Origin of the sequence: Thermoactinomyces sp. CICC 10735, assembly GCF_016055175.1 — a bacterium.
Lineage (GTDB): Bacteria > Bacillota > Bacilli > Thermoactinomycetales > Thermoactinomycetaceae > Thermoactinomyces > Thermoactinomyces vulgaris.
Window position 1 is genome coordinate 287057 of record NZ_JAECVT010000001.1, and the last position, 57671, is coordinate 344727.

The following is a 57671-nucleotide window of genomic DNA, read 5'->3' on the forward strand; positions in this document are numbered from 1 at the left end:
CTGATCCGGTCGTTGTTGCAGCACATGAACAAAAAAAACCAGCTGGAGGAGCAAATTGCTTCCCTCGACAAATATGAATTCCGTTTTCTGCAATTGATCATGTTGGATCCGAGCCTTCAATACTCCATGGAAGAACTTCTGGCCAAAGGGAGGGCAGCCTTGGACGGAGAGAAAGGCGAGCCGCGCCGATTCATTGTGGAGTCGTTGAAAAGAGGGTGGATTTTTCCCGGCTATTCCCATCGTACGCAATCGCTGTATCATGTTCCTTCCGATTTGCGGAAAAAAGTGAGTGAGATTTTGCTCAAACCTTTCCGGTTGAAAGGAAGTTACCGGGAGGATCCACCGGCGGTTTATCGTGATGAACAAAACCAATTGCTTCACGACTTGGATCATTTCCTCCTGTTCTTAAAAAAGGAAATTGTCCGGTTGACCTTGGACGGGGCGATCTATAAAAATCAACAAAAGCAAATGTTTCAAACGTTTTATGTCCCGGAAGAGCCGGTTTCCAAAAAAGGCCCCCGGTTTGGATTCGGCCGTTGTTATCATCTGTATCCGGACCGTTTCTCACTATTGTATGATTATGCCTATTACAAAGGATATTTTATAGAGGATAAAGATGGATATTTGTGTTTAACGGAGAAAGGTTCGGGGAAATTAAATAATCAAGAGAAGCAACAGATTGACCACGGAAAAGAAATGGTCCGGTTTTGGATACGTCTTTACCGGCGGGTGGTTCCACAGTTGCCGATGGTCATTCGTTTGATCGCATTGTTGGCTTATCCGGGATGGATCCGGACGGTTACGGTTTATCAGGCAACGGAATCTTGGCTCAACCCTTTTTATTACGAAACAAAAGAAAGCGTTTTCCAAAAAGTGTTGAAAATGATGGTGCATCTCGGCGTGTTGAAGATCGGCAGGGAAGGAGAGGAGCAATATATTTCCCTTACACCATCCGGAGTCAAGTGGTTATACGGGATTTCGGCCTTCAGGGAGCGTGCGATCGAGGAAGGGTTCCTCCAAAGGACATGAGGCAGGAATCAATGTCCATGGCGCCGAAAACATGTTGTATCCGGAAACGGTTTGTTTCCGGATTGCAGCCGGAATAGAATGAATTTTCCAAACGACGCAAGAGTGGGGGAAATATGAAAAGCAACGTGTCTGTGGCAGAGAAAAAATCGTTCATTCATTGGTTCCTGGAAAATTACGATTTGCAGAAAAAAGAAGCGGCATGGTTACTCGGTTATTTGCATTCCAATGACCGGTTGCTTGAAAAAGTCCGTTTTGTGGATCATGTCCGCAACCTGCCCAAATCCATGATTATCTCATCCTGTTGCAGTAAAATGGTCCCGTTTCGTTTTACGAAAAACAAACGGGTGTATACGGATGTGGAGACGGCTTTTGACGATATCCGGGCGTATCCCCATGAAGAGCTATATATCGGTTTGTATTTTAAAAAGCGTTTCTCGTGTTCCAAATTTACCGCGGTATTGGAGGTTTATTCCATGGAGAAACATGACTTGGTGCAAGACCATTTGCTGAGTCTGTTTGCGGAGATGCTTCTGGATCAGGCGGTAAAGGATTTTGAAAAAAAACGTTTGTACGAACAAATTGATGATGCTTTGGCCAAGCGAGATGTTGAAACATTTTTACAACTTAGCAAACAATGGAAGGAAATACTGGAGTCCAAATGATATATTCGTTATAATGCTCAGCAGAAGCTGGGCATTTTTTTTGGAAAGAAGGTTACAAAATGCGACTGGATCAAATCAATCAGGACGGTTGGAAAGAGGTGGCGGCCTTTGTGGACACCTTGTGCCTGCCGGTTGCCTCTGTCCGGATCAAGGAAAAAGAATTGGATATTAAAAACGGGAAAATGGTCCAATATTTTGCCGAAGAACTGGAAAAAACTTTAACAGGGCGGTTGTTGCTCTTGCCGTCCGTTTCATATACGGGACAAAACCCGGAGGTTTTTAAATCGTATTTTCATGAAATAATAAAAGATATCAGGCAATCTGGTTTTAACTATTTTGTCATCGTTTACGACGGGAGATTGAAAGCGTTGGTGGAGGAGAGTTACGGGGAAAATGAGCAAAACTTGTTGTTCCATGCCATGGAACTTTCACCGGAAGCCACCCAATCAGAAATGGAGGAAGAAACCCGGAAACTTTATGAAAAAGTGTTGGAACTCTGGCAACATCAATCTTAATGTTCAAGATTTTTGGGAACATTGTCCTTGAAAGTCTGAACCCTTCCTTGACTTTTATGGAAAGCTTTCGCTATCATGTATATGTCCTAGTAAAAGATGAAAGTGTCCTAGCATAGATTCCGGTCCGAGTGGACGGTAAGCCGGATAGAAGGAGGTCGGACAAAACGTGAGTAAGAAAGTTTCCCGCCGGCAATTTTTAACGTACACATTAGGTGGGACCGGTGCTTTCCTTGCTTCGGGAGTCCTTTTCCCGATGGTTCGGTTTGTTGCTGATCCGTTACTCAGAAAAGGAGAAGGCGGCGAATTCCACGACGTTGGTTTGAGCGTGGATGAAATTACCGATACACCAAAGGAAGTACGTTTTACGGTTCACCGTAAAGACGGCTGGTACAACCCGCCTAAAGGGGAACAGATGACTGCTTGGGTGCTGAAGTTAAACGGTGAATTTGTGGCTTTGTCCCCTGTTTGCAAGCATTTGGGATGTACCGTAAACTGGAACAGCAACCCGCAGTTTAAAAACCAGTTCTTCTGTCCCTGCCACTTTGGCCGGTACACGAAGGATGGGACCAACGTCCCGGGTACCCCCCCATCAGCACCTCTTGATCGCTATGAAACGAAAGTGCAAGATGGAAAGTTATTGATTGGACCGCTAATCAAGAAGTAAATGGTTGCTGAAACGGAGGTGTAGCAAGTGCTGCGCGCCATTTATGATTGGGTGGATGAGCGGTTGGACATTACGCCGTTGTGGCGCGATGTTGCGGACCATGAGGTGCCGGAACACGTGAACCCGGCTCACCACTTTTCTGCTTTTATTTATTGCTTTGGTGGATTGACTTTTTTTGTCGTCGTTATTCAAATCCTATCCGGCATGTTTTTGGCAATGAGTTATGTTCCGGATATTGAAAACGCTCACCGGAGCGTGGATTATCTGCAAAATGAGGTTGCAATGGGTGTCATTGTGCGGGGCATGCATCACTGGGGTGCCAGCGTGGCGATCGTCATGCTTTTTTTACATACCCTGCGCGTGTTTTTCACAGGATCTTACAAACATCCGCGTGAATTTAACTGGATTATCGGAATGTTGATCTTTTTTGTCATGTTGGGCCTTGGATTTACAGGTTATTTGTTGCCGTGGGACAACAAAGCGTATTTTGCCACCAAAGTAGGGGTTGAAATCGCGGCTTCTGTGCCGGTGATCGGGCCTTACATCGCAACATTCCTGCAAGGGGGAGACATCGTAGGTGCTCAGACTCTTGCACGTTTTTATGCTCTGCATGTGTTCTTCCTCCCGGCTGCATTGCTTGCGCTGTTGGGTGCACACTTTATCCTGATTCGTCGTCAGGGCATATCCGGACCTCTATAAGGTCTGCGCGTGAGGAGGGATCCACTTTGGCACATAATCAAGAAGGAAACGACAAACAAGTCCACTATGTGGGAGACTCACGCGTTCGTGCTGACCGTCCGAAGTTATATCCGAAGGACTACGCTGAGTTTCCAGGAAAAACGGAAGCTTTTTTTCCGGACTTCCTTTTAAAAGAGTGGATGGTTGCAGTTGTCTTTTTGGTGGGTTTCATGACCTTGGTCATGTCGGAAGAACCCCCGCTCGGTGAGCTTGCCGACCCGACCAACACCAGCTTTTTGCCTGTTCCTGACTGGTACTTCTTGTTTTTGTACCAATTGCTGAAGTACAAATGGGCAGCTGGGAAATTTGTGGTTGTGGGTACCGTGATCTTGCCGGGGATCGCTTTTACGGCATTGATGCTTGCCCCGTGGCTGGATCGCAGCAAGGATCGCCGCCCTTTGAAACGTCCGGTGGCCACAGGGATTATGGTGACGACCTTGATTGCGATTTCGGCATTAACATGGGCAGCGGAATACGAGCATGAACAGCAATTGGAGTCTGCACCCGGCGAAGCACCGGAAAATACGGAAGTCGTGGCAAAAGACTCTCAAGGGTATCAAATTTATTCTGAAAATGCTTGTATCAAATGCCATGGCGAGAACCTGGAAGGGAAAAACGGACCGAGCTTGCTGGGCGTTGGAAACAAATTATCAGCTGATCAAATCACCAAAATTGTTGAAGAAGGCCGGGGGGCAATGCCTGCCGGAATGTTCCAAGGAAGCCCTGCAGAGGAAAAAGTACTGGTTGAATGGTTGACAAAACAGACGCAAAAATAAGATGAAAAAACCTGGTTGCCAAAGCAACCAGGTTTTTGTTTCAAAGGAGGAATATCAATGAGCATTGCTGTCCTCAAACAGAAGTGGTTGTGGATCATGGAACAACGGTTTTTTTTGCAGGTTTTGTTTGTGATCAATTTGCTGGGATCCATTTACGGATTTTATTGGTACAAAAATCAACTCCTTTGGACAGAGCCGAAATACCTGAATATTTTTGTTCCCGACAGTCCCACTGCCAGTACTTTTTTCTGCCTGGTCCTGCTCTCTTATCTTTGCCATCGCAGAAGCCCGCTTTTGGAGGCATTCGCTTCCATCACTTTGGTGAAATACGGCATATGGGCCGTGGTGATGATCATTTTGGGAGGAATGTTGGATTCGCGTCCTTTTATGGAGGCGTTGACCTGGCAACATTGGATGTTGATCGGCTCTCATCTGGGAATGGCTTTGCAGGCTGTTTTGTATGCTCCTTTTTATACATATGGGGTCCGGGAAATTTTGATTGTCGGTGGGTGGACTTTGCTCAATGATGCTCTGGACTACGGACTCGATATCCATCCGTGGCTGGCGCCCCCGTTGGAGCCTTATGACCATTTGGTCGGTTATTTTACGATGCTGTTAAGCTTGACGACATTGCTTTTCTTTGCAACCTTGTCCATGTTGAACAGTTCTCACCGAAAATGGAATTATGATCTTTGGTTTTCAGCCGGGAAATGATACCGGCTTTTTTTGTTTGGTGGACATAACCGGATGAGATGGCAAATAAACTTGTACTATCGGTGGTGAACGGGAGGGAGTGGTTTTGAGATGGATCATCTGGACTTTGTTGATGGTGTTATGGATCGTCCCGATTGAAAGAGTACAAGCCAATGAAGGCTTTTTTGATGAAAGCCAATCCTGGTCCGGGTTGGCCAATGAAGTGATGAAAAGCATTGAGGAGAAAGATTATTTATCAGCAAGGGAAAAACTGACCGCCTTGTCTCAAAAGTTCTCCAAATCCAATTGGGTGGACAAACAATTAACGGTGCCCGCGATTCATATGTTATCGGGGGTGATCATGGATGTGGAGCGGAATCTGAACCAAATCCGGCCCAATCATGCCGAAATTCACCGTTCCGCGCTTCGCATGCAAATGGCTTTTGATGCTGTGTCTCATCCCCATCAGCCGATGTGGCATCAGTATTACGGCGAGTTCAAGCGGGATATCGGGCAGATCAAGAATGAAATCAAAGCGAAAAATGAAAAAGGTTACAAGCAACAAATTGATCAGTTTTATGAGCATTACCAATTGATCCGTCCGGCGGTCATGATCAGTAAAAGCGAAACAACAGTACAAAAACTGGACTCATTGATGACATGGATCCGGAAGACCAATGATTGGGCCGAACGCCAGCGGGGAATCCGGCAATGGGAAAGGCTTTTGGACCCGTTATTTTTCGGTTCCGAAAAAGATGTCTTGTCCATGGTGTCCCCTTGGGATGAAAAAGAAGTGTTATTAAAAATCGGAGGATGGATCTCCGGGTTGATTGCCGGTGTCCTGGCTTATGTCAGTTGGCGGAGATATCCGCGCACTCAAAAGGTGACGGACTAAAACGTGTTTAAAATCAATGTGCTTTCAATTACAGATATTTTATCAATGAGATCAAAGAAGAAGCTTAAGATTGTCTTAAGCTTCTTGGCTTTTTGATACATAAAAAGTTTCCGGTCGATATTTCTGTCTTGGATTGCCATACTGACAGTTATGACTTTCGGTTTGATGGGAAAACAGGGTATGGAAAAGTGTTTTTTTAGGAGATGGCAAAAAGTTATGATACCGAGGAGAGAATAGAGTTAGCGAAAGTGATCGTCAAGTAGGTAAGGAGAGAAAAACGCCAGCGAGAAAAAATCGGGAGCAGGTCAGTACTTTACCCCTCGCCCGCTGGTCAATGTAATGGTCAAACTGATCGATCCCCAGCCGATGGAGCGTTGCAATGACCCTGCAGCAGGAACTTTTGGCTTTATGATCGCTGCTGCCCAACATGTGGAGAAAATTAAAGACACGTTTGAAATGACTCAGCAGGAAGCGGAATTTTTCATCAACGAGCAGTTCAGCGGTTGTGAACTGGTGTTGGATACCCACCGGCTGGCTTTGATGAACGCCATGTTGCACGGCCTGAAAAGCAATATTTTACTGGGGGACTCCCTTTCCAACTTGGGAAAAGAAATGATGAACATGGATGTGATCCTGTCCAATCCGCCGTTCGGAACCAAAAAAGGGGGGGAACGCCCCACCCGGGATGACATGACCTACCCTACGAAAAACAAACAGCTCAACTTTTTGCAACATATTTACCGGGCCTTAAAACCCAATGGCAAAGCCCGTGCAGCTGTCGTCTTACCCGATAATGTTCTCTTCCAGGACGGTGATGGCCGCAAAGTGCGGGCCGATTTGATGGACAAATGCAACCTGCACACCATTTTGCGTCTGCCTACGGGGATTTTCTATGCTCAGGGTGTTAAAACCAACGTTCTCTTTTTTACCCGGGGTGTGACTGATCACGGGAACACGAAAGAAGTCTGGTTCTACGACTTGCGCACCAACATGCCCAGCTTCGGCAAACGCAACCCGCTCACCGAAGAGCATTTTGCAGATTTTATTGAAGCATACACCGCCGAAGACCGCCATCAAGTGGACGACCCACGCTGGTCCTGCTATACCCGTGAAGAAATCGCCGCCAAAGGAGATACGCTGGACTTAGGCTTAATCGCAGACAAATCTCTTTCCGACTATGAGAATCTGCCCGATCCCATTGAATCTGCCGAAGAAGCCATCGCCAAGCTGGAACAGGCCATCGCGCTTTTAAATGAAGTCGTTCACGAATTGAAAGTGACCGAGGGGGGATGCAAGTGAGTAAGAAGCAGGGGAAAAAGGGAAAGACGTTAGAGGAGTTGCTGGAGGAAGCGTTGGTGCCAGAGGAGGAGCAGCCTTACCCGGTGCCGGATAATTGGGTGTGGGTGAGATTGAAATCCTTAAACGACAATAAACTAAGTCAAAAAAGTATTGAACCAAGTAAATACGCTGATGAGATTTTTAAATCAAAGGATGTTATCGAATATCCTATTCCCCTCCCACCCCTTCCGGAACAAAAAAGAATTGTCCAACGTGTTGAATCCCTGTTGGACAAAATCAATGAAGCCAAGCAGTTAATTGAAGAAGCGAAAGAAACCTTTGCCAATCGGCGGGCTGCTATCCTTGCAAAAGCCTTTCGCGGAGAATTGACCAAGAAATGGCGTGAAGAAAATCCGGATGTCGAACCAGCAGATATACTGTTAGAACGGATTCGCGAAGAAAGAGAAAAATTGGGAACAAATAAAAAAGGCAAGAAGAGAGATAAGGAACTCCCGCTAATTGATCCACCGTATGAATTGCCAGAGAATTGGGTGTGGGTGAGGTTGGATAAAGTTGTTAGTTTTATTGGGGGAGGTACACCATCAAAGAATGAACAAAGGTTTTGGAATGGAAATATTCCTTGGGCAACTGTTAAAGATATAAAAAATATTTATCTAAGTAAAACATTTGATTCTATAACAAAAGATGGATTAGATAATAGCACATCTTCAGTTGCTAATCCAGGTGAAGTATTACTCGTCACGAGAATGTCCCCAGGAAAGAGTACCATTACGCAGATACAAACAGCTATAAATCAAGATTTGAAGATAGTAAGGCCAAAAATAGAGATTTTGCCTTTCTTCTTATGGATGTATTTTACTTTAAACATGTCATTAATTGAGTCTTTGTCAACAGGTTCAACTGTAAAAGGGATACAAGTTGCTAAATTAAATAAATTACCATTTCCTTTACCACCTCTCCCAGAACAAAAAGAAATTGTCCGACGAGTCGAATCCCTGTTGGACAAAAAACATGAAGCCAAGCAGTTGATTGGTTTAGAAGAGAAATTAAATCAGTTAAAACAATCAATTCTTCTTAAAGCCTTTCGTGGCGAACTTGGCACAAATAACCCTGGAGAGGAAAGTGCTATTGAGCTCCTGAAAGAAACGCTGCTGAAACAAATTAAACCAACTACCAAAAATCAAGAAAAAAATGTCCAACAAGAACTTGAATTTAACTGATCATATAATTCTTTCCGTAAAGCTGGGAACTTCCCAGCTTTTTTATCAATAAAGGCAAGTGACGAAGTAGAGGTAGAAGCGGATTGCTCCCACCTGCTAACCTCGAGAGGGGTATGGATTGGAAAAGGAAAGATGGGGTATTATTAATATTCAAGGTCAATTAAAAGATTAACAATAATAAAATAAAATCCAGTTTCCAAAGAGTTATTTTGGACTACTGGGGTTGTAAGAGAATTAAATTATTAATAATTTTAGAAATTTCAAAGGTAATCGAAATCGATTGAGTAAATCAAAGAGCTGCCTTCCAACCGGGCAGCTCTTTTGATTTAGGGAATGGAATCATGGTTTTGGGCGCTTCTTATTTTTATTCGTAGAAAGCAATCAGTTTTTGTCAAAAACAAATGTCAAGATCATGGGATTTAGTGACGCGGGCAAAGAAAATGATCAAACCCGTTAATTATAATGTAAACAAGTTTGCAACACAAACAAACCATTCCAAACACCGACAAACAGGAGTGCATGGGAAAGGAAAAACAAAAAAGAACCGGAAAACCCCTGTTTCAAGGGCTTTCCGGTTCAGGGCCGATGGTGATTGCTGTAAGCGATGGTTTTTTCATAACTGAATCCTTCGCCCAGGACATCTCTGGCATCGCCGACAACGACAAAAGCTTGCGGATCGATTTGATGGACGATTTGTTTCAGTTTGGGCAGCTCGTTGCGGCCAACCACCACATACAAAACCTCGCGCGTTTTCCCGGTGTATCCGCCGCGTCCGGTCAAAATGGTGACGCCGCGATCCATCTTTTTGACAATGGTGCCGGCCAATTCCTGAGGGCGGTTGGACACGATGGTGACGGCTTTGGATGCGTTTAAACCTTCAATGACAAAGTCGATGACCCGTGCGCTGATAAAAACGGAAACCAACGTGTACATGGCCATGTCCAGCCCGATAATAAAGACAGATGAGAGAATGACGCCGAAATCAAACATCAACATGGTGCGGCCGATGCTCCAGCCGTAAAATTTGTTTACAAGCCGGGCGATAATATCCACGCCGCCGGTCGTGCCGCCGGTCCGGAAAATGAGCCCCAGGCCGATTCCCACCAACACTCCGGTATACAAAGTGCACAATAAGGTGTCTTCCGGCGGGGGACCGAACCATGTGACAATGTTTTTGGTGATTTCCAAGAAAAAGGAGGAAGAGGCGATCCCAAGGATCGTATAAATAAAGGATTGTTTTCCAAATACTTTGTATCCGACAAAGAGAAGAGGTATATTTAAAAGCAGGATCACCAGACCGGGCGAAAAGCCGAACAAATAAAACAGAAGCAGGCTGATCCCGGTAAATCCTCCTTCAGCCAAATTGCTGGGGATGGCAAAATAGTTGACCCCCATGGCAAAAATCAGTGAACCGGTCAAAAGGATCACGATCTTGGAAATATGTAAAAGAATTTTGTTTTTTTTCATTTGGATTCTCCTTGTCAAAGGATCATTTCCGATATATTATACATGCCCTGATTTCCAGGTTCAATGCTTGAAAAAGATCGGTATAATGAAGGAGATTGAGTTTGTACAGTATTTTACGTTAACATGAGTATGGAGCAGGAGGGTGAAGCAATGGCAGGCAAAACGATCAATGACCTCCAAAAAGAGGTTGATCAATATATCGGTCAGTTTAAGGAAGGATATTTTCATCCGTTATCCATGCTGGCCCGCCTCACGGAAGAAGTGGGGGAGCTGGCGCGGGAAGTGAATCACCGCTACGGCGAAAAACCCAAAAAGCCGGAGGAGGAAGAAAATTCGATTGAAAATGAGTTGGGGGATCTTTTGTTTATCATTACTTGTTTTGCCAACTCGTTGGACATCGATTTGGAAGAGGCTTACCAAAAAGTGATGGACAAATACCAAACGCGGGATGCCGACCGTTGGACGCGGATTGAAGACAAATAAAAACATCAAGGGAGAAGAGGAGACGAAACACCATGAAGATTCGAGTCATCGTAGCCGGAGCAAGCGGAAGAATGGGACGGGAAGTTGTGAAGATGTTAACAAAAACCGAAGACTTGGAACTGGTCGGTGCCACATCCCGAACCCACGCGGGAAAGGATGTCGGAGAAGTGATTGGAATCGGGCCGTTGGGGGTCTCCTTTGTTTCCTCCACACTCGAAGCCATCAGTAAAACCCGGGCGGATGTATTGGTGGACTTTACGACACCGGAAGTGGTGAAAGAAAATATGGAACTCGCCATGGAGGCGGGCGTTCGTCCGGTGGTGGGAACCAGCGGGTTGTCTGAATCGGATATAAAATCCCTCCGGGAAATGAGTGAACAAACCGGGGTGGGTGCGATCATTGCTCCCAATTTTGCCATTGGTGCTGTATTGATGATGGTTTTTGCGCAAAAAGCGGCGAAATATTTACCCCATGTGGAAATTGTGGAATCCCATCATGACCGGAAACTGGACGCCCCCTCGGGAACGGCGGTCAAAACAGCCGAGATGATTCAGAGAAGCCGGGTTGAATTAAAACAAGGACATCCGGAAGAAAAAGAGTTGCTCGAAGGGGCCCGGGGCGCTTATGTCGGCGGTTTCCGGATTCACAGTGTCCGGTTGCCCGGATTGGTCGCTCACCAGGAAGTGATGTTTGGCGGCGATGGGCAATTGCTGACGGTAAGGCATGACTCTTTCGACCGGGAATCGTTCATGCCGGGCGTGAAATTGGCGATTGAAAAAGTGATGACGTTGGACAAGCTGGTCTACGGTTTGGAAAATATCTTGGAGTTGTGATCAAAGGAGAATGGAACCGTGCCTCATCCGATGAATCATTTTGTAATCCTGGATGGTTTTACTCCGCTTGAACCGTTGCCTCGTCTCGCAGAGCACTTGGGGTTGAAAAGTTTATGGATCAAACGGGATGATTTGACGGGACTGATGTTTGGGGGAAATAAACTCAGGAAATTGGAATATTTGATCGGGGATGCTTTGGCCAAGGGGTGTGATCTGGTGATCACCGGAGGCAGCCCCCAATCCAATCATGCCCGGCTGACGGCTGCGGTTGCCAATAAGGCCGGCATGGAGACATGGTTATGTTTTGCCGGTCGCCATATGGGGATGCGGCAAGGAAACTTGCTGCTGAATCATATTATGGGAGCGACCATGTTCACAACAGGGGTTTATGGATCAAAAAATTTGTATCAGGCGATGAAAGAGAAAGCGGCCGAAGCGGAAAAAGAAGGGAAAAAACCTTACACCATTCCGGTCGGCGGATCGACTCCGGTCGGAGATTACGGCTACCTTCGCGCTTGGAGAGAGCTGGAGGAACAGCGGGAAAAGAAACAGCTTCCTCCTTTTGATGAAATTTATGTGGCAGCCGGTTCCGGCGGGACGATTGCCGGATTGCTGGCCGGGATTCATTTATATCCGCAAAAAACGAAATTGATGGGAATCAGCGTTTGGGAATCGAAAGAGACTTTATATCAAGAGATTCGGAATTTCACTTCCCAATTGTTGTCATGGGTGGGTCATGACCAGTCGGTTTCCATGGATGCTTTGAAATTGTTTGATCAATACATCGGGAAAAAATACGGGGTCCCGTCCAAAGACGGCAATGAAGCCATTCGTCTGCTTGCGCGTTTGGAAGGCATCATGGCCGATCCGGTTTATACGGGAAAAGCCCTGTCGGGATTGATTGACCGGTCCCGGAAGGGGCTGTTAAAGGATAAACACGTGTTATTTTGGCACACCGGCGGAACTCCGGCTGTCTTTACCCACGCTTCTTCCCTTTCACAGGATGAAGCGTGATTTCAAGCACCAAACCAAGCAGGGAACTTATAAAAAATGAGACAGGAAAAGAGGGTGTGAAGTGAATACTACAACCGTTGATATTTTAGCATTTGGCGCTCATCCTGATGATATTGAAATCGGGGCGGGCGCCTTGGTGGCAAAACATACAAAAAACGGCTATTCTGTTGCTTTTTGTCATTTGACGGATGCCGAGCTTTCTTCCAACGGGACGGTGGAGCTTCGCAAACAAGAAGCGAAGAAAGCCGAGGCGATCCTGGGAGTGGAAAAAAGCATTTATCTGGGCTTCCCGGACCGGGGGCTGACCGGCAGCAAGGAACAATTGTCAAAAATGACGCAGGTGATCCGCAAGCTCCGTCCCCGTGTGGTGCTCGCCCCCTATTGGAAAGACCGGCATCCGGATCACGTTCAGTGCAGCAAAATGGTCACAGAAGCGGTGTTTGACGCAGCCATCCGGAAGAAAGAAACGCCTGGCGGCGAGGGAGCCCATCGTGTGGAGCAAGTTTATTATTATTTTATTAATCACATGGGTGAAGCGGATGTGGTTGTGGACGTTTCGGATGTTTACGAGTTAAAAAAGCAAGCCTTGCTTGCCTACCGCAGCCAGTTTTCCCCCGGGGAAGGACAGGTTCAAACCCCGCTGAACCAGCCCGCATATTTGGCTATGATTCAAGGCCGGGATCAGTTATGGGGGCAACAAATCGGTGCACGCTATGGGGAAGGATTGGTGAGTCCTCATCCGGTAAAAAAAGATTTTCTTTAAAGATGAAGGAGGATTTGGATGCGAATCGGGATTACTTGTTATCCGTCACACGGGGGATCTGGCGTGGTAGCCACCGAACTGGGCAAACTATTGGCCGAAAAAGGGCATGATATTCACTTTATTACATATGACATGCCTTTCCGGTTGGGAAACTTTCACCAAAATATCCGGTATCACGGGGTTGAGGCCAACCGGTATGCGGTTTTTAAGTATCCGCCCTATGATTTGTCGCTCGCCAGCCGGATGGCACAAGTGGCGAAAACATATGATTTGGACTTGCTTCATGTTCATTATGCCGTCCCGCATGCCATAGCCGCCGTGTTGGCCAAACAAATGGTGGGGGAAAATTTGAAGGTCGTCACCACCCTGCACGGAACCGACATCACCGTGTTGGGGGAAGATCCATCGCTGAGGGACATTATTTGTTTCGGAATCCGGCAGAGTGATGCGGTGACGGCGGTATCGGAGGATCTTGCCAAACAAACGAAATCCCTTTTTTGTCAGGATTACGAAAAGAGGATTGACTGCATTTACAACTTTGTTGATACAAGGGTGTATTATCCGCGGGATGTTTCCGACCTTCGGAAAAAGTATGTGGATCCGGATGAAAAGCTGTTGCTTCACATCTCCAATTTTCGTCCCGTCAAAAGGCCGATGGATGTGATTGAGATCTTCCGCAAGGTGAGTGAATCCGTGCCGGCCCGGTTGTTGATGGTGGGCGAAGGACCCGAACTTCCACGGGTGATTGATCAGGTGAAACAATGGGGGATGGAAGACAGGGTCATCTTTTTGGGAAAACAGGATGAAGTGTCCCGGCTGATATCCCTGGCCGATTTGGTGCTTCTTCCCTCTGCCAAGGAAAGTTTTGGTCTGGTGATTCTGGAGGCCATGGCTTGCGGGGTTCCGGCCGTTGCATCTGATGCGGGAGGAATCCCGGAGGTTGTTGAACACGGGAAAACCGGTTTTTTGTCCCCGGTAGGCGCGGTGGATGAAATGGCTGGTTATGCCGTTCAATTGTTGCAGGATCCCGAGATGCATGATTCGTTTGCAAAAGCGGGCCTGCAAAGAGCAAGAACGGTGTTCAGCGGGATGAAGATCGTTGAACAATATGAAGAAATTTATCGTCGGGTGATTAACGGGTGAGTTGGTGATCTTCCATGGACCATCGAAAAATGGCGGCGCTTCATGTGATGGAGAAACTGGAACAAGCGGGTTATCAAGCTTATTTGGTTGGCGGATGCGTCAGGGACGAATGCTTGGGAAAGATTCCCCAAGATTATGATGTGACGACTGATGCCCGGCCTGAACAAGTGATGGAGATCTTTGAAAAAGTGATCCCGACCGGAATCCGGCATGGAACGGTGATGGTGGTGGAACAGAAAGTCCCGGTTGAGGTGACAACGTTCCGAACCGATGGAAAATATTCTAATCACCGGCAACCGGAAAAAGTGGAGTTTGTGCAATCGTTGAAGGAGGATTTGAAACGCCGGGACTTTACGATGAATGCCATGGCCAAGGACCGAAACGGCCGCATCATCGACTACTTTGGCGGGCGGAAAGATCTGGATGAAGGAATCATACGCACGGTGGGCGATCCGTCGGAACGTTTTCAGGAAGATGCACTCCGGATGCTGAGGGCGATTCGCTTTGCCAACCAATTCCGGTTTGTTTTGGATCCGGCGACAGAAGAAGGCATCTGCCGGCACCGGGACAAGGGAAGCTATTTGTCGGTCGAAAGGGTGACTTCGGAACTCAACAAAATGTTTGATGCCGATACCGTGTCTCAAGGATTCCGTCTTCTGTTTCTAACACGCCTGATCCATTTCCTCCCTCCTTTTCGCCGGTGGGATCTCCCGGATGAGGCGGTGAAGGCAACGCCACGGATTGATCAGATGAAAAGCCGGACGGTGAGATGGGCGTATCTGCTCCATTTATGCGGCACCCGCCGGGATCAGTTGGCAGAACGGCTCCGCCAGTTAAAGCTTTCCAAAAAGGAGAATAAAGAAATATCGGCTTGTTTTTCGCTGGCTTCCCAGTGGAAAGATCCGGTTGATTCCATGAGCCGGGAAGACTGGTGCCGTCTCTTGCTGGCAGAAGGGCCGGAGATTGTGGCCAACGCGGCAAATCTGGCCAAACTGACCGGCCCCGACACACAGCGGATTCCTTCTGATTCACAGCTTGTACAGTGGTGGAACGGCCTGAAGATTCATCAAGCCCGGGAGTTGAAGGTAAGCGGCCGGGATTTCGTCCGGCACTGCGGATGGGAAAAAGGCCCGTGGATTGGTAAAGTCCTGCAGGTTCTTTTGGAACAAGTGGCACTTGGAAAACTTCCCAATGAGAAAGAAATTTTGCTGAAGGAAGGGTGTAAAATTGGAGCGCTCCATCAGAAATGAAATTGTTCGCTTATTCGTCGAGAATCCGGACGAATCCTTGTCAGGTGAAGAACTGAGCCGCCGGATCGGATGCAGTCGCGCAGCCGTTTGGAAACAGATTGAAGAGCTGAGGAAACAAGGCTATGAAATTGAGGCCAAACCCCGACAAGGCTACCGGTTAAGGTACCGCCCCGACCGGGTTGCTCCCGAAGAGATTTATCCCCATTTGCAGACGGAGCGGTTGGGGTGTGAAATCCGATATGTCGAATCCACGCCTTCCACGCAAAACATTGCTCATCAATGGGCAAAAGACGGGGCTCCCGAAGGGGCCGTCGTAATCGCGGAGGAACAGGTGAACGGGCGTGGAAGGATGGGAAAAGCCTGGCATTCTCCACCAAGGTCGGGGATCTGGATGAGCCTGATTTTGCGACCTCCCATTTCGCTGGCGGAGGCGTCCCAATTAACCCTGCTGGCGTCGGTGGGGGTTCAGGAAGCCATCTCAAAAGAAACGAATTTGCCGACAAAAATAAAATGGCCCAATGATATCTTGGTGCAAGGAAAAAAAGTGTGCGGGATTTTGACGGAAATCCGTGGGGAACAGGACCGGATACACTATGTCATCATGGGGATTGGAATGAATGTCAACACGGAAGCCAAAGATTTTCCGGAAGAGCTGGTGAATGTCGGAACGTCGCTTGCCATGGAGACCGGTCGCAAAATCCACCGCGCCTCTTTGGTGGCGGCATTGTTAAAAGAACTGGAACAAACGTATTTCCTTTATTTGCAAAAAGGTTTTTCCCCCATTCGCAAAAAATGGGAAGAAAAAGCGGGGATGCTGGGGCAAGTGATCACGGCCCGTTCCACGCAAAGCACCATCACCGGTTTGGCGGAACACTTGAATGAACAAGGGGCATTGTTGATCCGGACTTCTTCCGGTGTTGTTCCGGTTTATTCCGCGGAGATCGAATGGCAATAAAAATGGAATGTCGGACAGACGAGGTTTTTTCTCGTTCTTGTCCGTTTTTTATTTTTTGACATAAAATATCCATAATGTTTGTCTATTATATTTATTAATAATATACTTTATATTATAATATATCTAAATAGTACGACAACGTACTGTTTGGAGGGGGGAGCGTTTGGCGGAAATCAAAGGGCAGGAATTATCGCCGATCGACCATTTTTTTCAAACGGAAGTGTGTCTCAAAGAGCAGCAGGCGCGGATTTTGTCGGCAGCTGCGAAAGCGCTTTCGAAACGGGGTTATGTTGCCACGACGGTGAGTGACATTGTCGCATTGGCTCATGCATCCAAATCCACCTTTTACAAGCATTATCCCAATAAAAAAGCGGTGTTGAGCCATCTTTTCGATCTGGTTTCAGGCGCAGTGGTCCGGCGCGTGGAAAAGAAATTGCGTGATTATCCCCCGACAACGGCAAAACGGACTTATCAGGCGATCAGGGAATATATCGGGATGTGTCTGACATATCAGGAGCTGGCCAAGCTGCTTTTGATCGATACCATCGGATTTGTCCCGGAGTTGCAGGAAAAACGTGAAGAGATGATGCGATTTTTTGCTGGTATTTTCCAAAGGGAATTAATGATGCTTAAAACAGAAAATGAGAAATGGATTATCTCCAATGCCATGGTGGGGGCGATTCATCAAGTGGTGATCCAATCTCTGTTGTCAGATAAACAGCCGGACGTGGATCACATCGCAACCATTTTGGAAAAAATGCTGAGCAAGATTTTGCGGGAAGAATCGGGAAAGGGGGTGTAAAAGGGTTGCAGAAAAAGCGGGTGGTTTCCGGCTTGATTGCAGCTGTGATCCTTGCCGGGGGAGGTTGGGCCGCCGCCACCAAAGTCCCGTGGTCCGAGATATCGTTTGAAGACTTTGATTTAAGTGGAACCCTTGCCAAAATCCATGAAAGAACAGAGCAACTCGGCAATGTAAATCAAGGGATCATTCAGGGGATCCGAAAGCTGGAAGAGCAATCGGGAAAAACAAAAGAAGTGAATCAAAAGTTGGCCCGGGTGGGAGAGTTGGCCGGCGCCCAGGTGGAACAGCTGAATCAAATCCGGGTGGTTACCGGCCAGCAAGTCCCGTTGAGCCAAAACTTGCACAGTCTCAGCCAGCGGTTGGCCAAGCAGATGGACACCATTTCCAAAAGCGGGGGAAAACAGGCAACGCAAGCGGGCCAATTGAAGAAAATCACGGAACAAACCGAGGCCAATCTGAATGAAGTCTTGCAGCAAAATGAGTTATTGGAGAAAAAGTTGGGACAAGCTGCCGAGATGGCCGAACAAGTGAAAAACTCTCTGCCTTAAAGGAGGGAGAAAATGCTGAGGATTATTCAAGTGCTCGGGATCTTGTGCCTGACGGCTTTGTTGATCAACGGTGTCACCATGACCCAACAGATGAAAAAGATCCAGAGCAGCTTGGACAAAAATTTGAAAGCGGTTCAACAATTGAATCAGGTGCAGGGAAACATCATTCAAAAGAATGAGGAATTAACCCGGATGACTCAAACGCTGGATCAATTGGACGGTGATTTGAACGGAACCATCCAACAAACGGGAAAAACGTTAGATTCTTTGTCTGAAGTGGTCCATTACATCAGTGGAAGTTTGGATTTGAACCGTCAAACTTACCAATCTTCCATCAACACCGGCAAAGAGATCGAAAAAGTGAATCAAACGCTGGCAGAGATGGAACCGCATTTGAAAAAGTTGGATCAATTATTGGGCCAATTATCCAAAGCGACGCAAAAAGATCAGGAGCATATGAAGCGGTTGAATGAGTCGACGGAATCCTTAAACGGGAAAATTCCGGGAGTGAAATGAGCATGAGTAAATCATCATTGGGTTTATCCGCATTAACTTGTGTTTTGCTGATTGTGCTTGCCGGAAACACTTGGCTGCAATTGGGGCTTCAGGACCGCATTGCCAGCGATTCCAAAAAAATGAAAGAAACGCTGGGTCAATCGGCGGCAAAGTCTGAGCAAATGAATAAACAATTGGAAACGATTGCTGTCATCAAGCAAAAAACAAATCAGTTGCAACATAAAATCACGAAAATTCAAAACAACACAGGGGAATTGGAGGGGGAGTTGATCCAATTAGATCAAGTGGTGGCGTCGATTGCGGATCATGTTGAATGGATCGGAAAAGAGACCAATGCCACCACGGCCGGCTTAAACGGGATCAAGACATCTCTTGCCAACAGTGCCGGGTATTTGCAGTCCATGGCAGAAAGCAATCAGAAAATCCGCCAGTCACTTGCCAATATGGTATCGACACAAAAAGAAATCAACAAAAATTTGGAAGAAATGAATGACAAGACGGATTTCATCCCTCCGCTCAGGGGGAAAGAACAATGAAAAAATCATGGAACCGGCACCATGTGAAGACAGGATTGATCGGACTTTTGTTGGTTCTTTTGAGCATGCCGTTTTTAAGCGGGTTCAGCGACCATGTATTGCTTACTTCGTTATCCAAGTATAACATTTTTCAAATCACCAAAGATCTGGTGGGATTGACAGACCGCATGATTGATGAGACCGAAGCTTTGGAGGATCAGGTCAAACAAGCGGGGCAGTCTTTGGGGGTGTTGGATCGGCAATTGACATTGGCGGATCAACAAATCCGGATCAACCAAGGCATCCGTTCGGAGCTTGAATCGCAATTGCAGGGAAATATATCCGCCCGCGACAAGATGGAGGAAATCTTGATCCGGCAAAAGGAAACCTCCGCCTTGACGGGGCAAGTTTCCGCAAGAACAAACGAAATATCCGGACAGATGGAGCAAGTGATCGGGGATTTGGGCAATGTTGCAGCCGTCACCGGAGACATCGGGAAAAACAGTCAGCAACTTCACCCGCTGATGGATGATTTGATGGTGGAATTAAACAAATCGTATGACAATTTGCGTTTCATCCGGCGGATTGTTGAATGGCTGGATGATCTCAAAAGAAAGATCGGCCTGAGTGGTTCCGGATCCGGTCAGACGACAGGGGGGGAGTCACATGAGGATACCATGGCTGATCGCTAATGCGGTATTGTTGATCTTATTTGGAGCCGGTACCTATCAACAAATTGTAAACCAAAAAAATACGAACCTGGTGATGGAAGAAGTTTACCAAAATATTTCCCGCTCCAGAGCGTTGACAGAACAGACAAACCGGCATTTGGCCCCGCTTTCACAAACGGCCGCCGTGATGCAAGAGATGAATCAACAATTGTCGGATACGAAAAAGCGCCTGAATCATATGAATGAGAAAATCGGGCGGGTGAATGCCAGTGAACAAAAGATTATCACCGGCTTGGATGAATTGAACGAATATACCAAAAATGTATATGAAGGATTAGGGGAAATTTCCTCTCAAAACAAAGAAATCAAGCAGTTGAGCCAAACCATTTCCGAACAGTCAAACCGTGAGAATCGAAGTTTATTGGACTTATCCAAACTTACTCGTCAATCGATTCAAGAATTAAATCAATTAAATAAAAAACTGGCATGGCTTGGTTTATTGCCTTGATCACGAAGGAGTTTCCGGCATGTTTTTCAGTATGCTATATTTGGTGGATATTTTTGGAACCGTGGGTTGTGCAGCGATGGCAATCTATGCTGTCATCCGGCAGCGTCCGATGATTCAGTGGTTGTGGAGGCTGATTTTCATCAACCTGATTTATCTTGCAATAACTGGAATCAGTTTGTTGTTTTAACCACAAAGGACCCGGATTCCTATTAAAATCCGGGTTTTTTTATGGTTATATAAGAAACATTCATTTCAAATATTATTGAAAGGGTTTACTTGTTTAGTTAAATTTGCTTTAATGATAATGTTATTTTTGGCTTCATAAAACCGAAAGGAATGAAGAACGCGATGATGGACTATATAGGCATCATAGGTATCTTTATCGTGATGGGAGTGGCATGGTTGTTTTCAGAAAACAAAAAAGCAATCAACTACAAAGCCATCGGTATTATGTTGGTTCTTCAGGTGATTGTGACCTGGGGGATGTTGAGCACTCAGATCGGGGCCATCATCATTAACGGCGTTTCTGCCGGGATTTTAAAGCTGGTCGATTTTGCCCATGCCGGGATCGACTTTGTGGTGGGCGGATTAAAGCCGGAAGGTGTGGATACAGTCTTTGTCATTGATGTGTTGTTGCCCATTGTTTTCTTCTCGGCATTTATGGCCGTTCTGACTTGGATCGGGATTTTGCCCTGGGTGATCCGGGTTGTGGGGGCTGTGGTTTCCAAAATCACCGGGCTTCCGAAATTGGAAAGTTTTAATGCTGTCAGCTCCATCTTTTTTGGACAAAGTGAAGCGTTGCTGGCGATCCGCACCCATCTGGACGGGTTGAAACGCGAGCGGCTGTATATGCTTTGTGCCTCTGCGATGGGATCGGTCAGTTCGACGATTATCGGAGCGTACATGACCATCTTGCCTCCGACCTATGTGCTGGTGGCATTGCCGCTCAATATGTTCAGTGCCCTGATTATCGCCTGCATCTTGTTGCCGGTGCATGTGGAAAGCGAAAAAGATGTGATTAAAATTTCCAACGACCGGCGCCGCGGGTTGTTTGAAGTGATCGGGGAAGGGGCATCCGATGGTGTGAAACTGGTGGCCATCATTTCCGGGATGTTGATCGCATTTATCGCGCTGATGGAAGGAATCAACTTTGTGACCACCAACTTGACCGGATTGACCTTGCCAAACATTTTGGGGTATATCCTGATGCCGTTTGCCGTGATTTCCGGTGTTCCGGTGTCTGAAGCGGTGACGGCCGGCGGCGTGATGGGAACCAAAATCATTTTGAATGAATTCGTCGCCATGCTCCAGTTCCAGGATATGATTCCGAAATTAAGCGAAAAGACGGTTGCCGTGGTGTCCACTTATTTGGTGAGTTTTGCCAACTTCAGTTCCATTGGCATCATTGCCGGAACCTTTAAAGCGATCTCTGAAAAACAAATGCCGGTGGTGGCCGGTTTCGGCTTGAAATTATTGTTCGGCGCATCCTTGGCCAGCTTCCTGACGGCGGCAATGACCGGATTGTTTATTTAAAACGGAAAACCTTGCCCAGCGGATTTTTTCGCTGGGTTTTTTCATGAAAATATTGCATTCCGGAGGAAGATCCGATACGTTAAAAGAGATAGGCAACATCTGTGAAAGAGTTGCACTGTCGTTTTCCTGTTTTTTCAAAAGGTGAATATTGGAGTTTATGAATCTGCTTCGAGCCATTGGGACGGGGACAGAAAGGTAACGGATACCTGCGCCTTTTTTCGTCTCGGATGGGTGACGATAAAAGGCGTTTTTTTCTCTCGCCCAAGGGCCCAAATTTGGGAGGGAGTTTGATGACGGGAAAAAAAGTGACCAAGCGAACGTTGCTCGGCATGAAGCAAAAGCAAGAGCCGATCGCCATGATTACAGCCTATGATTATCCTTCTGCGCGCCTGGCGGAGGAAGCGGGAGCCGATATTTTGCTGGTGGGCGATTCTTTGGGAATGGTGGTTTTGGGCTATGATTCGACCATCCCCGTGACGCTGGATGACATGTTGCATCATACCAAAGCGGTGACCCGGGGAGCCAAAAAAGCAATGGTCATTGCCGATCTGCCGTTTGCAACCGCCCATCTGCCGGAAGGGGAAGTGTTGAAAAGCGCAGCCCGCCTGATGCAGGAAGGACTGGCTTACGGGGTGAAAATGGAAGGCGGCATCGAAATTGTTGACAAGGTCAATAATTTAACTATGGCAGGGATTCCCGTGATGGGGCATCTCGGTTTGACCCCCCAATCCGTGAATCAATTGGGCGGGTATGTGATCCAGGGAAAAGATTTGCCTGCGGCGAGACGTTTGCTTGATGCGGCGCAACGGTTGGAAGAAGCCGGAGCATTTGCAATCGTGTTGGAATGTGTTACGGAAGAATTGGCGGAACTGGTGACCAAAAAGGTGGGGATTCCGGTGATCGGGATCGGTGCAGGACGCCATTGCGACGGCCAGGTTTTGGTGTATCATGATTTGTTGGCCATGGCCGGCGACTTCCGGCCATCCTTCGTCAAGGTTTATCAAGATGCCGGGGAAGTCATCCGGAAAGGGATTGCAGCTTATGTGCAAGAGGTGAAAGAGAGAAGCTTCCCGGCGGAGAACCATGTCACTCACTTAAAAGATGAACTGATTCATGAGTTATATGGATCCAGTGGAGGAGAAACGAACCAATGAAAATCATCCAAACGGTCGCTGAAATGCGAAAGGAATTAAAAAAGCAAACCGGATCGATCGGCTTTGTGCCGACCATGGGCTTTTTGCATCAAGGCCATCTCAGTCTGGCGGAACGGGCAAGGAAGGAAAACGATGTGGTGGTCCTGTCCATTTTTGTCAACCCTTTGCAGTTTGGCCCCAATGAAGACTATGACCGGTATCCGCGGGATCTCGACCGGGATGCCGAACTGGCTGAAAAAGCCGGAGTGGACTTCATTTTTCATCCGGATGTCAAGGAAATGTACCCGGAGACACCGCTGACGCAAGTGAATGTGAAACAAATGACGGAACGGTTATGCGGAAAGAGCCGGCCCGGTCATTTTGCAGGCGTGGCCACAGTGGTCAGCAAGCTGTTTCATATCATTCAGCCGGACCGTGCTTATTTCGGTTTGAAAGATGCCCAGCAAGTGGCCGTGATCGAACAAATGGTCCGGGATCTCCATTTTCCGGTTACGATTGTCCCTTGTCCGATCGTCCGTGAAGAAGACGGCCTGGCCATGAGTTCGCGAAACGTTTATCTCTCTCTGGAGGAAAGAGAACAAGCGCTGGTGATTTCCCAATCCTTACAGCAAGCCAAAGAGCGGGTGGAAAAAGGCGAACTGGTGGAAGCCCGCGATGCCATCCGGTTTATTACGGAACAAATTGAAACCCGGCCGCTGGCACGCATCGAATATGTGGAAGCGGTGAGTTATCCGAAATTGGAACCGGTGGAACGGTTGGACCGCCCGCCGGTCTTGGTGGCGGTGGCCGTTCACTTTGGAAAGACGCGTTTGATCGATAATTTTTTGTATGAAGGAAAGGGGGAGTGAAACATGTTCCGGTTCATGATGAAAGGGAAAATTCATCGCGCCACGGTGACGGAAGCCAATTTGAATTATGTGGGCAGCATCACGATTGATGAAGAAATCTTGGAGAAAGTGGACATTTTGCCCAATGAAAGAGTCCAAGTGGTCAACAACAATAACGGAGCCCGTCTGGAGACGTATGTGATTCCGGGAGAAAGAGGCAGCGGAGTGATTTGTTTAAACGGAGCGGCTGCCCGCAAAGTGCAACCCGGAGATCAAGTGATCATCATGTCTTATGTGATGTTGGAAGAAGAAGAGGCACGGAAACATCAGCCGAAAATCGCCATCATGGATGAAAACAACCGGATTGTGGAATTGATCGGGGAAGAGGTTCACGGTGTCATTTTGTAAACCGGGCCGCATCCCGTTTTAAACACTTCAATATCAACGGTCTGAAACTCCCGCACCAAAGAGGCGGGAGTTTTTTTGTGAAAAAAGGTATGGAAAAGGAGGCGCGGAGTTAGGCTAACTACATAAACGATGTTGTGGATGGAGGAGAAAAAATGGTTCATCAACAATGGCTGAAATGGGCGGAGTCCGCGATCAAAGAGATTGAAAAAAATTACTCCCAAAGCCCGGCATCCAAGCGGCCGGTATGGCGCCGGCGCTTTATGGAAATCAAGCGTTCTTGCGATGAGATGTTGGAAGCCTGGGCAAAAGTGGAAGAGCAATTGGCGGAACTGACGAAGAGATATCCCGGTTTATCGTCATTGGGCGAGGAGTTTGAAGAAGAGTTCTGGTTAAACGAATCGGCAGTGCGGCAGTTTCGCCAGGGACAGGGATATTACGGACTCACGATGTTTCAAGAGGCGGGAAATATTTTCAAAAAGGTCATCGATGATGAACCGGATTTTTTATTGGGCCGGATTTATTACGGACTGACGCTTTTCCATGAAGGAAAGTTTACCGAAGCGAGCCGTCAATTCCAATTGATAGCCAACACGGCAAGGCATGAGGCGTTTGCCGGTTTTGCCCGCCACATGCTGGGGTGTATTGCGGTGAAGGAAGGAGATGACCGCGCGGCAATCCGTCAGTTTAAAAAAACGGTGGAGCTTATGTCGGACCACAGCGACGCCTGGTTCAATATGGGGGTTTGCCACTACCGTTTGAAGGAATACCATGAAGCCATTCCTTGTTTTTATCAGGCTTTGTCGACCAATCCGGATGATTGGGAGTCCATGTATTATCTTTCGCATTGCTACCGTGAGATCAAGGAATGGGGAAGTGTTTCTTTCTGGCGGTTGGCAACTTATGAAAAAACCAAGCATCCGCATGTGTTGGAATCGATTGCTCATGATTATGAAGAAATGGGGTTGCCGCACAAAGCTTTGGAATGGTACCGGCGTTTGGCCGCGAAACATCCGAAGCATCCGGGAGCCTATCATGGAATGGCATGGAATCTATTTTTAACCGGAAAATCGGATGAGGCTTTCAGTTGGATCAAGAAAGGGTTGTCCTTGTTTCCAAAACACTCGGGATTATTGTTGGCTTATGTTTGGATGTGTATGGATGTCCATGATCACCACCGGGCGGAAAAGGCGTTGAATGCCTTGCCGGATGAAGTGGCGGAAGAACCCGTGTGGACGGCGGTGCGTTCCAGGCTTTCCATTCATACCGGAAATGTGAATGAAGCCGCCGATTTAGCCGAGAAGCTGTTGCAACAAGAGAATTCATCGATCCGGGCGATGGGGCATTATCACAAAGGAAGGGCTTTGATGGAAAAAAGGGATCTCCAGGAAGCGATTCAGCATTTCCGCCAGGCTCAAAAGTTGGTTTCATCTTGGAAAGATCCGTTGTTTTTTGAAGGGATTTGCCATTTGATTGAAGGCCATCCGGATGCCACCCGTGATTGCTGGAGTCAGTTATCCTTAAAAAAATGAGGTGTGAGTCATGCATACCATGTGGAAAGGATCGATCAGTTTCGGTCTTGTCAATATCCCGGTGAAAATGTATGCTGCCACCGAGAGCAAAGACATTCGTTTTCGTTACCTTCACAAAGAATGCCGGACACCGATCAAAACCGTGCGGACTTGTCCGCATTGCCAGCGGGAAGTTCCTTGGGATGAAGTGGTGAAAGGATTTGAATACGCGGATGGAAAGTTTGTGGTGCTCGAGAAAGAGGAGTTGGACGCCATTGCACCGGATCCGGACAAGGCCATTGAGATTTTGGATTTTGTCGAGTTAAAAGAAATTGATCCGATTTATTTTAACAAAACCTACTATTTGGGGGCTCAGGATGAAAACAACAAGGCTTATGCCTTGCTTCGGAAAGCTTTGGAAGAAACCGGGAAAATCGGGGTGGCCAAGGTGACGATCCGTTCCAAACAATCCTTGGCCGTGATCCGGATTTACCGGTCCTGCCTCGTGATGGAGACCATTTTCTATCCGGATGAAGTCCGGAACATCGAGGAAGTTCCGTATGTGCCCGACAATGCGAAAGTGACGGAAAAAGAATTAAAAATGGCGACCCAATTGATTGAACAATTGACCACTAAGTTTGATCCCGAAAAATACAAAGATGAATACCGGGAAGCCGTCCAAACCGCCATCGACAAGAAAATAAACGATGAAGAAATCGTCGAATCCCCGCAGCGCCGCCCGGAAAAAGTGGTCGATTTGATGGAAGCGCTGCAAGCCAGTATCGATGCCACGAAAGGGAAAAAAAGGGGCCGCAAGAAGAAAGCTTCTTCCTAACGGGCATGCCAATAGCGCAGATAAGTTTCATGTTGTGTGGGGTTTTTGTAAAGAAAACGATGGTTGGCATCATAATGATACTCATATTGGCGGTAATGTTCCACAATCCAGTAGCCGTTTGCACCGGTGGGAGCCGAAAGGGCAGGCTCGGCCTCAACCTTTTTGGATCCCACTTTTTCCATCACATATTCAACCCGGGTCAAGTTTCCGGTTTCGGGTTCGGCAGAGGAAGAGACGGCTTTATCAATCGGGACGAGAGTTTTTCCCAGCCACAAACCGCCGGTCATCATGGCGGCGATGCCGATCATGGCAAGAAGGGGTTGAAAAAGTGAGGAACGGATCCACTTCATATAAATCCCTCTTTCTTGTTTTTAAGATGTATATGACTTTTTCTCAAACGATAGAATCACTGATTGATTGCAGGATGTTTTGTTATAATAAGAGTAATCAGGAAAAAAAGGAAGGCAGGTACTGATGAAAGTTTCTGAAATGTTGGAAAAATACCGCCGAGATCATCAACATCCGGTCAATCGGGGAACCCATATGATCGGCATTCCAATGATCATTATTTCGCTGCCCCTGTTTTTCTTTCATTGGAAATGGGCACTGGGGTTGTTTGTGGCGGGATGGATGTTTCAGTTCATTGGTCATGCGTTTGAGGGAAAAAAACCGACTTTTTTCTCCAATCCGCTTTATTTAATCATCGGTCCGTATTATTTTTTGCGCAAGCTGTTGCGCAAAACCAAATAATCGCCGCGCCGGAAAAACGGGCGGCCGGAAGAAAAAACGGCTCCCCACTTTTTGCGGGAGCCGTTTTTTTATCAACAAAATTGATCGGTGGGTTTCGGGTTTTTTAATGTAAAAAGCGGGCGCAATTTGACGCCGACATAACTTCCCAATAATGCAAAGACAGCCCAAACCCAGCCGTGCAGGCTGAAGGAGGCAATCCCGCTGAAATAAGCGCCAATGTTGCAACCAAATGCCAGACGGGCGCCATATCCCATGATGATTCCGCCGATCAGAGAAGCGGCCGCCACTTTGGGGGTGATTTTTTGCAGTTTAAAGGTTCCGCTGATGGCGGCTGAAAACAAAGCGCCGAAGATGATGCCAAAATCCATGATGGAGGTGGTGTGCGCCAGGACGGATTCTTTCAAAGCTTGTTCGTTTGCCCCGGACCAATAACTCCATGAAGCCACATCGATTCCGGTTGCTTGCAAAATTTTCGATCCCCAGAGCACAAAGGCGGAAGTGATTCCCCACGGTTTTCCGCTGAAGAAAAGAGTCAGGCTGTTTAAGACAGCCAACAGAACCGCCGCCGTCCATAGCGGCCAGGAACCCCGGATGATCCGTTTCCATCCCCGGGTGGTGGGAACCGGTTTCCGAAAGGGAGCGTTTCTCTTTTTCGAAATCCAGGAGACCGCAAGATAGATCAGCGCACAAACCGCCAGCTGGACCACCAACGCCGGTCCGTATCCCCAACCGGTGGAGGTGGCTAAAGAAAACGCCCCGAAGCTGGGAAGCCCTTGCCAGAAATCCCAATTCCATGCGGCCAAAACCGATCCGATGATAAATCCGGTCAGGGTCAGCAACAAGGAGGATCGTCCTCCGGCAACATGGAATAAGGTTCCGGACGCGCAAGCCCCTCCCAACTGCATCCCGATTCCGAACAAAAAGGCGCCGACAATCATGGCTGTGCCGACGGGAGACAAGTTGGGTTGCGGAGCGGCACCGGTCCAAGTGACTCCTGTTGCAAAGATGATGGCAAAAAGGATGCTGGCAACCGACAGCATCACCATATGGGCCTGGATTCCTTGCCCTTGCCCGACGGTGAGGAGTTGCCGGAATGCCGAAGTAAATCCAAATCGTGCATGATACAAGGTCATTCCCAACAAAAAGCCGATTCCATACAAAAGGCTTTGGTGGGAGCCTTGTTGCCATAAAATGACCGATCCCAAAAGAAGAAACAACAATCCGGATGCCCATGCCAGTCCGGTTTGGACCGAAGGCAAGGGAGAGGGATTGACCGGACGGGTTGTTGATTTCAATGAAGTCGAGATCATGGCCATCCCCAATCACTTCCTTTCCGATTAATATAGTTGGTTTTTGGGATAAAAAAATCATTCCTATGAGTACAATATATTACCATGAAAAATCATAATTGGAAACCGGAATAATCGGTTTAAAGGCCCCAAATTTTTACGGGGCAAGAATGCCCGTTTCAACGGGCGATCACGGATTATATTTTGCGGGAATTATTGTGAACCTGTGAAACCATCAACAGTTGCGGGGAATCCCATTCTCCAAATCTGCCATCGGTACAGACAACATCTAACTCCGGCCATGGATAGTTTCCATGCTTTTTGATGTATGATTCCACATTGTTCACAGCGGTTTCTAACATGGTTTCCGCGTATTTTTCATGCTTTTTGGTATAGTATACATTGACCCTGACGTGCCGGACTTGATCCGAAATCACTTGAAAGCCGGGATCCATATGGATGGAAAAATCACGGACATGTTTGGCTTGATAACGGTGTGTCGCCAAGTTCCCTTGCACCTTTGCCGATCCAATTTCGATCCCGGTGGCGGCAATCACTTGATGTTTGTCGGTCGTCAGAGTCAGATCATAGTTTCCGGGAAGATTATAAAAACTTTCTCCATATGAAGAATACGGGTCCACATTCCATTTCTCATGATCGTAAACAGCCAGCACCGGCAACCAATTTTCCAGTGAAGTTGTGGTGTGATGCCACCCAAAACGGCCTTGGTCATGAGGAATGTTGACCTCAAAGTCCATGGAAACCGTTGCGCTTTGTTTGGATGGAAGTTGAAAACCAGTGAGATGGAGGGCGGTGTGGTTTTTGACTTGAAATCCGGCTTTTCTTCCATTGACTTGGACTTGGTTGATGGTTGTTTTTCCGCCTTTTTGCTGATAAGTTTTGGCATTTCCCCGGAGATGAAAGTACACCTCTTGCATTTCCTGCTGCAGATGGTTGGTAAAAGTGACGGACAGCTTGCCTTGAATGCGGTGATTTTGGCTGTCATAGAAAAGGTTGGCCCGGTAATGGGGGGATGAAGGTCCCAGAACTTGTGCGGTCTCCGTTTTTTCATTGAAATGTTGGAGCTGTTGGACCGAGGTGCCGGCCGGTTGGCTGGCCTTTGCAACTTGTGGATAGGCATAAGCCCAGGCAGGTGAAAAAGCCATACTGATGGTCAGTGCCAAGGCATTCATCGATCTCCGGTTCATGGAAAGCGTCCTCCTTCATAAAACAATACAAAGAAATATATTCTATATTAAAATGATATATCCCTTTTTTACAGCAATTTGTCGAAATCTTAAATGAAACAGCCGTCTTTTATATTGGTGGGCGTTTGGTGCAGGATTTTCCCAAGGGAATCACGGTTTGTTTTTTGATTATTTTCCCAAGAAATATTAAACTTAAAAATATGAATATATTGCTCAAATTCAAAGGATGAAGGATCGGCAAGAGCGGATCTGACAAGAAGAGGAGGATGATGAATGAAACTGATTCCCCGCATTGACAGTGTGTTGATGAGAAGAAGGGAAGAAGGTTGGAAAATCTGCGGTAAAAAACCGAGTCAGACCGCTTTGGCCCGGGCGTTGGGGGTTCGCAAGCAACAGGTTTCTTTGTGGGCCCGGGGCGGGGCGATGCCTAGGCCGGAAACGATTTTTCATATGGCCCGGTTGCTCGGGGTTCGTCCGGATGAATTATATGAATTTATCCCGCCGACGGAGGAGGAGCAATTACAGCTCGTCCGGGAATATGACAAAAAAGAAATGAGAGATATTTTGCGGCGCCGGGAAAATAAAATCAAGGAATTGCGCGCCAAAGGTTACAACGATGAAATGATTCAAGAGCATATCCGGATGTTGGGTCTGGGGAAATATGACTCCCTTCCGGAAAAAAGAGTCAGCCAGTGAATTGTGATCCGCCTGAAGGATAAAACGTGTGCCGGAAAGCGGGGAACGATGGATTCTGTTTGCGGGCGAATAACAAAATTTACAGAATAATCGGGAATCCGCCGGCGTTTTGATGGAAAGCACGGAGAAAGGATTCCCGATCGTGGCAGTCCTGTCAAAACGAAAAAAAAAGCTCCTCGATGGATTCCAAGAACATGTAAAGACTGCCTGTCGCCAGAAGGCCCAAAATCCAGGGGATCACCGGAAGGTTTACAAGCACTGCCCGAATGGACATGAGGGAAAAAAACATTGCAGACAAAAAAAGAAGGGTGTAAAGGAGGGAGGCGATCAACATAAAAGGGACTCCTTTATCGTTTGTTCTTTATTATTATACCAAAAATAGATGTATAATTTAGAAAAATATGTTAATTAGGGACAAAAAACTGCCTGAACAGGCAGCCTCATTCATAATTATTTTTCTGTACTTTTTTTCACAAATTGATAGCTGATGAGCAAGATCAAGAGCCAAACAGGCCCCACAATCAAAGCAATCCGGGTTTCAGGGTTGAAGGACAGTAAGAAAGCCACAAGGACCAGGAAGAGAATGGCGATCCAGTTGGTGACGGGATAACCCGGCATTTTGAAATGGACTTTTGCATGGTCTGCTTTTTTACGGAATTTTAAGTGAGCATAAAGAATCATACCCCAGGTCCAAAGCGCACCGAAAGTGGCCACGCTGGTGATATATAAAAAGGCTTTCTCCGGAATGACATAGTTTAACAGTACCCCGATCAGCAGGATCGCTGCAGACAACGTGATACCACGTGCCGGAACCTTTCTTGAATTCAATTGTCCCAAGGCGCGTGGGGCATGTCTGTCTTTTGCCAGTGTGTAAAGCATGCGTCCGGTGCTGAAGATTCCGCTGTTACAAGAAGACAGAGCGGCCGTGAGGACAACAAAGTTAATGATGCCGGCGGCAGCGGGAATCCCGACTTTTGTGAAAATCAGCACAAAAGGACTGTTTTCACCACTCATTTGGTTCCAAGGATACAGGGATAAGATGATGGCCAAGGCTCCGATATAGAATATCAAAATCCGCCAGATCACACTGTTGATGGCTTTTGGAAGGGTTTTCTCCGGATTTTTTGCTTCCCCGGCGGTCACTCCGACCAGTTCCACTCCCAAGAAAGAGAACATCACCATTTGCAAGGCCAACAGGACACCTGCGATGCCAAAGGGCATAAACCCGTCATTGGCCCACAGGTTTGAAAAGCCGACGGCTTCCCCTCCATTGCCCCAACCGGTCGTGATCATAATGAAACCGATGATGATCAGGGCAACAATGGTGGCCACCTTGATCAAAGCAAACCAAAATTCGATTTCCCCAAACAGTTTCACCGTAATCAAGTTGACAATATAAACAGCCAAAAGAGCCCCGAGTGCAGGAATCCATTGCGGCACTTCCGGAAACCAGTAACGGAAATAAACACCCACCGCGGTAATTTCGGCCATTCCTGTTACCACCCACATAAACCAGTAATTCCAACCGGTGACAAATCCGGCCCAGGGTCCCACAAATTCCGTCGCGTAGGTGCTGAAGGATCCGGCAACAGGTTTAAAAAGGGCCAATTCCCCCAAAGCTCTCATTACCAAAAAGATCATGAGCCCGCCAAGTGCATAAGAGAGGATGATTGCAGGTCCGGCTGTTTGAATCGCCTGGGCTGAACCGAGGAAAAGCCCGACACCGATGGCCCCGCCGATCGCGATCAATTGAATATGCCGGTCACCAAGCCCCCTTTCTAATTCATTGACTGAATTGTTTTTTTTGCTATCCATTAAGTTGCCTCCTTGAAATAAATGATTGTATTAGTATAATGAATGTTTGATATAGAACATTGTAAATGAATTTGTTAGCGTTTTCAACTGAATCGATGACCTTGGGGTTCTGGCGGAGGGGTGGGTGATCCATTGGATCACCAAGCTTAAGTTGTTTTTGACCAATTATTATTTGATTAATTTGTTCAATTCTCCCGTTGTTAATTCACGGTATTCTCCGGGAGCCAAGTCCGGATCCAGTTCCAATGAACCCATGCGGATTCGTTTCAAATTCAGCACCTTTTTCCCAAGGGCCCGGAACATTCTTTTGATCTGGTGAAATTTTCCTTCATAGATGGTGATTTCGACGGTGGATTGGGGGCCGGCATGCAGGATGTGAAGATCCCCCGGCATGGTTGTGTAACCGTCTTCCAATGTAATTCCCGTTTGAAATGCGTGGATATCGTTTTCTGTCACTTCTCCTTCGATGTCAGCAACGTACACTTTCGGAATGTGTTTTTTGGGAGACAAAAGCTGGTGTGCCAGTTTTCCGTCGCTTGTCATCAACAGTAAACCTTCGGTGTCTTTATCCAACCGTCCGACCGGAAACGGCGAGAAAACGCGGTGTTCCGGTTCCAACAGATCCGTCACCACTTCCTGAAAGGCATCTTCGGTTGCAGACAGGACTCCTTGCGGTTTATTCATCATTAAATAGATATGTTCCCGGTACAAAATCGGTTGGTGATCGACTTCAATTTGATCTTCAAAGGGGAACACATGCATGCCTGGGTTGGTTGCGGGTTCATCATTGACTCTGACCCGGCCGGCTTTTACCAGTTTTTTGATTTCTTTGCGGGTTCCGATCCCCACATGGGACAGGACTTTATCCAAGCGTTGGCTTTTCTTTTTCATCTGATTCACGCTCTCTTTCTCTTGATTCACAAAAAACATAATAGCACAAGGGCGGGCTTCCATGCAGTCTGATGCTTACTTTGGTATCGTATCTAATATTTTTTTCTTGTGATATACTGGAGTTTGCAGTTGTGTGATTTCAAAGGAGAGACAAAATGGATATTGAGGTTTATCATGATTTGACCTGTCCTTGGTGCCGGATCGGCCATAAAAATCTCAAAGATGCCATACAGGAATGGACGGAACAATCCGGCGAACCGTTTGAAATTAAATACCGTTCGTATATGTTATATCCGGAGATCCCGCCCCGTGGCGTTTTGTTTATGGATATGATGGTGCGCAAAATGGGAAACATGTCGAGGGCTTATCAGGCATTGGAACAGATTTCAAGAGCCGGGGCCCCTGTCGGTTTGAAATTCAGGTTTGACCGGATTGAGTGGCTTCCCAACACCATGGCGCCTCATATGCTCCTGAAGTGGACCGATCCCGGTAAGAAAACGCAGATGGCTGAAAAATTGTATCAGGCTTTTTTTGAAGAAGGGCATAATATTGGTGATATGGATGTGTTGACCGGGATCGCTGAATCCGTGGGATATGATCCGAATGAGGCGAGGGAGGCGCTTTTGGACGAGAACATCCGGCACGAAGTCGAAAAAGATTTGGAACGGGCCGGGAATTCAGGGATTCAAAGCATTCCTTTTTTTATTATCCAGGGCCGGTTGGCCATGGCCGGGGCGCATCCCAAAGATAATTTTTTGCGGGCATTCCAGGAAGTGAAAGCATCCTGAACAAGGAGAGTTTTCAAAGAGGAGGCCGGAAATCCGTTTGGCTTCATGGCGAAATTTCAATTACAATATGAAGGGATGCTGTAATCATTGAAGGTTACATATGTGACATAGATCATCATTGTGAACAGGGGGTAAACAACATGCAAAAAGTGATTGTATTGGGAACCGGTCCGGCAGGGTTGACCGCAGCCATTTATCTGGCTCGCGCCAACATGGAACCGTTGGTGATTGAAGGGCCTGAACCGGGCGGACAACTGACGACCACGACGGAAGTGGAAAATTTTCCGGGCTTTCCGGACGGAATCATGGGCCCGGAATTGATGGATAATATGCGAAAGCAGGCCGAACGTTTTGGAGCCACCTTCAAACGCGGCTGGGTGAAAAAGGTCGACTTGTCCAAGCGTCCTTTTCAATTGTTTCTTGGAGAAGATGAAGTGATTGAAACGTCTGCGCTCATTATCTCTACGGGGGCAACGGCCAAATTGTTGGGAATTCCCGGCGAAAAAGAAAGCATCGGGATGGGCGTGAGCACTTGTGCGACATGCGACGGCTTCTTCTTCCGCGGCAAAAAATTGCTGGTTGTAGGCGGCGGCGATTCCGCGATGGAAGAGGCCACTTTCCTGACCCGTTTTGCATCGGAAGTCACCATTGTTCACCGGCGCAATGAATTGCGGGCATCCAAAATCATGCAGGACCGGGCACGGCAAAACGAGAAGATCAAGTGGGCCATGAACCGGACACCGGTGGAAGTGATCCGTGGGGAACAAGGAGTCAAAGGATTAAAGGTGAAAAATAACGAAACAGGGGAAGAAGAAATTCTGGAAGCAGACGGTATTTTCGTTGCCATCGGGCACCAACCCAACACCGGCTTCCTTCAAGGGCAAATTGATTTGGATGAGTTGGGTTACGTCCAAGTGAAGCCTGGAACGACGCAAACCAATGTCCCCGGTGTTTTTGCCTGCGGGGATGTGCAAGACCGCGTTTACCGTCAGGCGATCACGGCGGCCGGAAGCGGTTGTATGGCAGCACTCGATTGTGAACGCTTTTTGGAAGGGAATGCCGCACAAGACTGGAGCCGGTCGCTGAAATAAAAATGAAGTGGATTCATCACCCTTTCCTTGAAACATTCGACGGGGAAGGGGTGTTTTTTATTTAAAAGATACAGAAAATTTGGTAAAATATAACAAAAAGAATGGCAAAAAGAAGGGGATATCCGGATTGAAAAAGAGGTGGATCACTGCAAAGGAAATTAATCAGTTTTGTTATTGTCCCGAGCAATGGAGACTGGCCAAATTGCACCGGCAAGGGCTGGTCGAAGCAGACGAACAAAAGTTGAAAACCAAAAAACAACTCTTTCAAAAAGGGAAGCGTTACCACCGGAAGAAAGCCGTTTCGGTGTGGGTGAAAACGAAAGGAACGGATTGGGCAGTGGCGGTGTTGGTTGTCATCATCCTGTTGTTCGTGATTTGGACGGTGATGAATGCTTGATGGCCATGTTCCTCTCTGTTTTGCTGGTTTTCCTGTTGATTTTTTTACGGTTTTTCTTAAAATCCAAAAGAAGTTTGGTGTATTCAGACGCAACCGGTGCGGGGAAAGTTCTGGTCAACAAAAAATGGGGCATCCGGGGCAAGCCTGACGAGATCTGGAAAATGAAGGACGGAACTTATTTCGTGGTGGAATACAAATCAGGAATGTTAAAAAGGACACACCCCTATGACGGCGACCGGTTGCAATTGGCTGCTTATTTTTTGCTTGTGGAGGAAACATATCAAGCGAAAAAAATCCGGGGGGAAATCCGCTATCAAAACCGGGTGTGCAAGGTGGAGTGGACTCCGCAATTAAAGGAACAATTATTGACAGTCATTCAACAGATGCGGGAAGTGGAGCAGACAAATGAAACCCGGGTGAACATTTATATGCCAAAATGCCGGCAATGTGAATTCTACAAAGTTTCCTGCACCAAAGTGTAGAAAACGGGGGATGGGAAAAGAAGCGGACCCTTTTTTGTCCTTGGAAAATCGAAAACAAGTTTGCAACACAGACAAAACGCTCAAAAAAGAAAAAACAAAACAAATGATGAATGCCATGAATAAATGTTAAATTCATGTATTTGCAGGGATTGCAATAAAAAAACATGCCGAAAAACAAGAAATCAATCCGGACAGGGCTTTGTCAACCCCCGGGGGACCGAGCTTCTTCGAGAAAAAGGAATATCCCGGGTTGAATTTTGCTTCTCGAACGGACAGATGTCATATTATCTTTTTTTTTGCTGTTTGGCACTATATATTGTGTTGGTTATACTTAGATAGCAACTATATATAGTATGAATGGCAGGTGTTCGTTGTGTTGAAGACGACTCTGGATCAAATCAACCCGTTTCTAAATTTGATGGATGAAGCGTGCCGGCGCTTTCCGCATTTGAATCGGGAAGAATGGCTGAGGGAAGCGGAAGCGCAATTGCACGAAAATATGACGGACAAAGAAGTGTTGCAAACCATTATTCGAACCACGGTGGAAAAAACAACGGCGGAAGAGCCGGATTGGCAATTTGTCGCCGCGCATTTGTTGGCCCATGAGTTGTACATGGAAGCGGCCCAGAACCGCGGTTACCCGTCTGCCAGGAAGTATGGCGGATTTTATCCACTGATACATACCTTGACGGAGAAAAAATTATACGGTGCTTATTTGTTGGAATCATACGAAAAGAATGAAATCGATGAATTGGAATCGTACATGAAACCAGAGCGGGATTTGTTGTTTAATTACATTGGATTAAAAGTGTTGTTAGACCGTTATCTTGTGAAGGATTATGACGGACGGATCATGGAATTGCCGCAAGAGCGTTTTATGGTCATTGCCATGCATCTGGCGCAAAAAGAAGAAGACCGTGTGGGGTGGGCGAAACGGTTTTATGATGTTTTGTCCAAATTGGAAATCACGGTTGCCACCCCGACGTTGAGCAATGCGGGAAAACCCCTCCATCAGTTGTCTTCTTGTTTTATCGATACGGTGGGGGACTCGTTGTGGTCGATCTACCACACCAATTCGGCGACGGCCCAAGTTTCCAAACACGGAGGCGGGGTCGGCATCTATCTGGGGAAAGTCCGGGCCAAAGGTTCCAAGATCCGCGGGCATCATGGCGCTTCCGGCGGGGTGATTCCCTGGATCCGGAATTACAATAACACGGCGGTGGCCGTTGACCAGTTGGGAGTCCGCCGTGGGGCATTTGCTATTTATTTGGATGTCTGGCATGCCGATATTTTTGATTTTCTCAATCTCAAAACCAATAACGGCGATGACCGGTTGAAAGCCCATGATATTTTCCCGGGCGTTTGCATTCCGGATTTGTTTATGAAACGGGTGGAGGAACGTGGCGACTGGCATTTGTTTGATCCCCACGAGATCCGGGAAGTGATGGGATATTCCATCGAAGATTACTGGGGAAGCGAGTTTGAAAAACGTTACCTGGAATGTGAAGCCCGTCCGGACTTGAAAAAGCAAAAGGTTCCGGCCATTGAGATCATGAAACGGATCATGGTCAGCGCTTTTGAAACAGGAACGCCTTTCGTGTTTTTCCGGGATGCGGTCAACCGGGCCAATCCCAATAAACATCAAGGGATGATCTATTCTTCCAATCTGTGTACCGAAATCTGCCAAAACATGTCCCCGACGGAATTGATCAGCGAGGAGTTGGAAGACGGTGTGATCGTCACCAAAACCAAGCCGGGCGATTTTGTCGTATGCAACTTGTCATCGCTGAATCTGGGACGGATTCAATCCCTTGAAGACATCAAGCGGATCATCCCGGTTCAAATGCGCATGTTGGATAATGTGGTGGATTTGAATATCTATCCGGTCAAACAAGCGGAACGGACCAATAAAAAATACCGGGCCGTCGGCTTGGGGACGAGCGGATACCATCAATATCTGGCTCAGCATCAAATTGTATGGGAGTCGGAAGAACATCTGGAAGAAGCGGATCGTCTCTTTGAAGAGATTGCTTATCAAGCGATCAAAGCGTCCATGGAAATCGCCAAAGAAAAGGGAAGCTATCCTTGCTTTGAAGGAAGCGAATGGCAAACCGGAGAGTATTTCCGGCGGCGCGGTTACACCAGTCCACGCTGGCAACAATTGCGCAAGGACGTGCAAAAACACGGGTTGAGAAATGCGTGGTTGTTCGCCGTGGCACCGACCGGATCGACCTCCTTGATTGCCGGATCGACGGCGGGCATTGATCCGGTTTATGCCAAATATTTTGTGGAGGAGAAACGGGGGGCGGTCATTCCGCTTACGGCTCCCAATTTGTCGCCCCAAACGGCTTGGTACTATAAAGAAGCCCATCGGATTGACCAGCATTGGAGCATCCGGGCTGCGGGGAAAAGACAGTGGCATATCGACCAATCCCAGTCGTTTAATCTGTATATCTCCCCCGACACATCGGCAAAAGAATTTTTGTCGCTGTATATGGATGCCTGGAAGCATGGGCTGAAAACCATCTACTATGTCCGGAACCAATCCATTGAAGTGGAAGAATGCGTCAGTTGTTCATCCTGAAGAGAAGGGGAAATGAAGAAAATGGAAAAATTGCAACGAAAAAAAATATTTAATGAACACGGGCAACGGGGAACCCAACGCATGATTAACGGAAACACCACCAACCTGAGAGAGTGGAACCGGATTAAATACGATTGGGCACACAAATTGTACCGGACCATGCTGAACAACTTTTGGATTCCCGAGGAAATTCCGTTGGCGGGAGACGCCAAAATGTTCGCGGAATTGAGTCCGGAAGAACGGCGCGCTTTTGACAAAACCATTTCCTTTCTCAACTTTTTGGACTCGATTCAAGGGGAGAACCTGCCGAACATCAATGAGTATGTGACGGCGCCGGAAGTTTGCTCCTTGTTAAATATCCAGGCGTTTCAGGAAGAGATTCACGCCCAGTCATACAGCTATATTTTGGACAGTGTTTGTTCGCCGGAAACACGGGAAAACATTTATGATGAATGGCGCAATGATCCGCGGCTTTTGGAACGGAACCGGTTTATTGCCGATTTATATCAGCAGTTTGTGGATAACCGGAATGACAAAAACTTTGTCCGGACGTGCATGGCGAACTTTTTGCTGGAATCTCTCTACTTCTACAGCGGATTCTCCTTCTTCTATGCCTTGGCGCGAAACGGGAAAATGACCGCCACGGCAACGATTATCAAATACATTCAGCGTGATGAACTGACCCATGTGGTGTTGTTCCAAAACATGATCAAAGAGTTGCGTAAGGAAAACCCGGATCTGTTTACGCCGGAATTGATTGAAGAATTGCGGGAAATGACCCGGACTGCCGTGCAACATGAAATCCGCTGGGGACAATATATCACCAACAATCACATTCAGGGATTGAACAATGACCTCATTGACCGGTACATCAAATTTTTGGCCAATGAACGGTTGGGACGGCTGGGACTGGAAATTTTGTATCCGGAAATCACGTCCCATCCCATGAAATGGGTGGAAAGCTTCTCCAATCTCAATGCCACCAAAACCGACTTTTTTGAGCAGAAAGTGACCAACTATGCAAAAGCCGGAAACCTGGATTTCAGTGACCTTTAATATGGATAGGAAGGATTCTGACCATGAATGAGGCCTGGAGAAAAGTCAAAGCATTTCATCAAGCTTACTCGGTTCCGGTGAGCGACCAACCCGGGAAACTGTCCGAAGAACGGGTCGCCAAGCGCAAAAAATGGATGGAGGAAGAATTGGACGAGTTTGCCAAAGCTTCGACCATTGAAGATCAAGCGGATGCCATGATCGATACCATTTACCTGGCGTTGGGCACGCTGGTGGAAATGGGAGTGAAGCCGGAAGCGGTTTTTCAAATCGTCCATGAAGCCAATATGAGCAAGTTGTGGCCGGATGGAAAACCCCGTTACCGGGAAACGGACGGAAAAGTGATCAAGCCGCCGGGGTGGAAAGATCCCCAGCCGCGGATCCGGGAAGTAATCCGGAAGCAAAAAATGGAAACTGCCAACGGTCCAGCCAATGAACCCACGGGTGTCCTTCACGAAGATTAAATGCCGGAACCGGGCGCCGCGCCGTCTCTTCACAAGAGACGGCTTCTTTTTTATGGATATATTCTAAATTGAGTTACTTTATTATTTTTATACATATTCCCATCTTGATAATGTATAATCCTCTAAAAGACATTTGTCTTTATAAGGAGGACACCATGAACGCAGAACACAACAGCAATCATTTAAAAAGGGACATTGGATTTATTACGGCATTATCCATTGTAATCGGAACAGTCATCGGTTCCGGGGTTTTTATGAAACCCGGCGAAGTGTTGGCCTCTTCAGGAAATGCAAAGATGGCTTTGTTCGCCTGGCTTTTGGGGGGATTGATCACATTGGCCAGCGGACTGACCGTTGCTGAAGTGGGAGCGCAAATTCCCAAAACGGGCGGGTTATATATTTATTTGGAAGAAACGTATGGAAAGTTTTGGGGATATTTATGCGGATGGGTGCAGACCGTGGTGTACGGTCCGGCGGTCATTGCCGCATTGGGTTTGTATCTGGGTTCATTGATTGTTCATCTGTTTGGCCTGGACGAGTCATGGTTGAAAGGAATCGGGATCGGGTTTGTGGTATTGCTGATGTTGGTGAACATCACCGGAACGAAGTATGGAGGATGGGTGCAAAACATCTCCACGGCGGCCAAACTGATTCCGATTGTGCTCATTATCATCTTCGGTTTATGGAAGGGAGAACAGTCGATCTTCACCCCGGGGGCTTTCGAGCCGGAAGAATTCAGCTTTGGCGCGGCCGTGCTGGCAACCTTGTTTGCGTATGACGGATGGATTTTGGTCGGATCCGTTGCCGGGGAAATGAAAAACCCGACCAGATTGTTGCCGAAGGTGATTTTTATCGGTTTGGCGGGGGTCACCGTGGTTTATTTGCTTGTCAATATGGCCCTTTTGTATGTGTTGCCTGCAGAAGATATTGTGAAGTTGGGTGAAAACGCGGCAAGTACGGCGGCAACAACGTTGTTTGGCGATTTTGGCGGGATTTTGATCACCATTGGAATCATTATTTCGATTTTTGGTTGCCTGAACGGAAAAATGATGGCTTTTCCGCGGATCCCGTATGCGATGGCCAAAAACGGCCAATTGCCGTTTTCCAAAGGGTTGGGCAAGGTGCATCCGAAATTTCACACGCCTTATGTTTCCATTATTTCACAAGCGGCGATCGCCACGGTTTTCATGCTGATCAGCGATCCGAACCGTTTGTCGGATATCTCGGTATTTTCCATTTATCTCTTTTATATTTTTGCCTTTTTTGCCGTGTTTACTTTGCGCAGAAGAAACAGCGGGAAAGAGCGGCCTTACAGTGTTCCGCTTTACCCGTTGGTGCCTCTGGTTGCCATTGTCGGTTCGATTTACATCATTGTCAGCATGCTCCAGCATGATCCGGTCGGCGGATTGGGTGCAATCTTCATTATGGTCATTGGACTGCCGGTTTATTATTTCTTAAAACGGAGAGCGACGGATCAGGTTTGATTCATGAAAAAAGAAGGTTCACATCCTGCAGGATGCGAACCTTCTTTTTTCGTATCATGCGACATGACCCCGGCGGCCGGCCCCCAGTCCGGAAAGAATCAAACAGACCGTTGTTGCCAGCAGGAGCACAAGGGACGGAACCCATGAGCGGGTTGCATCAAAGAGATAACCCAGCAGGATCGGACCAAAGGCGGCAAGGAGATACCCGACGGATTGCGACATGCCGGAAAGATTGGCGGCTTCTTTGGCATCAGCCGTCCTCAGTGTGATCAGCGTGAGGGCCAGGCTGACGCTGGCACCTTGGGCCATCCCGATCAGGGCAATACTGATATACAGAAGAACCGGTTCGCTGGTGAACAAACCGATGATTCCCGAAAGGTGAATCAGTCCGATGGCGAAGGCGATTCCTTTTTGCTGGGAAAGCCGGTTGGCCAGAACCGGGGTGGCAAAAGTGGCCGGAAGGCTGATGAGTTGCATGACCGATACCATCCAACCTGCGGTTTCTTCACTGAATCCCCGGCTTTGCATGATGGCGGGAAGCCAGGTGATCGTGCAGTAAAACAGAAAGGATTGCAGTCCCATGAAAATGGTCACATACCAGGCAAGCGACGAACGCCACATCAAGGTGCCGCCTGTCCGGACCGGTTCCGCTTTGGCCGGCCGGATTTGATCTCTGCTTCGGACTTGGGGAATCCAGATACACAAAGCAGCAACGGCCATCCATGCCCAAAAAGAAAGAGAGGATTTCCATCCCCCGTTCAACGCATCCGCCAGCGGAATGCTCACAGCTGATCCGATGGCGGCAAAGGTGTTCATTGAAGTGGTGTAAATGCTGGTCATCCAGCCGGCTTGATCCGGAAATTTTTCTTTTACGATCCCGGGAAGCAGCACGTTTCCGATGGCAATTCCGACTCCGATCCAAACCGTGCCGAAAAAGACGGTGAACACCGTTCCGGCCGAACGGATAAGAATGCCGCATACCAGTGTGAAAAGCCCGATGAAGATGGTTCGCTCATTTCCCCACTTGCGGGATAAAAGCGGGGCCACAAGAGACAGCAGGGCAAAAGCAATCAACGGCAAAGTGGTGAGAAATCCGGCCGTTCCATTGGAGATGTTCAGATCGGCGCGAATCGAATGAATCACGGGCCCGACGGAAGTGATCGAAGGGCGCAAATTAAATGCAACAAAAACAATCCCTGCAATTAAAATGGCTTTTTTCACCGATGATGGCTGATTCATGCTGTGGACTCCTTTTTCGTTGACATTGACAAGGTGAAGATAAAAGAAAAGATGGCATGAGAGACCGCCATCTTCTTTACAAGTCGACTGGAAATATGAAAAGATAAAAGGGTTTATTGATTGGAAGATATTTTAGCAAAGATAATGCAAACTGGCAATGAAAAAGCGGCGTGCTTTATTCGGGCCGGGTATCTGATATGAACGGACATTGCCATCCGATGGACGGATGGGATAGACAGCGTTAAACTTTAGAATGACAAGCAGAACAAAGGAGTTATTCATATGAACGAAGTTACGTGGACCTTGATCAATGCAAAGATTTATGCTGAAAACGGTTTGATACCAAACGGTTTTATCTCTGTGACAAAGGATAAAATATCGGCGATCGGCACCATGGACGATGATGTTCCTCCTTCCGGCGGGTCCGTGCTGGATGTCCAAGGAAGAACCGTGGTTCCGGGAATGATTGATGTCCATATTCACGGTGCCGCCGGGGCTGATGTGATGGATGCCACGCCGGAAGCATTGGATCAAATGGCGGTTGCTTTGGCCCGGGAAGGGACAACCGCATTTTTGGCGACAACGATTACTCAGTCACCGGAGAACATTGAAAAGGCGCTGAAAAATGCCGCGGAATATATAAAGCATCATCAAACCCCGGGCAAAGCAGAATGCGTGGGGGTTCATCTGGAAGGGCCGTTTGTCAATGCCAAGCGAAAAGGCGCGCAACCGTTGGAATTTATCTTGGAACCCGATGTAAAGCAGTTTAAAAAATGGCAGGAGGCTGCCCGCGGAACCATTAAATTGGTCACATTGGCCCCGGAAGAACCGGGCGGGTATGAACTGGCTGCCTATTTGAAGGAGACGGGGGTCATTGCTTCCATCGGCCATTCCGATGCCACCTATGATCAAGTGATGGAAGGAATCGAAGCCGGTATCTCCCACGTCACCCATCTTTTTAACGGCATGCGCGGATTTCATCACCGGGAGCCCGGTGTCGCCGGCGCGGCCATGTTACGTAAAGAATTGAATGTGGAAATGATTGTGGACGGGATCCATATCGATCCGCGCAGCGTGCGGCTGGCTTACCAGCAAATCACGAGTGACCGGATTTTGCTGATCACTGATGCCATGCGTGCCAAATGCATGAAGAGGGGCAATTATGATCTGGGAGGACAAAAGGTCTTTGTCTCGGACCGGGATGCCCGCTTGGAAGACGGTACGTTGGCCGGAAGCATTTTAAAAATGAAGGATGCTGCAAAAAATATGATCGAATATACCGGGTGCACCATGGAAGAAGTGATCCAAATGACCGCTTCCAACGCGGCCAAAGAATTAAAGATGGATGATCGCAAAGGGAGTATCCGGGTCGGCAAAGATGCGGACCTGGTGGTGTTAAATCCCGACTTGGAAATTTACCTCACGATCTGCCGCGGCGAGTTTGCGTATCAACAGACACAGGAGGAATGAATGATGGAACTGGTCCGTGTACAAAACTATGAAGAAATGTGTGATCTGGCGGCTGAACGAATCATCCGGGTTGTAAAGGAAACGGAGTCTCCCGTGCTGGGACTTGCGACCGGCGCGACCCCCACCGGTGTTTATGAAAAACTGGTTTCGGACCACCGGCAAAACGGTACTTCCTACCGGCATGTCACCACCTTCAATTTGGATGAGTATGTCGGGTTGGGACCTGAGGATGCAACCAGTTATTTCTTCTACATGATGGAACATCTCTTTCGCCATATCGATATTCCTGTCGGCCAAACCCATATTCCGGATGGCTTGGCAAAAAATCCGGAAGAGGAATGTGTGCGTTATGAGCGGGAGATCGAAGAACACGGAGGCATCGATTTGCAAATTTTGGGGATCGGCAGAAATGGGCATATCGGATTTAATGAACCCGGAACCCCTTTTTCCTCCAAGACCCACGTGGTGAAGTTGACGGAATCGACCCGGGAAGCCAACCGTCCTTTTTTTGATGCGAAGGATCAGGTTCCCACCCATGCGATCACAATGGGGCTTTCGACCATTATGAAAAGCAAAAAGATTGTCTTGCTTGCCAACGGGAAGATGAAAGCCCCGGTCTTGCACCGGCTGTTTACCATGGACGAGCCGTCCCCGGAATTGCCGGCTTCCATTTTGAAACAACATCCGAATGTCACCATCATTGCCGATGAAGAGGCTTTGTCCCTGGACGACCGTGGATGAGCTGTCCGGCATGCGGACCCGGCGTTAGCGGGTTTTCTGCTTGCGCCGGGGTTTTTTATTGGTCGAAGCGGCATTGGCGGGGAGGATGGGTCACGAAAGCCTGAATGCTCGGCTGTCTCAATGTGTGTCCGTGGCTCCATTCCAAGTATTCAACTTTCACCGTGATGGCCGGCTTCAGCCAAAGTGTGTTTTTCATCCGGGAAGGCGGATTGACAAAAGGCATGTTCTCCTGCACAACAGGTTGAATCATGCGGGTCAGCGTTTTCCAATCTTCGTGAGTCAATTTGCCGGTTCCTGCGTGTCCGATATACCAAAGCCGGTCCTTTTCATCATATAATCCGAGCAGAAGGGAACGGGCCACGGAATCGCGTACAACGACGCCCCCCACCACCGCAATCAAATCTTGCATATTTTTTTTCTTCTGCCAGCGGTGATCTTTCCCGCCGATGGCATAGGTGCTGTTTTGGTCTTTGAAAACGATTCCTTCCAAGCCGTGTTCTTTCACGGCTTCAAACAGCGCTTTTCCATCTTCATAAGAGGGGACGAGCTGAACAGGACCGGAAGATTCGCAGATTTCATGAAGCAACGCGGTTCTTTCCGAAAGTGGCCGGTGGATGATCCATTGGCCGTCCAAGTATAACAGGTCGAAAACCATATATGTAACCGGAACTTGTTTTTGCACGGCCGGAACCCGGTCGATATTACGAAGGCCGTCTCTTTTCATCACTTCATAAAAAGAAGGTTTCCCGTCTTTTAATGCGATGACTTCCCCGTCCAATATTGCCGATTTGGCTCTTAAGGATTGATCCAAATGCTGAAGCTCGGGATAATGAAACGTCCGTTCATTTTTTTTGCGGTTAAAAAGTTTGATTTCGTTTCTGTTCCGGTATGCCAGGATGCGGACGCCGTCCCATTTCACTTGCGCGATCCATTGTTTTCCTTGCGGGAAGTCATCCGTTGTTACCGGTTCAAACGGGATGATTGGCTTCAAATCCATGCGAAAGCCTCCTTTTTTCCTATTTTTTGCGGGTTTTAAAAAAGGACACCTCCCAATAAAAGGGAAGTGTCCTTTCGTCAATAGCCGCGTCTTCTGTCCCGGCGCCGGTCCCGGGGAAAGTAAGGAGGCCGGAAAACCGGGGAAAACGGTGGAAACAAAATCGGCGGATAGACCGGATAGAACGGGGGATAATAAGGTGGCCAGAAGGGTGAAAAAGGCGGGTAAAAACCCCGTTGTTTGGTTTCAATTTCATTTTCTTCGGTATCCATCCATTCCTTATCATGATGATACATACGAAATCTCCTCCTTAACGGGTGATGAAGTTAAAACGGGCCGAACCGTCCAAAAGGGCGGAAGAAAGGAAAAAATCCAAAATAAAAAAAGGGACGCGGGTAAATGAAGGGAGCTCCGAAAAACGGCCCCGGGAAAAATTGAGATGCATGGATGGGTTCCTGCTCCAACCCGGATGCCACAAATTCTGCAGAATCATCATGAACCGGCTGATTGGCAGATTCCAACACGTTTCATTCCTCCTGTTTGCTCGGGTTTCAGGGTTTGTTATAAACTATGCGTTTATCACGTCCCGGGTCATTGTCCAATGAAAAATAGGCATTTGAACGGGGAGGTCACATGGCTGAAAAAGAGCGATACGTCCAAGTTGACGGACGGGAATTAAAGATCACCAATCCGGATAAAATCTGGTTTCCCGAAGCAGGGATCAAAAAGTGGGATTTTATTTTGTATTGCGCCCGTCTGGCATCCTATCTCCTGCCTTATTGCAAGGATCGTTTGCTGACAACGATCCGTTTTCCGGACGGGGTGAATCATGATTCGTTTTATCAGAAAAACGCGCCTTTTTACCGCCCGGATTGGGTAGAGACCAGCAAGGCAGGGGATATTGAATATATTTTGCTCAATAATGTCCCGACATTGATTTGGCTCGCAAACCTGGCTTGTCTGGAATACCATGTTTCTTTTCACCGGGTGGATCGCCCGGTTCCCACCGAGTTGGTGTTTGACCTGGATCCCAGTGCTCCCGGATTTGAAAAAGTGGCGGAAGTGGCGTGGTTGATCAAGGAAGTACTGGAGAAAATGGGGTTATCCGGATTGGTGAAAACCTCCGGCGCAACGGGACTTCAAATTTATGTCCCGATCGAACCGGTTTACTCTTATGAAGAAACAAGGAAAATCGGGGAATTGATCGCACATTATTTGACGGAACTTCATCCCCGGTTGGTCACGGTGGAACGCCTGGTCAAAAAGCGGGGAGACAAGGTTTATATTGATTATCTGCAGCATTGGCACAACAAAACGTTAATTGCGCCCTATTCGCCGCGGGCCGTGCCGGAAGCAACGGTTTCGACGCCGCTGGAGTGGGAGGAACTCCAAACACTTCGTTCGCCCAAGGAATGGACGCTGCTCAACATTTTTGACCGTTTGAAAGAAAAAGGGGATTTGTTTGAACCGGTTTTATCCGGTGAAAGACAACGATTGGATGCGATTCTTCAGTTTATTGAAAAACGCAAACTGTAAAAAGGAAATCGGTCGTGTTATCTTAATATTGATGTGCATTTTTACTTGAATGGTGAGGAGGAAAATGATTGAAACGGATATTCATTAACGGCACGATCATCACCCTGGTGGAAGGACAAGAAGTGATTGAACAAGGAGCCATGGGTGTGGATGGCACCGATATTACATATATAGGCCCGGTTCCGGGAGAAGAAGAACTGGCTTTCTATGATGAAGTCATCGATTGCCGGGGACGCGCGATCATGCCCGGTCTTGTCAATACACACGGACATGCGGCCATGACGTTGCTCAGAGGGTATGCTGATGATCTTCCGTTACAAACGTGGCTGGAAGAAAAAATGTGGCCGTTGGAAGCCAAGTTTACAGCAAAACAAGTTTCGGCCGGAACGGCCTTGGCAGTCGCGGAAATGATTAAATCCGGCACCACTTGCTTTGTGGATATGTATGACCATATGGAAGAAGTGGCGAAAATCACGATGGAATCCGGGATGCGCGCCCGGCTGTGCCGCGGATCCATCGGGCTTTGCAGTGAAGAAGAACAAAGACAAAAACTGAATGAAGCCGTGCAATTCGCCAAGGATTGGAACGGACAAGCAGGCGGAAGGATCACCACCATGCTGGCGCCGCATGCACCTTACACCTGTTCGCCGGATTACATCCGCCAATTTGTGGAAAAAGCAGCCGAACTCTCATTGCCACTGCATACCCATATGTCGGAGACCGCGAAAGAAGTGGAACAAAATGTGAGGGATTACGGTGTCCGTCCGGTGGAACATTTACGCCGTTTGGGCTTTTTTGATCAGCCTGCGTTGGTGGCGCATGCCGTGCATGTGACGGATGAGGAGATCGATATTCTTGCTTCTTATGATGTTAAAGTCGCTCACAACCCGGAAAGCAATTTGAAGCTGGGAAGCGGCATTGCTCCCATTCCGAAAATGCTTGAAAAAGGCATCCGTCCCGGATTGGCCACGGACGGGGCGGCAAGCAACAACAATCTGGATCTGTTTGAAGAAATGCATATCGCAGCGATGATCCATAAAGGCGTTCATGAAAATTCGGTGCTGGTTCCCGCAATGACGGCATTGAAAATGGCTACCTTGTACGGTGCGGAATGCGCCTTTTTGGAAAAAGAAACCGGATCCTTGGAAGTTGGAAAGAAAGCGGATTTTGTGGTGTTGGATTTGTCGGGGGTCCATATGCAGCCTTTGCATGATGTGGTATCGCATATTGTGTATTCGGCCAACCGAAATGATGTGCGGGATGTTTACATTGATGGAAAACCGGTCATGCGAAACCGGGAATTGCTGACCATGGATGAAGAAAAAGTCAAATATGAAGCCAATCAGGCCATTCAGGAGATCTTATAAGAAAAAGCCGCCAATTATTGGCATCATTGGCAGCGAAAAGAGAGTTGGCGAAGGGGAATAGGCAGGAGTTTCTAAGTCATACTAAGAACAAATCAAATTTCCATATCAATATCCAATTGGAAGCGCAAGGGAATGTCTGTATTTCTTTCTTGCCATTCCCGTTTTTGAGCAGCAGGGGAAGCCCATGTCTCCGCGGGTAAAAAGGTGGACAGCTGTTTCCATTCCTCTTCGGTCAACCGGTTTTGTAACTCTTTGTAAACCCAATCGGGATAAAGGGAAGGGGTTGTCATTGCCTTCACCTCCCTTGTTGGTGTTAGTATCACCGGAGATAACCCGTTTATGATTAGCACATTTTGCCCGTCCGCAAAATTCCCGGCGGACGGCTTTTGTCATGAAATGGTTTGAGGATCCAACGGTTCTTGAACCATTTTTTCTTTTCGGGATAAAAAACAAGGAAATGACGTAAGTATGTTGAAAGGAGGGGTCGCATGAAACCGGTCTGTTGCATTATGTTGTTTTCCCTGTTGTGGTTTTGTTCCGGTTGCGGGACGGAAGCGAACAAGCCTTCTCCGGCGGAAATCAAGCGTGCGGAGCAAAGCCGGCTTCAGCAAGAACTTCAGCACCTGATCCACCGTGCGGAGCAAAAAAACAATTACGCGTTTCGTTTGCAAATACAAAATCCGAAACAAAAAGAAGAGTACAAAGGAAAGCAAAACGGAGAAAATTGTGTGATTTTGGATGCGCAGGGCAACAAAGTCATGGAAAGAAAAAAGGATAAGGTTTGGGCATTCCATTCAGGAAAAAAGGAAGAAATGACACAGGAACAAGCCGGATTGGTTTCGCTGAAAGATCATTTGCGGTTTATCGGACAGGTTTATGGAGAGATTGAAAAGAATCCGGATGCAAAATGGATGAAAGTATCCGTCGATTCGGCGAAGTTAACCCGTAATTTCAAACAGCGCGTCAATGCCGAGTCCGAACAAGTGTTATTTCCGGTTTATGAAGAGATGGAAATTTATTATGAGTTGATTTACACCGAACCTCAAATGGATTTGAAACAAATGGTATTGCATGTGCATGACAAGAATCAAGCCAAACAAACTTTGATTTATGAGATTGAAGAATAAAGACAGCATTTCTTAGGAATGCTGTCTATTTTATTGGAATGGATTGTCAATACGATAGTATATAAAAAATGTTATACTTTTTATGTATTTGTGTATGTCGCTTTAGAAAGGAGCGTGGCGTGTGAAAAATAAAAAAATCATTTTCATCAGTTGCCTGGTCACGCTTGTTTTATTGTTTGGCGGTTTTTGGGGATACCGAGAGCTGCTGGTGAAAAGACCGGTTGTTTCCATGATTGAAAAACAACCGGGGATGACGATAAGGAAAATCGATGTTTATCCATCTGATATAGAAATTGAACTGGAAATGACCCGTCCCGATCAAAAGGTCTTCACGAGAGAGGTTCCGGATTTAATCCACCGGATTCAGGAAAAAAACAAACACCGTTCTCTTCATGTGAAATGGAAAGACCGTCCCAATGAGAAGTTGCTGGTTGCTTGGGATCAAATGATCTTTGGGATCCGGGAAGGCTTGGAAACGCAAAAATTTACCGAAATTCCTGAAACCATCGGGAAATGGGCGGACCAGTACCATTTGGGTTATGGCGTCAAAATGAATGAAGATGCTGTTTATATTTTGCTTTATGACGGAGATCATTATTTAACCCGTGTGATGCATGTCAATTCTGCGCAGAAAGGAGGCGACAGTGTTGATTAAGCCGGTTTTGGCGGGAGCCGGTGCGGCTCTCGTTATTTTTCTTCTATATCTGGGCGTCGATCCGCTGCCGGTTTTGGTTTTGGCGGCGATCGGAGGAATGGTTTATTTTCAGCGTTCCCGCATGGCGCAAAGGACAGGAAAGATTTTTGAAAAAAAAAAAACAACATCAGTGATTCCCACTGTTGATTTTGACGAGATCGGCGGTCAAAACCGGGCCAAAAATGAGTTGAAGGAAGCCCTTCAATTCTTGATCGACCGGAAAAAGATCGCTCAATTTGGAATTCGTCCGATCAAGGGGATTTTGCTCACCGGCCCTCCCGGAACAGGGAAAACGCTGATGGCCAAAGCGGCTGCCCACTACACGGACTCGGTTTTCGTCAGCGCTTCCGGCAGTGAATTTGTGGAAATGTATGTCGGAGTCGGGGCGAAACGCGTTCGCTCGTTGTTTGAAAACGCCCGTTTAAAAGCCAAGAAAAACAAAAAGTCATCCGCCATTATCTTTATTGACGAAATTGATGTCATCGGCGGGAAACGGGATGGCGGCCAACAGCGTGAATATGACCAAACGCTCAATCAGCTACTTACGGAAATGGACGGGATCCGGTCCGATCAGGATGTGCAGCTTTTGATTGTAGCGGCGACCAACCGGAAAGATATCTTGGATCCGGCACTCCTTCGTCCGGGACGGTTTGACCGGCATATCCAGGTGGATTTGCCGGATAAAAAAGCAAGGTTAAAGATTCTTCAATTGCACACCAGAAACAAAACGTTGCATCCGGATGTGTCATTGGAAAAAATCGCATCCGAAACTTTCGGGTTTTCCGGTGCACAATTGGAAAGCCTGACAAATGAAGCAGCCATTTACGCTTTGCGCGACAAGCAAACCGAAATCGGACAAGCGCATTTTGCATCCGCCATTGACAAAGTGCTGATGGGGGAGCAAACCGACCGGGAAGCCGGCGAAGAGGAAAAAGAACGGGTGGCGGTTCATGAAATGGGTCACGCGATTGTCTCGGAACGGTTAAGACCCGGTTCCGTTTCGGAAATCACTTTGACTCCCCGCGGGCAAGCCCTGGGTTATGTGCGTCAAAAACCGGAACAGGACCGGCTTTTGTATACCCGGGAGGATTTGGAAGAAAGCATCCGTGTCTGTTTGGCCGGAGCGGCTGCGGAGGAACATGTTTACGGCCAAAAGAGCACCGGGGCCAAGAACGATTATGAGCAAGCTTACCGTTATGCCCGGCAATTGATTGAAGCCGGCTTGTCGGGGCTCGGAATCATTCACCCCGAGTGGACGGACAAACAAGATATGTACACGGAAGCCAAGAAAATATTGGATAACCTGTATCGGGAAACTTTGAACGACATTGTGCAATTTTCCTTCATGTTTCAGGATGCATTGCGCATTTTATTAGAAGAAGAAGTGTTATCTGGTGACGATTTTCGGAAAATGTTAAAGAAATATGCTGCAAGAACTGCTAAAATAGATCAAGTTAGGTAAAAGATGAAAGGAGTACTTATCGTGGCAAGCATACAAAACATCGCAGTCATCGGTGGCGGAACCATGGGACGTGGCATTGCCGAATTGATTGCGTCCAAAGGTTTTGATACCACCATTATCGAACAAAACGATGAATTGGCCAAAGAAGCGTACGACTCTATTGAGATGAGCCTAGACAAGAAATTGTCGAAATGGGGCATTACGCTTGCTGAAAAGAAAATGACCCTTTCCCGTTTACATGTCACCAGTGACATGAATGTGTTAAAAGAAGCGGACTTTGTGATTGAATCCGTTTACGAAGACATGAAGACGAAAATTCAAGTCTTTGAACAATGTGATAAACTGTGCCGTCCTGAAGTCGTATTAGCCAGTAACACATCGACCCTCAGTTTGACGGAGATTGCGGCTGCGACCAATCGCCCTCAGAATGTGATTGGTCTTCATTTTGTGCATCCGGTTCCCCGGACACCGTTGGTGGAGATGGTACGCGGCTTAAAAACTTCTCAAGAAACCGTGGAAACCGTGATGGGGTTGCTGCCGAAACTGGAAATCAAAGGGGTTGAAGTATACGAATCTCCTGGTTTTGTCACCACCCGTCTGATTGTTCTTTTGATCAACGAGGCGATTTATACCTTGATGGAAGGGGTTGCCAGCGAGAAGGACATTGACCGGGCCATGAAAATCGGATATCACTTCGACAAGGGTCCGTTGGAAATGGCGGATCACTTCGGTTTGGATTCGATTTTGGCGGCATTGGAGCGCCTTTACCGTGAATTTGGCGATATTAAATATCGTCCCGCTCCGCTGTTGAAAAAAATGGTTCGTGCCGGGCATTTGGGAGTGAAAACCGGGGAAGGATTTTTCCGGTATGATGAAGACGGTGAACGTATCGACAAGGAGGAGCAGCAATGAAGATTTTAGTCATCAACTGTGGCAGTTCATCCATTAAATACCAGCTGTTTGACATGAAGGACGAGTCCGTCTTGGCCACCGGATTGGTTGAAAAAATCGGGACGGAAAGTTCGATTATCAAACATCAGGTGCCGGAGAAAGAAGAACTGGTGATTGCCAGCGAGATTCTGGATCACCGGGTCGGTATGAAAAAAGTGCTTGATTTGTTGATGGATCCGGAAGATGGCGTGATCAAAAGCGCTGAAGAAGTGGCGGCCGTCGGGCACCGCGTTGTTCACGGGGGAGAAAACTTCTCCAGCTCGGTGGTGATCGACAACGATGTGCGCCGGGCCATCCGGGAAACCATCGATTTGGCTCCTTTGCATAATCCGCCGAACCTGCTCGGCATTGACGCGGCCCAAGCCCAACTTCCGCATGCCGTCCATGTTGCCGTTTTTGACACGGCCTTTCATCAAACCATGCCCGATTATGCCTACATGTACCCGCTTCCTTATGTCTTGTATCGGAAACATAAAATTCGCCGTTATGGTTTCCACGGGACTTCGCACAAATATGTTTCGGAACAGGCTGCCAAATTCCTCGGTCGTCCGCTGGATGAACTGAAAATTGTCTCTTGTCATATCGGGAACGGAGCCAGCATTACTGCTGTTCAAAACGGAAAATCGGTGGATACAAGCATGGGGATGACACCACTGGAAGGTTTGATGATGGGAACACGCAGCGGGGATATCGATCCGGCGATCGTTCCTTTTGTCATTACAAAAGAAGATTTGACCCTTGCCGAAGTCAATTCCATGATGAACAAGCACAGCGGGTTGCTGGGGATTTCCGGAATTTCCGGGGATATGCGCGAAGTGACCGAAGCCATGGAGAACGGAAATGATTACGCGCGTCTGGCCATTGACATGTATGTCTATAAAATCAAAAAGACCATCGGGGCTTATATTGCGGCCATGAACGGCGTGGATGCCATTCTCTTTACCGCCGGGGTCGGCGAAAATGCTGATTTGATCCGGGAAAGAGTGTGCGAAGGGCTTACCTTCCTTGGCGTGGAACTGGATCCGGCATTAAATGCTGAACGCAGCAAAAAAGAGCGCCGGATCAGTACGCAGCGGTCCAAAGTGGATGTTCTTGTCATTCCGACCAATGAAGAACTGATGATTGCCAGAGAAACACAAGCACTGGTTCAATAAGGCATGTTCATGATAAGATGGATAATAGTGAGATAGATTGTTAGACTGCTGAACATGGGAGGGCCCGATCTTGAAGCTTTCAAAACGTGTGCAACAGTTGGCGCCGTCGCCGACACTTGCGATTACTGCCAAAGCAAAGGCCTTGAAACAACAAGGGCATGATGTGATTGGCCTGGGAGCCGGTGAACCGGATTTCAACACACCGGAACACATCATTGAAGCTGCCAAATCTGCAATGGACAACGGTTATACCAAATATACGGCAACAGGCGGGATCCCTGAGCTGAAAGAAGCCATTGCAAACAAGTTGAAAAAGGATAACGGGTTGACTTACAAACCCGGCCAAATTATTGTGACCGTCGGGGCGAAGCACGCGCTTTACAATCTGTTCCAAGCCTTATTGGATGAAGGGGACGAAGTCATTGTCCCGGCCCCCTACTGGGTCAGTTATATCGAACAGGTGAAACTGGCCCAAGGAAAGCCGGTGGTGATCGAAGGAACAGAAGAGCAAGAGTTTAAGATCACACCTCAACAATTGCAAGAAGCCATTACTCCGCGGACGAAAGCGATGATTTTAAACAGCCCGTCCAACCCGACCGGCATGGTTTATACGGAGGATGAGTTGCGTGCAATTGGAAAAGTCTGCATTGACCGGGATATCCTCATCATTTCGGATGAAATTTATGAACATCTGATCTATGATCCGGACAAAAAACATGTCAGCATGGCCGGTCTGGGGCCGGATTATTATGATCATACGGTCATCATCAACGGGGTTTCCAAATCTTATTCCATGACCGGATGGCGGATCGGATTTGCTGCGGGTCCGGAGCCGCTGATCAAAGCCATGAACGGAATTTCCGACCACAGCACATCCAATCCCACTTCCATTGCGCAATATGCCGCTTTGGAAGCTTTGTCGGGTACACAGGAACCCATTCAAGAAATGAAAAAAGCTTTCAAAGAACGCCGAGATTACGTGGTGGACCGCTTGAACAAAATTCCGGGCTTTGTTTGCCTGAAGCCGGCGGGCGCGTTTTATGCGTTTGTCAATATCCGTAAAGCGCTCGAAAACTCCGGCGGCCGTTACAAAACCCCGGATGAGTGGGCGGCGGATTTGTTGGAAACCGAACGGGTTGCCGTTGTTCCGGGTTCCGGTTTCGGTTCCAAAGATCATATCCGTATTTCTTATGCCACCTCATTGGAACAATTGGAAAAGGCTTTGGACCGGATCGAACGGTTCGTTTCCCAATCTCAGGCATGAAAAAAGGCTGTTGACCACGGTCAACAGCCTTTTTGCCATCCATCAGAATATTTTTTTGACAGATAAAATCCTTGTAAGCATCGCATGAATTACAAAACTTCACGAATCAAGCTGATCACTTTGCCGAGGATTTTCACACTGGGCAATAAAATCGGCGAAAGGGTGTCATTTTCAGGTTGCAAACGAATATGATCCTTTTCCTTAAAAAACCGTTTGACCGTTGCTTCCCCTTCAGGAGTCATGGCCACGACGATGTCGCCGTTTTCGGCGGTTGGTTGCTGACGCACGACCACATAATCCCCGTCCAAAATTCCGGCATTGATCATGCTGTCCCCGCGCACGGACAGGAGAAAAACGGGATCATCTTGTCCGGCGAGCCGTCTTGGAAGCGGATAATAATCTTCGATATTTTCAATGGCTGTAATCGGCTCGCCCGCCGTCACTTTACCGACCAGCGGGACCATGACGGTTTCCACGCCTTTGGTATAGATTTCAGGGCGGTGTAAAAGCTCGATGGCACGGGGTTTGGTCGGGTCACGCCGGATATATCCCTTTTTTTCAAGACGAGCCAGGTGTCCATGCACGGTGGAACTGGAGGCAAGACCCACGGCTTCGCCGATTTCCCGGACGGAAGGCGGGTATCCTTTTTCGGCCACTTCTTTTTGGATATAGTCTAAAATGGCTTTTTGCCTGGGTGAGAGTTTGTCCACGTTTTCATCCCCCTTTGATCACATTCACCCGCTCCACATCGACATATCTTCTATTAGTATACATGAACAATGGAAAAAGAACAAACATTTGCAGAATGTTTGTTCTTAAAACACAGTTTATAACATTTGATCCAGCCGGTCGAGCGCTTCATCCTTTTCCGTATTGATGACATGGGTATAGATCTGGGTGGTTTGAATATTGGAATGCCCCAGAATTTCTTGCACCACCCGCAGGTTTTCCCCGTTGGACAAAAGAAGGGTGGCCAGGGTATGGCGCAGTTTATGAGGGGAAATGGAGGCTGCCTTCGGAGGCAGGTTGGCTTCGCGCACGTATTTGCTGATAATATCCGAGATTCCTTTCCGGCTGATGCGCTGATAGTTCTTATTGAGAAACAAGGCTTGCTGATGTTCCCGATCTGCTTTGTTTTCGGGGCGGACGGACAAATAATTTCTCAACGCTTGTTTGGCCGTCTCATTCAATTTGAGCATCCGTTCTTTTCCGCCTTTGCCCAAGATGATCACCCGCATGACTTCGCCGTCGGACTGGATGCTGTTCAGATTTAATTGAATCAGCTCGGACACCCGCATCCCGGTGTTTAAAAACAGGAGAAGAATGGCCAGATCGCGTCTTTCCATCCATTCCGGGCTTTTGGTGTTTTTCTTTTGATGGTACGTTTTGACGGCGTGAAGAAGGCGCAGGGCCTCTTCTTTGGTCAGAAAGACAGGAACTTTTTGGCGCGAACGGCTTCTCAATGAAGCATCTTCGTATTCTGCCATTGGATTTTGGCTCAGCACATGGGTTTTGACCAGAAAACGAAAGAGAGAGCGCAACGAAGCGCGCTTTCTTTGTTTGCCACTTTGGGAGTTTTCCCGGTAGTGTGTCCGGGTGATCCACTCCTCCTTGATTTTCCCGGTTTTCGGGTCTTTTTTCTTTCTTAAAATATGTACGGTTCGTTCATAGCCGTTTTCAATCTGCCGGAAAAAACGTTTGATGATCATCGAATCCACTTGATCGATCGTTTTGTTGATGGAATCAAGATAATCAAAAAAGAGTGCAAAATCATAGGCATAATTTGCAATGGTTTGTTTTGAACGTTCGGCGCTGATCATCTCGAGAAAAAATTCTTGCACTTCTGCAGGAAACTGAGAGATGATCCGATTGATATTTTCTGGCAGTTTACGTGATTTAAAAACCGGTTTCAAGCCGAATCAACCTCCTGCTCCTGAAAGTCAGTGTCATTATTCTACCATAAAGAATGGAAGGTTATTTGACTTCAGCCGACAAGATCATCTATAATATCTATCCGGGTGTGGGAAACACCCGTTTTTTAATGACCATAATCCAATTTTATATGATAAACGACATCAATCTTTTTGTGTCACGCAACTTGTTGCGTGACGGGTGGGTGAGGGATCATCTCAAAGGAATAGAAAGGCAAGATGGATCGTTCAACATTGAAAGTTGAGATCATTGCAGGAGTGACTTCCTTTTTCACGACAGCCTATATTCTGCTTGTTAATCCACTGATTTTGAAAGATGCCGGCATTCCGTTGGGAGCAGGATTGATGGCCACCATTTGCGCTTCCGTCTTTGGTTGTTTGATCATGGGATGGTATGCCAAAGCTCCGATTATCCTGGTACCCGGGATGGGAGTCAATGCATTTTTCAGTTACACCATTGTGCAATCTTTCGGGCTTTCGTGGAAGCAAGGGTTGGCTGTGGTGATTCTCTCCGGGCTTTGCTTT

General features: G+C 47.5%; 62 protein-coding genes and 1 pseudogene (2 of these 63 running past the window's edge). 51 read left to right on the plus strand and 12 right to left on the minus strand.

Going from position 1 to position 57671, the window contains the following annotated elements:
- The 10 genes and pseudogenes from I8U23_RS01470 to I8U23_RS01515 all read left to right on the plus strand — a co-directional run.
- A protein-coding gene (locus tag I8U23_RS01470) for a hypothetical protein (RefSeq protein ID WP_049720004.1) crosses the window boundary here: on the plus strand, nt 1-1029 show its 3' portion. Its footprint begins 102 nt before the window's first position; only the last 1029 of its 1131 coding nucleotides appear in the window; its start codon lies off the left edge, out of view; its stop codon occupies nt 1027-1029.
- 113 nt (nt 1030-1142) lie between these two features.
- Nucleotides 1143-1691, plus strand: a complete 549-nt coding sequence (locus tag I8U23_RS01475; protein ID WP_049720005.1) for a YpiB family protein — start codon at nt 1143-1145, stop codon at nt 1689-1691.
- A gap of 59 nt (nt 1692-1750) precedes the next feature.
- On the plus strand, nt 1751-2206 hold the full coding sequence (locus I8U23_RS01480) for a DUF2487 family protein (RefSeq protein WP_049720006.1): 456 nt from the start codon (nt 1751-1753) through the stop codon (nt 2204-2206).
- A 166-nt stretch (nt 2207-2372) separates the two neighbouring features.
- Nucleotides 2373-2870 (plus strand): Rieske (2Fe-2S) protein, encoded by a 498-nt coding sequence (locus tag I8U23_RS01485; protein ID WP_037995233.1) that lies wholly within the window; start codon nt 2373-2375, stop codon nt 2868-2870.
- 27 nt (nt 2871-2897) lie between these two features.
- Entirely contained in the window at nt 2898-3569 is a 672-nt protein-coding gene (gene qcrB, locus I8U23_RS01490) for a menaquinol-cytochrome c reductase cytochrome b subunit (RefSeq protein WP_037995230.1), read from the plus strand.
- Between the two features lie 26 nt (nt 3570-3595).
- The gene (locus I8U23_RS01495) at nt 3596-4384 is read left to right on the plus strand and encodes a menaquinol-cytochrome c reductase cytochrome b/c subunit (RefSeq protein ID WP_037995228.1); all 789 of its coding nucleotides are present in this window, start codon (nt 3596-3598) and stop codon (nt 4382-4384) included.
- 57 nt (nt 4385-4441) lie between these two features.
- Nucleotides 4442-5098, plus strand: a complete 657-nt coding sequence (locus I8U23_RS01500; protein ID WP_181729117.1) for a DUF1405 domain-containing protein — start codon at nt 4442-4444, stop codon at nt 5096-5098.
- Between the two features lie 85 nt (nt 5099-5183).
- Nucleotides 5184-5972 carry a sporulation protein YpjB gene (locus I8U23_RS01505; RefSeq protein WP_049720007.1) on the plus strand — a complete coding sequence of 263 codons (789 nt, stop codon included), beginning with the start codon at nt 5184-5186 and terminating at the stop codon, nt 5970-5972.
- A 270-nt stretch (nt 5973-6242) separates the two neighbouring features.
- Nucleotides 6243-7271: pseudogene (locus I8U23_RS01510) on the plus strand (HsdM family class I SAM-dependent methyltransferase); the annotation flags it as partial.
- Nucleotides 7268-8491, plus strand: coding sequence for a restriction endonuclease subunit S (locus I8U23_RS01515; protein WP_049720008.1), 1224 nt, complete (start codon nt 7268-7270; stop codon nt 8489-8491). The pseudogene I8U23_RS01510 and the gene I8U23_RS01515, both read left to right, overlap by 4 nt.
- Before the next feature lie 576 nt (nt 8492-9067).
- Here I8U23_RS01515 and I8U23_RS01520 read toward each other — a convergent pair.
- Complete coding sequence (locus I8U23_RS01520) at nt 9068-9958, minus strand: YitT family protein (RefSeq protein WP_049720009.1); 891 nt, start codon at nt 9956-9958, stop codon at nt 9068-9070.
- Between the two features lie 150 nt (nt 9959-10108).
- On the opposite strand from I8U23_RS01520, the gene I8U23_RS01525 reads away from it, so the two are divergent.
- The 20 genes from I8U23_RS01525 (at nt 10109) to ku (ending at nt 26224) form a co-directional block, all read left to right on the plus strand.
- Nucleotides 10109-10441 carry a nucleotide pyrophosphohydrolase gene (locus tag I8U23_RS01525; RefSeq protein WP_037995465.1) on the plus strand — a complete coding sequence of 111 codons (333 nt, stop codon included), beginning with the start codon at nt 10109-10111 and terminating at the stop codon, nt 10439-10441.
- Between the two features lie 32 nt (nt 10442-10473).
- A complete protein-coding gene (gene dapB, locus I8U23_RS01530) occupies nt 10474-11274 on the plus strand; it encodes a 4-hydroxy-tetrahydrodipicolinate reductase (RefSeq protein WP_049720010.1) in 801 nt (266 codons plus the stop codon).
- Between the two features lie 18 nt (nt 11275-11292).
- The gene (locus tag I8U23_RS01535; protein WP_049720011.1) at nt 11293-12288 is read left to right on the plus strand and encodes a 1-aminocyclopropane-1-carboxylate deaminase/D-cysteine desulfhydrase; all 996 of its coding nucleotides are present in this window, start codon (nt 11293-11295) and stop codon (nt 12286-12288) included.
- 61 nt (nt 12289-12349) lie between these two features.
- Nucleotides 12350-13051: a bacillithiol biosynthesis deacetylase BshB1 gene (gene bshB1 / locus I8U23_RS01540; RefSeq protein WP_037995464.1), complete on the plus strand. Its 702-nt coding sequence runs from the start codon at nt 12350-12352 to the stop codon at nt 13049-13051.
- A gap of 18 nt (nt 13052-13069) precedes the next feature.
- Nucleotides 13070-14194, plus strand: coding sequence for an N-acetyl-alpha-D-glucosaminyl L-malate synthase BshA (gene bshA, locus I8U23_RS01545; RefSeq protein WP_049720012.1), 1125 nt, complete (start codon nt 13070-13072; stop codon nt 14192-14194).
- Nucleotides 14195-14208: 14 nt separating this feature from the next.
- Entirely contained in the window at nt 14209-15444 is a 1236-nt protein-coding gene (locus tag I8U23_RS01550; protein WP_049720013.1) for a CCA tRNA nucleotidyltransferase, read from the plus strand.
- Nucleotides 15422-16399: a biotin--[acetyl-CoA-carboxylase] ligase gene (locus I8U23_RS01555; RefSeq protein WP_198050631.1), complete on the plus strand. Its 978-nt coding sequence runs from the start codon at nt 15422-15424 to the stop codon at nt 16397-16399. Before I8U23_RS01550 ends, I8U23_RS01555 begins: the two co-directional genes overlap by 23 nt.
- Before the next feature lie 163 nt (nt 16400-16562).
- Nucleotides 16563-17201: a TetR/AcrR family transcriptional regulator gene (locus tag I8U23_RS01560; RefSeq protein WP_198050632.1), complete on the plus strand. Its 639-nt coding sequence runs from the start codon at nt 16563-16565 to the stop codon at nt 17199-17201.
- A gap of 5 nt (nt 17202-17206) precedes the next feature.
- A complete protein-coding gene (locus tag I8U23_RS01565) occupies nt 17207-17749 on the plus strand; it encodes a hypothetical protein (protein ID WP_049720045.1) in 543 nt (180 codons plus the stop codon).
- A 12-nt stretch (nt 17750-17761) separates the two neighbouring features.
- Nucleotides 17762-18265: a coiled-coil domain-containing protein gene (locus I8U23_RS01570; RefSeq protein WP_198050633.1), complete on the plus strand. Its 504-nt coding sequence runs from the start codon at nt 17762-17764 to the stop codon at nt 18263-18265.
- Nucleotides 18266-18267: 2 nt separating this feature from the next.
- Nucleotides 18268-18801 (plus strand): hypothetical protein, encoded by a 534-nt coding sequence (locus I8U23_RS01575; protein ID WP_198050634.1) that lies wholly within the window; start codon nt 18268-18270, stop codon nt 18799-18801.
- Nucleotides 18798-19472 carry a hypothetical protein gene (locus tag I8U23_RS01580; RefSeq protein ID WP_049720047.1) on the plus strand — a complete coding sequence of 225 codons (675 nt, stop codon included), beginning with the start codon at nt 18798-18800 and terminating at the stop codon, nt 19470-19472. The genes I8U23_RS01575 and I8U23_RS01580 overlap by 4 nt, the downstream gene beginning before the upstream one ends.
- Nucleotides 19447-19959 carry a hypothetical protein gene (locus I8U23_RS01585; RefSeq protein WP_049720048.1) on the plus strand — a complete coding sequence of 171 codons (513 nt, stop codon included), beginning with the start codon at nt 19447-19449 and terminating at the stop codon, nt 19957-19959. Before I8U23_RS01580 ends, I8U23_RS01585 begins: the two co-directional genes overlap by 26 nt.
- A gap of 19 nt (nt 19960-19978) precedes the next feature.
- Nucleotides 19979-20146 (plus strand): hypothetical protein, encoded by a 168-nt coding sequence (locus I8U23_RS01590; RefSeq protein WP_165489747.1) that lies wholly within the window; start codon nt 19979-19981, stop codon nt 20144-20146.
- A 161-nt stretch (nt 20147-20307) separates the two neighbouring features.
- The gene (locus I8U23_RS01595; protein WP_049720049.1) at nt 20308-21492 is read left to right on the plus strand and encodes a NupC/NupG family nucleoside CNT transporter; all 1185 of its coding nucleotides are present in this window, start codon (nt 20308-20310) and stop codon (nt 21490-21492) included.
- A gap of 290 nt (nt 21493-21782) precedes the next feature.
- Entirely contained in the window at nt 21783-22646 is an 864-nt protein-coding gene (panB, locus tag I8U23_RS01600; RefSeq protein WP_049720050.1) for a 3-methyl-2-oxobutanoate hydroxymethyltransferase, read from the plus strand.
- Complete coding sequence (gene panC, locus I8U23_RS01605) at nt 22643-23494, plus strand: pantoate--beta-alanine ligase (protein ID WP_049720051.1); 852 nt, start codon at nt 22643-22645, stop codon at nt 23492-23494. Before panB ends, panC begins: the two co-directional genes overlap by 4 nt.
- Nucleotides 23495-23497: 3 nt before the next feature.
- Complete coding sequence (panD, locus tag I8U23_RS01610) at nt 23498-23881, plus strand: aspartate 1-decarboxylase (protein ID WP_049720052.1); 384 nt, start codon at nt 23498-23500, stop codon at nt 23879-23881.
- Nucleotides 23882-24033: 152 nt separating this feature from the next.
- A complete protein-coding gene (locus tag I8U23_RS01615) occupies nt 24034-25410 on the plus strand; it encodes a tetratricopeptide repeat protein (protein WP_131470931.1) in 1377 nt (458 codons plus the stop codon).
- A gap of 10 nt (nt 25411-25420) precedes the next feature.
- On the plus strand, nt 25421-26224 hold the full coding sequence (ku, locus tag I8U23_RS01620; RefSeq protein ID WP_049720054.1) for a non-homologous end joining protein Ku: 804 nt from the start codon (nt 25421-25423) through the stop codon (nt 26222-26224).
- On the opposite strand, the gene I8U23_RS01625 is transcribed toward ku, so the two are convergent.
- Nucleotides 26221-26574, minus strand: coding sequence for a hypothetical protein (locus I8U23_RS01625; RefSeq protein ID WP_037995440.1), 354 nt, complete (start codon nt 26572-26574; stop codon nt 26221-26223). The genes ku and I8U23_RS01625 overlap by 4 nt on opposite strands.
- A gap of 124 nt (nt 26575-26698) precedes the next feature.
- On the opposite strand from I8U23_RS01625, the gene I8U23_RS01630 reads away from it, so the two are divergent.
- Nucleotides 26699-26974: an Mpo1-like protein gene (locus tag I8U23_RS01630; protein ID WP_037995438.1), complete on the plus strand. Its 276-nt coding sequence runs from the start codon at nt 26699-26701 to the stop codon at nt 26972-26974.
- Between the two features lie 71 nt (nt 26975-27045).
- Here I8U23_RS01630 and I8U23_RS01635 read toward each other — a convergent pair whose 3' ends face one another.
- Complete coding sequence (locus I8U23_RS01635) at nt 27046-28290, minus strand: YeeE/YedE family protein (RefSeq protein ID WP_198050635.1); 1245 nt, start codon at nt 28288-28290, stop codon at nt 27046-27048.
- A 170-nt stretch (nt 28291-28460) separates the two neighbouring features.
- Complete coding sequence (locus tag I8U23_RS01640; RefSeq protein ID WP_049720056.1) at nt 28461-29471, minus strand: gluzincin family metallopeptidase; 1011 nt, start codon at nt 29469-29471, stop codon at nt 28461-28463.
- Between the two features lie 273 nt (nt 29472-29744).
- Between I8U23_RS01640 and I8U23_RS01645 the strand changes: the two genes are divergently transcribed.
- Nucleotides 29745-30167: a helix-turn-helix transcriptional regulator gene (locus I8U23_RS01645; protein WP_037995434.1), complete on the plus strand. Its 423-nt coding sequence runs from the start codon at nt 29745-29747 to the stop codon at nt 30165-30167.
- 450 nt (nt 30168-30617) lie between these two features.
- On the opposite strand, the gene I8U23_RS01650 is transcribed toward I8U23_RS01645, so the two are convergent.
- Both I8U23_RS01650 and I8U23_RS01655 read right to left on the minus strand, forming a co-directional pair.
- Entirely contained in the window at nt 30618-31982 is a 1365-nt protein-coding gene (locus I8U23_RS01650; protein WP_198050636.1) for an amino acid permease, read from the minus strand.
- A gap of 168 nt (nt 31983-32150) precedes the next feature.
- Nucleotides 32151-32873 carry a pseudouridine synthase gene (locus tag I8U23_RS01655; RefSeq protein WP_037995498.1) on the minus strand — a complete coding sequence of 241 codons (723 nt, stop codon included), beginning with the start codon at nt 32871-32873 and terminating at the stop codon, nt 32151-32153.
- A gap of 155 nt (nt 32874-33028) precedes the next feature.
- Here I8U23_RS01655 and I8U23_RS01660 point away from each other — a divergent pair, with 155 nt between their 5' ends.
- The 8 genes from I8U23_RS01660 to I8U23_RS01695 all read left to right on the plus strand — a co-directional run bounded on the left by I8U23_RS01660 (nt 33029) and on the right by I8U23_RS01695 (nt 41216).
- Nucleotides 33029-33661 carry a DsbA family oxidoreductase gene (locus I8U23_RS01660; protein ID WP_198050637.1) on the plus strand — a complete coding sequence of 211 codons (633 nt, stop codon included), beginning with the start codon at nt 33029-33031 and terminating at the stop codon, nt 33659-33661.
- Nucleotides 33662-33801: 140 nt separating this feature from the next.
- On the plus strand, nt 33802-34752 hold the full coding sequence (trxB, locus tag I8U23_RS01665; protein ID WP_049720061.1) for a thioredoxin-disulfide reductase: 951 nt from the start codon (nt 33802-33804) through the stop codon (nt 34750-34752).
- A 127-nt stretch (nt 34753-34879) separates the two neighbouring features.
- Nucleotides 34880-35149: a hypothetical protein gene (locus tag I8U23_RS01670; RefSeq protein WP_198050638.1), complete on the plus strand. Its 270-nt coding sequence runs from the start codon at nt 34880-34882 to the stop codon at nt 35147-35149.
- Complete coding sequence (cas4, locus tag I8U23_RS01675; protein ID WP_049720063.1) at nt 35149-35631, plus strand: CRISPR-associated protein Cas4; 483 nt, start codon at nt 35149-35151, stop codon at nt 35629-35631. The genes I8U23_RS01670 and cas4 overlap by 1 nt, the downstream gene beginning before the upstream one ends.
- 418 nt (nt 35632-36049) lie before the next feature.
- Complete coding sequence (locus I8U23_RS01680) at nt 36050-38215, plus strand: ribonucleoside-diphosphate reductase subunit alpha (RefSeq protein WP_198050724.1); 2166 nt, start codon at nt 36050-36052, stop codon at nt 38213-38215.
- Between the two features lie 12 nt (nt 38216-38227).
- Nucleotides 38228-39271: a ribonucleotide-diphosphate reductase subunit beta gene (locus I8U23_RS01685; RefSeq protein WP_240790227.1), complete on the plus strand. Its 1044-nt coding sequence runs from the start codon at nt 38228-38230 to the stop codon at nt 39269-39271.
- Between the two features lie 23 nt (nt 39272-39294).
- Complete coding sequence (locus I8U23_RS01690; protein ID WP_049720065.1) at nt 39295-39732, plus strand: pyrophosphohydrolase domain-containing protein; 438 nt, start codon at nt 39295-39297, stop codon at nt 39730-39732.
- 155 nt (nt 39733-39887) lie between these two features.
- Entirely contained in the window at nt 39888-41216 is a 1329-nt protein-coding gene (locus I8U23_RS01695) for an APC family permease (RefSeq protein WP_049720066.1), read from the plus strand.
- Between the two features lie 54 nt (nt 41217-41270).
- On the opposite strand, the gene I8U23_RS01700 is transcribed toward I8U23_RS01695, so the two are convergent.
- Nucleotides 41271-42455: a CynX/NimT family MFS transporter gene (locus I8U23_RS01700; protein WP_049720067.1), complete on the minus strand. Its 1185-nt coding sequence runs from the start codon at nt 42453-42455 to the stop codon at nt 41271-41273.
- Nucleotides 42456-42737: 282 nt separating this feature from the next.
- On the opposite strand from I8U23_RS01700, the gene nagA reads away from it, so the two are divergent.
- Nucleotides 42738-43925, plus strand: a complete 1188-nt coding sequence (nagA, locus tag I8U23_RS01705) for an N-acetylglucosamine-6-phosphate deacetylase (RefSeq protein ID WP_049720068.1) — start codon at nt 42738-42740, stop codon at nt 43923-43925.
- A gap of 3 nt (nt 43926-43928) precedes the next feature.
- The gene (gene nagB / locus I8U23_RS01710; protein WP_049720139.1) at nt 43929-44666 is read left to right on the plus strand and encodes a glucosamine-6-phosphate deaminase; all 738 of its coding nucleotides are present in this window, start codon (nt 43929-43931) and stop codon (nt 44664-44666) included.
- Nucleotides 44667-44721: 55 nt separating this feature from the next.
- Here nagB and I8U23_RS01715 read toward each other — a convergent pair whose 3' ends face one another.
- A complete protein-coding gene (locus tag I8U23_RS01715) occupies nt 44722-45663 on the minus strand; it encodes an ATP-dependent DNA ligase (RefSeq protein WP_198050639.1) in 942 nt (313 codons plus the stop codon).
- Nucleotides 45664-45740: 77 nt separating this feature from the next.
- Nucleotides 45741-45956 carry a hypothetical protein gene (locus I8U23_RS01720; RefSeq protein ID WP_062842987.1) on the minus strand — a complete coding sequence of 72 codons (216 nt, stop codon included), beginning with the start codon at nt 45954-45956 and terminating at the stop codon, nt 45741-45743.
- A 337-nt stretch (nt 45957-46293) separates the two neighbouring features.
- Here I8U23_RS01720 and ligD point away from each other — a divergent pair, with 337 nt between their 5' ends.
- Entirely contained in the window at nt 46294-47196 is a 903-nt protein-coding gene (ligD, locus tag I8U23_RS01725) for a non-homologous end-joining DNA ligase (protein ID WP_062842988.1), read from the plus strand.
- Between the two features lie 68 nt (nt 47197-47264).
- On the plus strand, nt 47265-48563 hold the full coding sequence (locus I8U23_RS01730) for an amidohydrolase (protein WP_232335411.1): 1299 nt from the start codon (nt 47265-47267) through the stop codon (nt 48561-48563).
- A gap of 92 nt (nt 48564-48655) precedes the next feature.
- Here the strand turns inward: I8U23_RS01730 and I8U23_RS01735 are convergent, their stop codons facing one another.
- Nucleotides 48656-48853 (minus strand): hypothetical protein, encoded by a 198-nt coding sequence (locus I8U23_RS01735; protein WP_198050640.1) that lies wholly within the window; start codon nt 48851-48853, stop codon nt 48656-48658.
- A 198-nt stretch (nt 48854-49051) separates the two neighbouring features.
- On the opposite strand from I8U23_RS01735, the gene I8U23_RS01740 reads away from it, so the two are divergent.
- The 6 genes from I8U23_RS01740 (at nt 49052) to I8U23_RS01765 (ending at nt 55215) form a co-directional block, all read left to right on the plus strand.
- Nucleotides 49052-49690, plus strand: a complete 639-nt coding sequence (locus I8U23_RS01740) for a hypothetical protein (protein WP_198050641.1) — start codon at nt 49052-49054, stop codon at nt 49688-49690.
- 121 nt (nt 49691-49811) lie between these two features.
- Complete coding sequence (locus I8U23_RS01745) at nt 49812-50345, plus strand: hypothetical protein (RefSeq protein WP_037995393.1); 534 nt, start codon at nt 49812-49814, stop codon at nt 50343-50345.
- Nucleotides 50338-51846 carry an AAA family ATPase gene (locus I8U23_RS01750; protein WP_232335412.1) on the plus strand — a complete coding sequence of 503 codons (1509 nt, stop codon included), beginning with the start codon at nt 50338-50340 and terminating at the stop codon, nt 51844-51846. Before I8U23_RS01745 ends, I8U23_RS01750 begins: the two co-directional genes overlap by 8 nt.
- Nucleotides 51847-51867: 21 nt before the next feature.
- Nucleotides 51868-52758, plus strand: coding sequence for a 3-hydroxyacyl-CoA dehydrogenase family protein (locus I8U23_RS01755; protein WP_255347191.1), 891 nt, complete (start codon nt 51868-51870; stop codon nt 52756-52758).
- Complete coding sequence (locus I8U23_RS01760) at nt 52755-53951, plus strand: acetate/propionate family kinase (RefSeq protein ID WP_037995382.1); 1197 nt, start codon at nt 52755-52757, stop codon at nt 53949-53951. Before I8U23_RS01755 ends, I8U23_RS01760 begins: the two co-directional genes overlap by 4 nt.
- A 70-nt stretch (nt 53952-54021) precedes the next feature.
- Entirely contained in the window at nt 54022-55215 is a 1194-nt protein-coding gene (locus I8U23_RS01765; RefSeq protein WP_121874070.1) for a pyridoxal phosphate-dependent aminotransferase, read from the plus strand.
- Between the two features lie 89 nt (nt 55216-55304).
- Here the strand turns inward: I8U23_RS01765 and lexA are convergent, their stop codons facing one another.
- The gene (gene lexA / locus I8U23_RS01770) at nt 55305-55925 is read right to left on the minus strand and encodes a transcriptional repressor LexA (RefSeq protein WP_049720079.1); all 621 of its coding nucleotides are present in this window, start codon (nt 55923-55925) and stop codon (nt 55305-55307) included.
- 117 nt (nt 55926-56042) lie between these two features.
- Nucleotides 56043-57128, minus strand: a complete 1086-nt coding sequence (locus tag I8U23_RS01775) for a tyrosine-type recombinase/integrase (protein WP_037995373.1) — start codon at nt 57126-57128, stop codon at nt 56043-56045.
- Nucleotides 57129-57365: 237 nt separating this feature from the next.
- Here I8U23_RS01775 and I8U23_RS01780 point away from each other — a divergent pair, with 237 nt between their 5' ends.
- A protein-coding gene (locus tag I8U23_RS01780; protein ID WP_198050643.1) for an NCS2 family permease crosses the window boundary here: on the plus strand, nt 57366-57671 show its 5' portion. The gene runs 945 nt beyond the window's last position; 306 of the gene's 1251 nt are visible here — the first part of the coding sequence; it begins with the start codon at nt 57366-57368; its stop codon lies off the right edge, out of view.

What these genes read in the sequence shown, in the direction of transcription:
- I8U23_RS01590 (WP_165489747.1), top strand. Translation starts at nt 19,979, where the DNA reads ATGTTTTTCAGTATGCTATATTTGGTGGATATTTTTGGAACCGTGGGT.
- I8U23_RS01680 (WP_198050724.1), top strand. Translation starts at nt 36,050, where the DNA reads ATGGATGAAGCGTGCCGGCGCTTTCCGCATTTGAATCGGGAAGAATGG.
- I8U23_RS01735 (WP_198050640.1), bottom strand. Translation starts at nt 48,853, where the DNA reads ATGACAACCCCTTCCCTTTATCCCGATTGGGTTTACAAAGAGTTACAA.
- panD (WP_049720052.1), top strand. Translation starts at nt 23,498, where the DNA reads ATGTTCCGGTTCATGATGAAAGGGAAAATTCATCGCGCCACGGTGACG.
- I8U23_RS01630 (WP_037995438.1), top strand. Translation starts at nt 26,699, where the DNA reads ATGAAAGTTTCTGAAATGTTGGAAAAATACCGCCGAGATCATCAACAT.
- panB (WP_049720050.1), top strand. Translation starts at nt 21,783, where the DNA reads ATGACGGGAAAAAAAGTGACCAAGCGAACGTTGCTCGGCATGAAGCAA.
- I8U23_RS01640 (WP_049720056.1), bottom strand. Translation starts at nt 29,471, where the DNA reads ATGAACCGGAGATCGATGAATGCCTTGGCACTGACCATCAGTATGGCT.
- I8U23_RS01655 (WP_037995498.1), bottom strand. Translation starts at nt 32,873, where the DNA reads ATGAAAAAGAAAAGCCAACGCTTGGATAAAGTCCTGTCCCATGTGGGG.
- I8U23_RS01615 (WP_131470931.1), top strand. Translation starts at nt 24,034, where the DNA reads ATGGTTCATCAACAATGGCTGAAATGGGCGGAGTCCGCGATCAAAGAG.
- ligD (WP_062842988.1), top strand. Translation starts at nt 46,294, where the DNA reads ATGGCTGAAAAAGAGCGATACGTCCAAGTTGACGGACGGGAATTAAAG.
- I8U23_RS01480 (WP_049720006.1), top strand. Translation starts at nt 1,751, where the DNA reads ATGCGACTGGATCAAATCAATCAGGACGGTTGGAAAGAGGTGGCGGCC.
- I8U23_RS01760 (WP_037995382.1), top strand. Translation starts at nt 52,755, where the DNA reads ATGAAGATTTTAGTCATCAACTGTGGCAGTTCATCCATTAAATACCAG.
- I8U23_RS01525 (WP_037995465.1), top strand. Translation starts at nt 10,109, where the DNA reads ATGGCAGGCAAAACGATCAATGACCTCCAAAAAGAGGTTGATCAATAT.
- panC (WP_049720051.1), top strand. Translation starts at nt 22,643, where the DNA reads ATGAAAATCATCCAAACGGTCGCTGAAATGCGAAAGGAATTAAAAAAG.
- I8U23_RS01650 (WP_198050636.1), bottom strand. Translation starts at nt 31,982, where the DNA reads ATGGATAGCAAAAAAAACAATTCAGTCAATGAATTAGAAAGGGGGCTT.
- I8U23_RS01690 (WP_049720065.1), top strand. Translation starts at nt 39,295, where the DNA reads ATGAATGAGGCCTGGAGAAAAGTCAAAGCATTTCATCAAGCTTACTCG.
- cas4 (WP_049720063.1), top strand. Translation starts at nt 35,149, where the DNA reads ATGGCCATGTTCCTCTCTGTTTTGCTGGTTTTCCTGTTGATTTTTTTA.
- I8U23_RS01720 (WP_062842987.1), bottom strand. Translation starts at nt 45,956, where the DNA reads ATGTATCATCATGATAAGGAATGGATGGATACCGAAGAAAATGAAATT.
- ku (WP_049720054.1), top strand. Translation starts at nt 25,421, where the DNA reads ATGCATACCATGTGGAAAGGATCGATCAGTTTCGGTCTTGTCAATATC.
- I8U23_RS01570 (WP_198050633.1), top strand. Translation starts at nt 17,762, where the DNA reads ATGCTGAGGATTATTCAAGTGCTCGGGATCTTGTGCCTGACGGCTTTG.
- I8U23_RS01740 (WP_198050641.1), top strand. Translation starts at nt 49,052, where the DNA reads ATGAAACCGGTCTGTTGCATTATGTTGTTTTCCCTGTTGTGGTTTTGT.
- I8U23_RS01715 (WP_198050639.1), bottom strand. Translation starts at nt 45,663, where the DNA reads ATGGATTTGAAGCCAATCATCCCGTTTGAACCGGTAACAACGGATGAC.
- nagA (WP_049720068.1), top strand. Translation starts at nt 42,738, where the DNA reads ATGAACGAAGTTACGTGGACCTTGATCAATGCAAAGATTTATGCTGAA.
- I8U23_RS01695 (WP_049720066.1), top strand. Translation starts at nt 39,888, where the DNA reads ATGAACGCAGAACACAACAGCAATCATTTAAAAAGGGACATTGGATTT.
- I8U23_RS01700 (WP_049720067.1), bottom strand. Translation starts at nt 42,455, where the DNA reads ATGAATCAGCCATCATCGGTGAAAAAAGCCATTTTAATTGCAGGGATT.
- I8U23_RS01575 (WP_198050634.1), top strand. Translation starts at nt 18,268, where the DNA reads ATGAGTAAATCATCATTGGGTTTATCCGCATTAACTTGTGTTTTGCTG.
- I8U23_RS01625 (WP_037995440.1), bottom strand. Translation starts at nt 26,574, where the DNA reads ATGAAGTGGATCCGTTCCTCACTTTTTCAACCCCTTCTTGCCATGATC.
- I8U23_RS01585 (WP_049720048.1), top strand. Translation starts at nt 19,447, where the DNA reads ATGAGGATACCATGGCTGATCGCTAATGCGGTATTGTTGATCTTATTT.
- I8U23_RS01500 (WP_181729117.1), top strand. Translation starts at nt 4,442, where the DNA reads ATGAGCATTGCTGTCCTCAAACAGAAGTGGTTGTGGATCATGGAACAA.
- I8U23_RS01580 (WP_049720047.1), top strand. Translation starts at nt 18,798, where the DNA reads ATGAAAAAATCATGGAACCGGCACCATGTGAAGACAGGATTGATCGGA.
- I8U23_RS01550 (WP_049720013.1), top strand. Translation starts at nt 14,209, where the DNA reads ATGGACCATCGAAAAATGGCGGCGCTTCATGTGATGGAGAAACTGGAA.
- I8U23_RS01475 (WP_049720005.1), top strand. Translation starts at nt 1,143, where the DNA reads ATGAAAAGCAACGTGTCTGTGGCAGAGAAAAAATCGTTCATTCATTGG.
- I8U23_RS01660 (WP_198050637.1), top strand. Translation starts at nt 33,029, where the DNA reads ATGGATATTGAGGTTTATCATGATTTGACCTGTCCTTGGTGCCGGATC.
- I8U23_RS01520 (WP_049720009.1), bottom strand. Translation starts at nt 9,958, where the DNA reads ATGAAAAAAAACAAAATTCTTTTACATATTTCCAAGATCGTGATCCTT.
- I8U23_RS01645 (WP_037995434.1), top strand. Translation starts at nt 29,745, where the DNA reads ATGAAACTGATTCCCCGCATTGACAGTGTGTTGATGAGAAGAAGGGAA.
- I8U23_RS01685 (WP_240790227.1), top strand. Translation starts at nt 38,228, where the DNA reads ATGAAGAAAATGGAAAAATTGCAACGAAAAAAAATATTTAATGAACAC.
- I8U23_RS01635 (WP_198050635.1), bottom strand. Translation starts at nt 28,290, where the DNA reads ATGGCCATGATCTCGACTTCATTGAAATCAACAACCCGTCCGGTCAAT.
- nagB (WP_049720139.1), top strand. Translation starts at nt 43,929, where the DNA reads ATGGAACTGGTCCGTGTACAAAACTATGAAGAAATGTGTGATCTGGCG.
- trxB (WP_049720061.1), top strand. Translation starts at nt 33,802, where the DNA reads ATGCAAAAAGTGATTGTATTGGGAACCGGTCCGGCAGGGTTGACCGCA.
- I8U23_RS01595 (WP_049720049.1), top strand. Translation starts at nt 20,308, where the DNA reads ATGATGGACTATATAGGCATCATAGGTATCTTTATCGTGATGGGAGTG.
- bshA (WP_049720012.1), top strand. Translation starts at nt 13,070, where the DNA reads ATGCGAATCGGGATTACTTGTTATCCGTCACACGGGGGATCTGGCGTG.
- dapB (WP_049720010.1), top strand. Translation starts at nt 10,474, where the DNA reads ATGAAGATTCGAGTCATCGTAGCCGGAGCAAGCGGAAGAATGGGACGG.